This window comes from Rubripirellula reticaptiva, assembly GCF_007860175.1.
GTDB classification, from domain to species: Bacteria; Planctomycetota; Planctomycetia; order Pirellulales; family Pirellulaceae; genus Rubripirellula; species Rubripirellula reticaptiva.
Genome location: NZ_SJPX01000004.1, coordinates 959,124 through 1,016,794, shown reverse-complemented (window position 1 = coordinate 1,016,794; position 57,671 = coordinate 959,124). Strand labels below are relative to the sequence as shown.

The 57,671-nt window shown below is 56.5% G+C and carries 33 protein-coding genes (2 of these 33 cut by a window edge); 14 read left to right on the top strand and 19 right to left on the bottom strand.

The genetic code is table 11. The features are described from left to right. Both Poly59_RS20930 and Poly59_RS20925 read left to right on the top strand, forming a co-directional pair. Positions 1-16,331 carry the 3' portion of a VCBS domain-containing protein gene (locus Poly59_RS20930; protein ID WP_186776420.1) on the top strand. It extends 13,273 nt beyond the left edge of the window, so 16,331 of the gene's 29,604 nt are visible here — the last part of the coding sequence; its start codon lies off the left edge, out of view; the stop codon is at positions 16,329-16,331. Positions 16,332-16,932: 601 nt separating this feature from the next. Continuing rightward, a complete protein-coding gene (locus Poly59_RS20925) occupies positions 16,933-19,206 on the top strand; it encodes a diguanylate cyclase (protein WP_246151810.1) in 2,274 nt (757 codons plus the stop codon). Between the two features lie 2 nt (positions 19,207-19,208). Here the strand turns inward: Poly59_RS20925 and Poly59_RS20920 are convergent, their stop codons facing one another. After that, positions 19,209-20,267, bottom strand: a complete 1,059-nt coding sequence (locus Poly59_RS20920) for a transaldolase family protein (RefSeq protein WP_146536004.1) — start codon at positions 20,265-20,267, stop codon at positions 19,209-19,211. Positions 20,268-20,506: 239 nt separating this feature from the next. On the opposite strand from Poly59_RS20920, the gene Poly59_RS20915 reads away from it, so the two are divergent. Then, positions 20,507-20,704, top strand: coding sequence for a hypothetical protein (locus tag Poly59_RS20915; protein WP_246151809.1), 198 nt, complete (start codon positions 20,507-20,509; stop codon positions 20,702-20,704). Between the two features lie 57 nt (positions 20,705-20,761). Here Poly59_RS20915 and Poly59_RS20910 read toward each other — a convergent pair whose 3' ends face one another. Both Poly59_RS20910 and Poly59_RS20905 read right to left on the bottom strand, forming a co-directional pair. Continuing rightward, entirely contained in the window at positions 20,762-22,372 is a 1,611-nt protein-coding gene (locus Poly59_RS20910) for a sulfatase family protein (protein ID WP_146536003.1), read from the bottom strand. Between the two features lie 35 nt (positions 22,373-22,407). Beyond that, positions 22,408-23,355, bottom strand: coding sequence for a PEP-CTERM sorting domain-containing protein (locus Poly59_RS20905; protein WP_186776419.1), 948 nt, complete (start codon positions 23,353-23,355; stop codon positions 22,408-22,410). Between the two features lie 257 nt (positions 23,356-23,612). On the opposite strand from Poly59_RS20905, the gene Poly59_RS20900 reads away from it, so the two are divergent. Both Poly59_RS20900 and Poly59_RS20895 read left to right on the top strand, forming a co-directional pair. Next, complete coding sequence (locus Poly59_RS20900; RefSeq protein ID WP_146536001.1) at positions 23,613-25,166, top strand: sialate O-acetylesterase; 1,554 nt, start codon at positions 23,613-23,615, stop codon at positions 25,164-25,166. 381 nt (positions 25,167-25,547) lie between these two features. Further along, entirely contained in the window at positions 25,548-25,787 is a 240-nt protein-coding gene (locus Poly59_RS20895; RefSeq protein ID WP_146536000.1) for a hypothetical protein, read from the top strand. A gap of 190 nt (positions 25,788-25,977) precedes the next feature. Here Poly59_RS20895 and Poly59_RS20890 read toward each other — a convergent pair whose 3' ends face one another. After that, the gene (locus Poly59_RS20890; protein ID WP_146535999.1) at positions 25,978-27,177 is read right to left on the bottom strand and encodes a DUF1559 domain-containing protein; all 1,200 of its coding nucleotides are present in this window, start codon (positions 27,175-27,177) and stop codon (positions 25,978-25,980) included. A gap of 591 nt (positions 27,178-27,768) precedes the next feature. Between Poly59_RS20890 and dnaE the strand changes: the two genes are divergently transcribed. After that, on the top strand, positions 27,769-31,335 hold the full coding sequence (gene dnaE / locus Poly59_RS20885; RefSeq protein ID WP_146535998.1) for a DNA polymerase III subunit alpha: 3,567 nt from the start codon (positions 27,769-27,771) through the stop codon (positions 31,333-31,335). A gap of 10 nt (positions 31,336-31,345) precedes the next feature. Here dnaE and fliG read toward each other — a convergent pair whose 3' ends face one another. The 11 genes from fliG to Poly59_RS20830 all read right to left on the bottom strand — a co-directional run bounded on the left by fliG (position 31,346) and on the right by Poly59_RS20830 (position 41,527). Beyond that, a complete protein-coding gene (gene fliG, locus Poly59_RS20880; RefSeq protein ID WP_146535997.1) occupies positions 31,346-32,353 on the bottom strand; it encodes a flagellar motor switch protein FliG in 1,008 nt (335 codons plus the stop codon). 183 nt (positions 32,354-32,536) lie between these two features. Beyond that, positions 32,537-33,037 carry a hypothetical protein gene (locus Poly59_RS20875; protein WP_146535996.1) on the bottom strand — a complete coding sequence of 167 codons (501 nt, stop codon included), beginning with the start codon at positions 33,035-33,037 and terminating at the stop codon, positions 32,537-32,539. Next, positions 33,024-33,743: a hypothetical protein gene (locus Poly59_RS20870; RefSeq protein ID WP_146535995.1), complete on the bottom strand. Its 720-nt coding sequence runs from the start codon at positions 33,741-33,743 to the stop codon at positions 33,024-33,026. The genes Poly59_RS20875 and Poly59_RS20870 overlap by 14 nt, the downstream gene beginning before the upstream one ends. After that, entirely contained in the window at positions 33,740-34,420 is a 681-nt protein-coding gene (locus Poly59_RS20865) for a hypothetical protein (protein ID WP_146535994.1), read from the bottom strand. Before Poly59_RS20865 ends, Poly59_RS20870 begins: the two co-directional genes overlap by 4 nt. Continuing rightward, the gene (locus Poly59_RS20860; protein ID WP_146535993.1) at positions 34,417-35,478 is read right to left on the bottom strand and encodes a hypothetical protein; all 1,062 of its coding nucleotides are present in this window, start codon (positions 35,476-35,478) and stop codon (positions 34,417-34,419) included. Before Poly59_RS20860 ends, Poly59_RS20865 begins: the two co-directional genes overlap by 4 nt. 159 nt (positions 35,479-35,637) lie before the next feature. After that, entirely contained in the window at positions 35,638-36,804 is a 1,167-nt protein-coding gene (locus Poly59_RS20855; RefSeq protein ID WP_146535992.1) for a type II secretion system F family protein, read from the bottom strand. Positions 36,805-36,849: 45 nt separating this feature from the next. Next, a complete protein-coding gene (locus Poly59_RS20850; RefSeq protein ID WP_146535991.1) occupies positions 36,850-38,685 on the bottom strand; it encodes a GspE/PulE family protein in 1,836 nt (611 codons plus the stop codon). Then, positions 38,685-39,032 (bottom strand): STAS domain-containing protein, encoded by a 348-nt coding sequence (locus tag Poly59_RS20845; RefSeq protein ID WP_246151831.1) that lies wholly within the window; start codon positions 39,030-39,032, stop codon positions 38,685-38,687. The genes Poly59_RS20850 and Poly59_RS20845 overlap by 1 nt, the downstream gene beginning before the upstream one ends. 5 nt (positions 39,033-39,037) lie before the next feature. Next, complete coding sequence (locus Poly59_RS20840) at positions 39,038-40,585, bottom strand: PAS domain-containing sensor histidine kinase (RefSeq protein WP_146535989.1); 1,548 nt, start codon at positions 40,583-40,585, stop codon at positions 39,038-39,040. Then, positions 40,578-41,027, bottom strand: a complete 450-nt coding sequence (locus tag Poly59_RS20835; RefSeq protein WP_146535988.1) for a response regulator — start codon at positions 41,025-41,027, stop codon at positions 40,578-40,580. The genes Poly59_RS20840 and Poly59_RS20835 overlap by 8 nt, the downstream gene beginning before the upstream one ends. A gap of 77 nt (positions 41,028-41,104) precedes the next feature. Then, positions 41,105-41,527: a type II secretion system protein gene (locus tag Poly59_RS20830; RefSeq protein WP_146535987.1), complete on the bottom strand. Its 423-nt coding sequence runs from the start codon at positions 41,525-41,527 to the stop codon at positions 41,105-41,107. Between the two features lie 488 nt (positions 41,528-42,015). Here Poly59_RS20830 and Poly59_RS20825 point away from each other — a divergent pair, with 488 nt between their 5' ends. The 6 genes from Poly59_RS20825 to Poly59_RS20800 all read left to right on the top strand — a co-directional run bounded on the left by Poly59_RS20825 (position 42,016) and on the right by Poly59_RS20800 (position 50,396). Further along, entirely contained in the window at positions 42,016-42,819 is an 804-nt protein-coding gene (locus Poly59_RS20825; protein ID WP_146535986.1) for a hypothetical protein, read from the top strand. A gap of 113 nt (positions 42,820-42,932) precedes the next feature. Beyond that, complete coding sequence (nusA, locus tag Poly59_RS20820; RefSeq protein ID WP_146535985.1) at positions 42,933-44,354, top strand: transcription termination factor NusA; 1,422 nt, start codon at positions 42,933-42,935, stop codon at positions 44,352-44,354. A gap of 436 nt (positions 44,355-44,790) precedes the next feature. Continuing rightward, positions 44,791-47,772, top strand: coding sequence for a translation initiation factor IF-2 (gene infB, locus Poly59_RS20815; protein WP_146535984.1), 2,982 nt, complete (start codon positions 44,791-44,793; stop codon positions 47,770-47,772). A gap of 153 nt (positions 47,773-47,925) precedes the next feature. Continuing rightward, positions 47,926-48,366 carry a 30S ribosome-binding factor RbfA gene (rbfA, locus tag Poly59_RS20810; RefSeq protein WP_146535983.1) on the top strand — a complete coding sequence of 147 codons (441 nt, stop codon included), beginning with the start codon at positions 47,926-47,928 and terminating at the stop codon, positions 48,364-48,366. Positions 48,367-48,451: 85 nt separating this feature from the next. Continuing rightward, the gene (locus Poly59_RS20805; protein WP_146535982.1) at positions 48,452-49,588 is read left to right on the top strand and encodes a hypothetical protein; all 1,137 of its coding nucleotides are present in this window, start codon (positions 48,452-48,454) and stop codon (positions 49,586-49,588) included. Positions 49,589-49,649: 61 nt separating this feature from the next. Then, positions 49,650-50,396, top strand: a complete 747-nt coding sequence (locus tag Poly59_RS20800; RefSeq protein WP_146535981.1) for a YebC/PmpR family DNA-binding transcriptional regulator — start codon at positions 49,650-49,652, stop codon at positions 50,394-50,396. A gap of 61 nt (positions 50,397-50,457) precedes the next feature. Here Poly59_RS20800 and Poly59_RS20795 read toward each other — a convergent pair whose 3' ends face one another. The 4 genes from Poly59_RS20795 to pdxA form a co-directional block, all read right to left on the bottom strand. After that, entirely contained in the window at positions 50,458-51,390 is a 933-nt protein-coding gene (locus Poly59_RS20795) for a CBS domain-containing protein (protein WP_186776418.1), read from the bottom strand. A 180-nt stretch (positions 51,391-51,570) separates the two neighbouring features. Next, positions 51,571-53,001, bottom strand: coding sequence for a sulfatase family protein (locus Poly59_RS20790; RefSeq protein WP_146535979.1), 1,431 nt, complete (start codon positions 52,999-53,001; stop codon positions 51,571-51,573). Between the two features lie 63 nt (positions 53,002-53,064). Beyond that, complete coding sequence (locus Poly59_RS20785) at positions 53,065-54,681, bottom strand: DUF6798 domain-containing protein (RefSeq protein ID WP_246151808.1); 1,617 nt, start codon at positions 54,679-54,681, stop codon at positions 53,065-53,067. After that, a complete protein-coding gene (pdxA, locus tag Poly59_RS20780; protein ID WP_146535978.1) occupies positions 54,674-55,645 on the bottom strand; it encodes a 4-hydroxythreonine-4-phosphate dehydrogenase PdxA in 972 nt (323 codons plus the stop codon). Before pdxA ends, Poly59_RS20785 begins: the two co-directional genes overlap by 8 nt. A gap of 89 nt (positions 55,646-55,734) precedes the next feature. On the opposite strand from pdxA, the gene Poly59_RS20775 reads away from it, so the two are divergent. Together Poly59_RS20775 and Poly59_RS20770 are read left to right on the top strand one after the other, a co-directional pair. Beyond that, positions 55,735-57,279 carry a C25 family cysteine peptidase gene (locus Poly59_RS20775; protein WP_146535977.1) on the top strand — a complete coding sequence of 515 codons (1,545 nt, stop codon included), beginning with the start codon at positions 55,735-55,737 and terminating at the stop codon, positions 57,277-57,279. An 85-nt stretch (positions 57,280-57,364) separates the two neighbouring features. Continuing rightward, on the top strand, positions 57,365-57,671 hold the start of the coding sequence (locus Poly59_RS20770; RefSeq protein WP_146535976.1) for a protein-tyrosine phosphatase family protein. It continues 602 nt past the right edge of the window; the window shows 307 of its 909 coding nt (coding positions 1-307); the start codon lies at positions 57,365-57,367; the stop codon falls past the right edge of the window.

Genomic DNA, 57,671 nt, shown 5'->3' with positions numbered 1-57,671 from the left:
CGGAAATCACATTTGACAACTCGAGTGACGATCCCGACACGAGCGATCGTACGATCACGATGGTCGTCAACGATGGCGATGCGGATTCGGCCACCGAAACATTGATTGTGAAAGTTCACGCGGTCGACGATGCGCCGGTCGTTTCAACGACACCGACCAATGCAACGTTCACTGAAGATGGCCTTCCAGTAAACATTTTCACGGGAACATCCGTGGATGCGGTTGAAGCTGGCGATCAAATCGGCTCGTTCGTCGTCTCCGTGGCCGGACTTGCCGACGGGCAGGACGAACAACTTTTGATCAATAGTGAGGTGATCTCGCTGATCGATGGCAATACTGGCACGACAGACAACGCCGGATTCAACTACAGCGTTTCCGTCTCTGGCAGCGTCGCCACGGTGACGGTTTCTCGCGACACACCCTTCGCGGCTTCGACGGCGGCAGTGGTGATCGACAACACTCGATACCAGAACGCAAGCGAATCGCCAACGGGAACGAGTCGTACGATTACTCTGGAATCAATCACGGAATTCGAACAGGACGGTGTCAACGACACCACCATCGTCGGGACTCAATCGGTGATCACGATCGCCGCTGTCAATGACGCTCCGCAATTTATCGGAGCTGAACTGATCACCAATGGCGATTTGGCCACGGGCGATCTGACCGGATGGACCACAACGGGGTCCGTTTACGGTACTTCGAATGCACTTAGCTTTGGCGATGGTAACGTCGCTGGGCCGCACACTGCTTCTCAAACCATTTCCACCGAAGCAGCCGAAACCTACTCATTGACCTTCGACTATCGTGACGGCTCGACGACTCTGAATCAGTCGCTTCAAGTGACCGTCGACGGATCCAGCAATTTGCTGACGACATCGCAAATCATCAGCGATGTCGATGACACGCAGTACGTTCGCTACACCTACACGTTCATCGCCGATTCCGCGACTTCCACGATCACGTTCACCGACACTTCCGATACCGCCGGTGTGTCCGACGGAACGGCGAACGTTGATGGACTGGTCGACAACATTTCAGTCAAACAACTCAGTGGTGATCTGCATTCGCTTTCGCTGACTGAAGGCAACGCGGCGACCGTTCTGTACCCGACCATCGATCTGTTCGACGCGGAGCTTTCGGCCGACGACGACTTTGGCGGCATGTCAATCTACGTCGGCCGCGTCGGTGGAGCGAGCGCCGACGATGTGTTCTCAGCGACGGGATTGCTGGGCACACTGACCGAAGGTGGCAACCTGGTCTACAACAGTTCGGTCGTTGGAACGATTCATACCAACAGTGCCGGCGTGCTGAACTTCACGTTCGCATCAGGCGTTGACAATGCAACGGCCAACGCGGTGCTACAATCGATTGCGTACCAAAACGTGAGCGACGCACCGGAGGCCAACTATCGCATCACGATCAATGCCAATGATGGCAACAGCAGCGACACCCAAGGCACGGGGGGCGCGCTGTTCACCAACGCGTACGTCACCGTCAACATGACGTCGGTCAATGACAATCCTACGACTGACCACGGTGGTGCTTACACGATCAACGAAGGTGACGCACTCAATCTGGACGCTTCGGGGTCGAGCGACGTGGACGGCGACAGCCTGACGTATCGCTGGGATCTCGACAATGATGGTCAGTATGACGATCTGGTCACGACGAATGCGACGGAAACCGTGACATGGTCCACTCTGGTTGGACTGGGCGTCGATGACGATGGCGTCTACACAATTGGTCTCCAGGTCGATGACGGAAACGGCGGCGTGGTCAATGCATCGACCAGCTTGACCATCGTCAACGTGGCGCCCGTCCTGAGCGTCTCGGGAAACGCGACGGCAGGTGGCGGAACGACTTATACCCTGACGTTGACCGACGTCGACCCTGGCAACGACACGATCAGCACTTGGATCGTCAATTGGGGTGACGGCTCCATCGTCACCTACGCCGGTGACCCCGCGTCGGTCACCCACGTCTATTCGAACGATGCGGCCGGGCTGACGTTCGATATCACTGTCAGTGCGATCGACGATGATGGGCAGTATTTTGAAGCGAACATGCTGGCACCTGCCTACGGTGGCGACTACGTCAACGAGTACGACGGTATGGACGGTACGTTCGTGGGCACCTTCGCTCCCTCCTCAGATGGAATCTTTGGGCATGCCAACACTGTTCGCATGCCAAATGGTAACTATTTGGTCGGCGGACTCGACTCGGGCAATATCCTCGAATACCAGCCAAACGGCACGCTCATTGGTACGTTCGTTCCGGCGAGTGATCCGAACTTGAACAATCCCGCAGGCATGGCCTTTGGCCCGGACGGAAATCTGTACGTCGCCGACTACGGTGCCGGCCGAATCGTGCGTTTCGATGGCACGACGGGAGCCTATACCGACGATTTCGTCCCATCGGGTTTGAGCAGTCCATTGGGGATCGAATTCAGTGACGATGGATTCCTCTATGTCGCCCATCGAGGCAGCGCGGGCGTTGTTCGTTACGATGCGACAACAGGCGTCCTGGACGCAACATTCACCGTTGGGAGTATCAGCGGTGCTGAAGACCTGACCATCGGTCCCGACGGAAATCTTTATGTCGGTAGCACATCCGGTGTGTTGCGGGTGAACACGGCCACGGGAGCAATCACAACGTTCATCGCCAACGGAACGGGCGGGTTGACCTTGGCGGCAGGCGTGGACTTTGGACCGGACGGAAATCTGTATGTCGCGGATCAAAACAGCAATGTGATTCGGCGATACGATGGCACAACAGGCGTCTATATCGATGACTATGCCACGGGAATCAGCGCTCCGGCATACATGGATTTCACGGCCGATCACCGAGTCACGATCACAAACACAAACGTTGCGCCCGTCCTATCGCTCGGCCCCGGCGGTGGAACATATTTCGAAAACGGGGTTGGAGTGTTCATCGATGCGTTCGCATCCATCACGGACGCCAACGGACTGGATTTCGATGGCGGTGAGTTGACCACGTGGATTTCCAACAATGGTGAGTCAACCGATCGATTGGAGGTCCTCGCGGAGGGAACCGGCGCAGGTCAAGTGAATGTTGTGGGAAACAACATTTTGATTGACGGTGTCACGATTGGCACAATCGCCGGCGGAACCAGTGATGCTGATCCACTGGTGGTTACATTCAATGCGAACGCGGACCAAACGGACGTCGAAAAAGTCGCTCGAAGGGTTTCGTTCAAGAGCGTCTCAGAAGATCCGAGCACGGCGCAGCGCACCATTTCGATGCAAGTGACCGACGGCGACGGTGGCACGAGTTCGGTGGACACTCGAACCGAAAATGTGATTGCCGTCAACGACGCGCCAGTGCTGGACAACAGTGGCGACTTGCGGCTTCCCACGATTACAGAAGATGACGTCAACAACGCGGGCGTGACGGTGGCCCAAATGTTGGCCAGTGATAGCGGCAATCCCATCAGCGATGTTGATTCTGGTTCCGTTGAGGGCATCGCGATCACGACTCGTAATAATGGGCGTGGTCTCTGGGAATACTCCACTGATGGCGGAACCAATTGGAATAGCGTCGGCACCGTTTCGGAAAGCGAAGCCCTGTTGTTGCGAGCCACCGACTTGATTCGCTTTGCACCCGATGGTCAGAACGGGAACGTCACCGATCGGACCCTAGAATTCCGAGCATGGGATCAAACGAGCGGCACCGCAGGCACGAAGGTCGACACCACGACCAATGGCGGCAGCACGGCGTTCAGTACGGACATTGAATCGGTTGCCATCACGACGACCGACGTCAATGATGCTCCGGTCCTGGATAATAGCGGCACAGTCACGCTGACCACGCAAGCCGAAGACGCGGGACCCCCGGTCGGCGCAGTGGGCACCGTAATTACCGACTTGGTTTCGATTGGCGGGAACGTGACGGACGTCGATGCGAGCCCTCAAACGGGCGTGGCCATCACAGCGGCCGACACCACCAACGGGACTTGGTGGTACACAACTGACAGCGGCACGACGTGGAATGCTGTGGGCGCGGTTTCCGAATCGTCCGCGCGAGTGCTGAACGCGGCCAGCAATACGCGCGTCTACTTCCAGAGCGATTCGAACTACAACGGAACGATCAACAACGCGATCACTTTCCGTGCGTGGGATCGTAGCGTCGGCACAAACGGATCGTTGCAGGATGCCAGCACCAACGGTGGTACCACAGCGTTTTCCGCCGATCAGGAAACAGCCGATCTGACGATTACTGCGGTCAACGACGATCCGACGAACGCGGGAAGTTTGCCATCCGATATCACTGTCACCGAAGACGTGTCCAGCAATGTTGATTTGTCGGCGATCGACTTGAGTGATGTGGATGCATCGAGCGGTTCGCTGACGGTTAAGTTGACCACTTCGACCGGAGGCAATCTGACGGCGGCAGCAGGAACGGGCATCACGATTGGCGGCAACGGCACTGGCGCGATCACGTTGACGGGCACGCAAGTGAATTTGAATGCGTATCTGAACACGGCAAGCAACGTCCAGTACCTGCACAGCACCGCGAACCTCAACGGCAACGACGTCGACACGATCAATGTAAAAGTCAATGACAACGGCAACACGGGCGTTGGTGGCGGCAGTGACATCGACTTTGGCACCGTCAACGTCGATATCACGGCGGTCAATGACTCCCCCGATCTCGATGACTCCGCAGGCGTTTATACGCTAACGGGTATCAATGAAGATCAAACGAGTTCGACCGGCGATACGGTCGCGTCGATCATCGCCAGCAACGCGGGTTTTGGCATCACGGATGTTGATGCGGGAGCCGTCGAAGGCATCGCGATTCATGGCATCAGCGTCAGCAACGGCCACTGGGAATATTCGCTCGACGGCGGATCGAACTGGAACAGCGTCGGCGCGGTCAGCACCGCCAACTCGCTCGTGCTGCGTGATACCGACATGCTGCGATTCATTCCAGACGGCGAAAATGGTGAGACTTCTGATTTGACGTTCGTCGCTTGGGATCGCACCGATGGCTCTACGGCGGGAACCAAAGTCAACACGGCCGCCAACGGCGGAACCACGGCGTTCAGCGACGAAATCGGCACGGCACGCATCACGGTGACGAGTGTCAATGACTCGCCTACGATTCTCGATAGCGCGACCGTCAACCTTGCATCCACCAACGAAGACACCGCGTCGACGCCTACCGACGTGGACTCGATCCTGACGTCAGCGAGCTGGGCGGACGTCGACAACGGTGCCGCCAAAGGCATTGCGATCACCAGCGTGACCGGCAATGGGACCTGGCAGTACTCGACCAACGGCACCGTATGGACGGACTTCGGAACGGTCTCGGATGCGTCTGCGTTATTGCTCTCGGCGAGTGCAGACGTTCGCTACATGCCCGATACGTTCAACGGTGAAACGGCCACGTTCGCTTTTGTCGCTTGGGATCAAACCACTGGCACGGCATCCGCGTCGGGATCAACAAGCTATGCCGATTCGACATCACGCGGCGGCACGACGGCTTATTCGACCGAGACAGCCAACGCATCGATCGTCGTCACGGACGTCAACGATGCCGTTATCGCGGTGGCGGATGCCGACGACGCGACCGAAGCGGGCGGCGTCAATAATGCGACCGCGGGCAGCGACGCTACAGGAAACGTTCTCGACAACGATATCGAGAAAGACAACGGCGACGTGTTGAACGTGATCGGCGTCGCTTCCGGGACGGTCGCATCGGCCAGCGGCAACGTCGGAACCTCGGTCAGCGGCACGTACGGTTCGCTCAGCATCGCTTCCGACGGCAGCTACACCTACACGGTCGACGAAAACAACGCGAACGTGCAAGCACTGCGGACGTCCGGACAAACGATTACCGACACATTCACCTACACCGTCGAAGACTCCGGCGGCGCTTCGTCGTCGACGCAAATCGTGCTGACGATTCACGGGCAAAATGATGCACCTGTGGCCGTCGCAGACAACTCCACCGCGATCGAAGCCGGCGGCGTCGGCAATGCGAGTGCGGGAACGGATCCGACCGGCAACGTGTTGACCAACGACACCGATGTCGACGCGGGAGATACGAAAACGGTGGTCGGCGTCGTCGCGGGCACGGCCGGTTCAGCCAGCGGCAACGTGGCTTCATCGGTAACCGGCACTTACGGTGGCATCACGATCAACGCCAACGGATCGTTCACTTACAACGTCGATAACAACAACGCCGCCGTCGAAGCGTTACGAAGCCCTTCGGATACCTTGCAAGATGTGTTCACCTACACGATACAGGACACCGACGGTGCGAGTTCGACGACGCAGGCCACCGTCACGATTCAAGGCAAGAACGACGCTCCGATCGCGTTCGACGATAGCATCACGGCGAGTGAAGCGGGTGGAACCGCCAACGGCACCGCAGGCACCAACCCCAGCGGCAACGTATTGACGAACGACACCGACACCGACTCGGGCGATACCAAGACCGTTGTTGGAGTCGCCGCCGGTTCACAAGCGTCGGCATCGGGTTCGGTCGCGACGGGCGTCGACGGATCGTACGGCACGATGACGATCGCTGGCGACGGTTCGTACACCTTTGCCGTCGACAACAACAACGCCGCCGTTCAGGCGCTGCGAACATCCGGTCAATCGCTGAGCGAAGTCTTCACGTACACGATGCAGGACACGGCCGGTGTTAAATCAACAGCCGAAGTCACCGTGACCATCACCGGCGCGAACGACGCGCCCGTTGCAGTCGCCAATACAGCCACCGCGATCGAAGCCAGCGGAATCTACAACAACATTTCGGGCACCGACCCGAGCGGGAATGTGTTGACCAACGACACGGACGTCGACGCGGGCGATACCAAAACCGTCGTCGGCGCGGACTTCGGCGTGCAATCGTCCACCAGCGGCAACGTTGGCAGCGCGATCACGGGCTCCTACGGCAGCATCGTCATCAACAGCAACGGTACTTACACCTACACGCTCGACAACGACAATGCAACCGTCGAAGCTCTCAACGACGGCGAGTCGCTGAGCGAAACATTCACGTACACGGTTCGCGACACAGACGGACTCGAATCCACGACCCAAATCGTCATCGCGATTGACGGTCGCACCGACTTGCCGGTCGCCGAAGCCGACATGGCCACAGCCGTCGAAGATGGTGGAACGGCCAACGCAACGACGGGATCCAATCCATCGGGCAATGTGCTGGACAACGATGTGTCCAACAACGGAAAAACCGTGACTGGCGTCGCGGTGGGCAACACCGGGGCATCGACGGGTAATGTTGGCACCACCGTCACGGGCACTTACGGCACCGTCGTCATCAACAGCGACGGAACTTACACCTACACACTGGACAACGATAACCCAGCCGTCGAAGCGTTGTTGACCGCCGGTGATCACGTTACCGACGTCTTCACCTACACGATGAAGGACGACTTGGACAACGAGTCCTACACGCAATTAACCATCACGGTCGACGGCCAAAACGATGACATCTTCGCGGTCGACGACACCGGCACCGCAACCGAAGCGGGCGGCTTGAACAATGCAGCCGCCGGCAGCAACGCAACCGGCAACGTATTGACCAATGACGCGGACGTCGACAGCGGCGATACAAAAACCGTCACCGGCGTGGCGGCGGGCAGCGTCTCGTCGCCCAGTGGCAGCGTCGGTGCGAGTGTGACCGGCACCTACGGCAGTATCGTCATCAACAATGACGGCTCGTACACGTATGTTATCAACGAAAATAACGCCGCTGTTCAAGCCCTGCGAACGACCAGCGATACGTTGCAAGAAATCTTCAGCTACCAAGCCGCAGACACCGCCGGAGCGACTAGCACTGCCGAAATCACGATCACCATTGAAGGCTCCAACGACACGCCGACGGCGGTGGCTGATATCGCCGATGCCTACGAGAGTGGCGGCGACGGCAATGCGACCGCGGGTGCGAATCCGACGGGTAATGTCTTGACCAATGACACCGATGTCGACGCGGCAGATACGAAAACAGTCGTCGGTGTGGCCTCCGGTGTGCAAGTCAGCGCATCGGGAAGCGTCGGATCGAACGTCACGGGGTCGTACGGCGAGATCACAATCAACTCTGACGGCTCGTACACTTACAATGTCGACAATAACAATGCCGCCGTCCAAGCACTGCGCACCAGCGGCGACACGCTCGATGACGTCTTCACGTACACTTTCCAAGATACCGACGGACTTACATCGACCACGCAAATCACCGTGACGGTTCACGGCGCGAACGAAAACATCGTCGCGGTCGCTGACACCGCCACTGCGGTCGAAGCCAGCGGTACGGCCAACGGCACCGCGGGTGCCAATCCAACCGGCAACGTGTTGGACAACGACACCGACGCCGACGCGGGGGATACCAAAAACGTCAGCGGCGTGTCGGCGGGCATCGTCGGCACGGCCAGCGGCAATGTCGGCGCGAGCGTGTCGGGTCTTTACGGCACAATCAACATCGCATCCAACGGTTCGTACACTTACACCGTCGACAACAGCAACGCGGCCGTCCAGGATCTACTCTCCATCAGCGACACGCTAACCGACACATTCACCTACACCGTCCAAGACGCGTCCGGCGCCGAATCGACGACACAGGTTACCGTCACGATCCAAGGTGCTGATGATGCGCCAGTCGCGTTCGCGGACTTTGGCACGGCCTATGAATCCGGCGGCGTCGCCAACGCGAACGCTGGCAGCGATGCGACCGGAAACGTACTGACCAACGACGATCAAGTCGACGCCGGTGACACGTGGTCCGTCACCGGTGTTGCACAAGGCGTCGTCGGTTCAACCAGCGGCAACATCGGCAACTCGTTTGCCGGCACCTACGGCAGCATCACGCTCGCGGCCAACGGAAGTTATACCTACGAGATCGACGAGAACAACGCCGCCGTACAAGCCCTGCGAACGACCAGCGATACGTTGAGCGAAGTTTTCTCCTACACCGTCAAAGACGCCGGTGGACAGGAATCGACAACGCAAATCACGATCACCGTCCGCGGAGCCAATGACAACCCCGTCGCCAACGCGGACTCAGCCACAGCCGTCGAAGCAGGAGGATTGAACAACGCAACCGCGGGCACGAATCCGTCCGGCAATGTGCTGACGAACGATACGGACGTGGATAGCGGCGACACGAAAAACGTCTCAGGCGTTGTGGCGGGAGTCGCCGGATCAGCGAGCGGCAACGTCGGCTCCAATGTCTCGGGTAGTTATGGTGTGATCAACATCGACGCTAGTGGAAACTACAACTACACGGTCGACAACAGCAACGCCGCAGTTCAAGCCTTGCTCACGTCCAGCGACACAATCAATGACGTCTTCACCTACACAACCGTCGATGCCAGCGGTGCGACTTCGACGACACAAATCACCGTTACGATCGAAGGCCGCAACGATGAACCGGTGATTAGCATCGAAGTTGGCGATAGTGCCGCCAGCTCCATCAGCGAAACTGACACCACACTCAGCACATCGGGCACGTTGACGGTCACCGACGTCGATCTCAGCGATCCGGTGACGTCCGCCGTTACCGGTTTAGTCGTAACTGGCAACACGACCGGCTTGGGCTCCGACAATACAGCTTTGCTAGCGATGCTGTCTTCGACCGGATCTGTATTGAATGCTTCGCAAACCAGCGGTCAACTGACTTGGGATTTCAACTCCGGCAGCGAAGTGTTCGACTACTTGGCAACCGGCGAATCACTCACTCTGACTTACACGATCACGGTTACCGACAGCCAAGGTGCGATCGATACGCAAGACGTCACGATCACGATCAACGGCACGAACGACGCACCGGTCATCACCGATGGGCCGGACACTTCATCGTTGACGGAAACTGATTCTGGACTGACCGACAGCGGCACATTGACGATCTCCGACATCGACCGCACCGACAATGTGACGGCAGCCGTCGACTCGGTTGCAGTCACTGGCACCGGCTCGGCCAGCGTTCCAGGAACCCTCACCAACGCGACGCTCAAGAGTTTCTTAACAGTCACTCCGGCCGCGATCCTCGATGGCACCGAGACCACCGACACGCTGACATGGAACTTCAATTCCGGCAGCGAAGCGTTCGACTTCTTGGCTGATGGCGAGACGTTGGTAATGACTTATACGGTCAGCGCGACCGATGACGACGGCACCCCGCTATCGGACACCGAAACCGTCACAGTCACGATCACGGGAACCAACGACGCTCCGGTCGTTTCCGTTCAACTTGGCGACAGTGCGGCAGAGTCGTTGACCGAAACCGACACGACGCTGACGACTTCGGGAACACTGACGGTCGACGATTCCGACTTGAGCGATGTCGTGACCTCCAGCGTCACGGGCGTCGTGGCCAGTGGCACAACCACGGGTCTGGGCTCGAACAACGCCGCACTTCTGGCAATGCTGACTTCGACCGCGAATGTACTCGATGCGACTGAATTGACCGACCAGCTCACATGGGCATTCAACTCGGCCAGCGAATCGTTTGACTACCTGGCAACCGGCGAATCACTCACGCTGACATACACGATCACGGTCACCGACAGCCAAGGTGCGACCGATACGCAAGAAGTCACGATCACGATCAACGGCACGAACGACGCACCGGTCATCACCGATGGGCCGGACTCTTCATCGTTGACGGAAACCGATGCAGGACTGACCGACAGCGGCACACTGACGATCTCCGACATCGACCGCACCGACAATGTGACGGCAGCTGTCGACTCGGTTGCGGTCACTGGCACCGGCTCGGCTAGCGTTCCAGGAACCCTCACCAACTCGACGATCAAGAGTTTCTTAACAGTCACTCCGACCGCGATTCTCGATGGAACCGAGACCACCGACACGCTGACATGGAACTTCAATTCCGGCAGCGAAGCGTTCGACTTCTTGGCTGATGGCGAGACGTTGGCACTGACTTACACCGTCAGCGCCACCGACGATGACGGTACCCCGCTCAGTGATACGGAAACCGTCACCATCACGATCACTGGCACCAACGACACTCCGGATGTTTCGGTTCAACTTGGCGACAGTGCGGCAGAGTCGTTGACCGAAACTGACACGACGCTGACAAGTTCCGGAACACTTTCGGTCTCCGACCTCGACCTGACGGATTTAGTGACCTCGGGCGTGACCGGAGTCGTTGCGGGCGGAACAACGACGGGACTTGGCTCGGACAACGCAGCCCTATTGGCCATGCTGACGTCGACCAACAACGTATTGGATGCCACCGAGACCTCCGACAAACTGACTTGGAACTTCAATTCCAGCACAGAGTCATTCGGCCATCTAGCCGTTGGTGAGTCGCTAACGTTGACCTACACGATCACCATCACCGACAGCCAAGGAGCCACCGACACTCAAGACGTCGTGATCACGATCAACGGAACCAACGACGCGTCCGTTGTCACCATCGAAGCAGGCGACAGTGCGGCCGATTCGTTGACCGAGAACAGCGTGACGTTGACGAGCACGGGTACATTGACGACCACTGATCTGGATCTATCCGATACGGTCGCCTCTACCGTCAGTGGCGTGGTTGCCAGTGGCGATACCACCGGACTTGGGTCGAACAACGCAGCCCTATTGGCCATGCTTAGTTCAACGGCCAGTGTTTTGGACAATTCCGAAACCGTCGACACGCTGACTTGGAACTTTAATTCTGGCAGTGAGCACTTTGACTACCTGTCTGATGGCGAGTCCCTGGTTCTGACTTACACGATCACGGTCACCGACAGCCAAGGGGCGACGGATACCCAAGACGTTGTCATCACCATCAGCGGTGCGAATGACCTGCCCGTGGTTTCCGTAGAAACCGGTGACAACGCAGCCGACTCGATCAGTGAGACCGACACGACGCTGACAACATCGGGCACATTGACCGTTACCGACCTCGACCTCTCCGACACGGTGACTTCGACCGTCAGCAGTGTCGTCTCCAGCGGAACCACCACGGGTCTGGCGTCGGGCAACGCGGCGTTACTGGCGATGTTGACGTCCACCGCCACCGTTCTGGACGGCACCGAAACGGTTGACCAGCTCACTTGGGCATTCAATTCCGCCAGTGAATCTTTCGACTACTTGGCGGTCGGCGAATCACTGACACTGACGTACACAATCACGGTCACCGACAGCCAAGGGGCGACCGATACCCATGACGTGGTGATCACGATCAACGGCACCAACGATGCTCCCGTTGTCACGATCGAAGTCGGTGACAGTGCTGCCGAAGCATTGACAGAGACCGATACGACGATAAACACCAGCGGCACGCTAACGACCACCGATCTGGATCTCAGCGACTTGGTGTCGTCGTCAGTCACCGGGGTCGTTTCCAGCGGAACCACCACCGGTTTAGGATCCAACAACGCGGCACTCCTAGCGATGTTAACATCCACCGCGAGTGTGCTGGACGGAACCGAAACGGTCGACCAGCTCACATGGGCATTCAACTCGGCCAGCGAATCGTTTGACTACCTGGCCGTCGGCGAATCGTTGACGTTGACCTACACGATCACGGTCACCGACAGCCAAGGAGCGACCGACTCGCAAGACGTGGTGATCACGGTCAACGGAACCAACGACGGCCCTTTGGCGCAAGCAGGAACCCATTCGGCCACCGAAGATGGTGCGACGGTTAACGGAACGCTCAGTGAAACCGATGCTGACACGAGCGACACGCATAGCTACGCGTTGATCAGCAACACAGCCGAAGGTAGCGTCACCGTCCTCGCCAACGGCAACTACTCGTTCGATCCGGGCGCTGACTTCCAAGACCTGGCACTCGGTGAAACCCGTGATGTGACCTTTACCTATGAAGTCGCCGATAACAACGGCGCCACCAGCCAGGCCAATGTTGTGATCACCGTGACGGGAACCAATGACGGTCCGGTGGCGCAAGCGGGAGTGAACACGGCCACCGAAGATGGAGCGGTCGTCAACGGAACGCTCAGTGAAACCGATGTTGACACTAACGATGTGCATACCTACACGCTGATCAGCAACACAGCCGAAGGCAGTGTCACCGTTCAGGCCAACGGTAATTACTCCTTCGATCCGGGCGCCGATTTCCAAGACTTGGCGCTGGGCGAGACACGTGACGTGACCTTCACCTATGAAGTCGCTGACAACAACGGCGCCACCAGCCAGGCCAACGGGGTGATCACGGTCACGGGGACCAACGACGGACCGGTGGCGCAAGCCGGCACCAACACGGCCACCGAAGACGGCGCGGTCGTCAACGGCACGCTCAGTGAAACCGATGCGGATACCAACGATACGCACACCTACACGCTGACCAGCAACACCAGCGAAGGTAGCGTGACGGTCCAGTCCAACGGCAATTACTCGTTCGATCCGGGCGTGGACTTCCAAGACCTGGCCTTGGGCGAGACCCGCGATGTGACTTTCACCTACGAAGTCGCCGACAATAACGGCGCCACCAGTCAAGCCAATGTCGTGATCACGGTCACGGGGACCAACGACGGCCCCGTGGCGCAAGCCGGAGTGAACACGGCCACGGAAGATGGAGCGGTCGTCAACGGAACGCTCAGTGAAACCGATGTTGATACTAACGATACGCATACCTACACACTCATCAGCAACACAGCCGAAGGCAGCGTCACCGTTCAGGCCAACGGTAATTACTCCTTCGATCCGGGCGCCGATTTCCAAGACTTGGCGTTGGGCGAGACACGTGACGTGACCTTCGTCTACGAAGTCACCGACAACAACAGTGCGACCTCACAGGCCACCGTTACGATCACGGTTACGGGAACGAATGATGCACCAGTCGCGGTCCTCAACAACGGTGCTGCCGACGAGGCTGGCGGAATCAATAATGCGACCGCTGGCACCGATGCGACAGGCAACGTCTTGACGAATGACACGGACGTTGACAATGGCGACACAAAAACGGTCAGCGGCGTTGTCGCAGGAACCGCAGCCAGTGCGACTGGAAATGTCGCAGCCAACGTCACGGGCATGTATGGATCGATCCAGATCAGCGCGACCGGCGACTACACCTACGTCGTCAACAACAGCAACCCCGACGTTCAAGCACTGCGAATCCCAACCGAAACGCTGACCGACGTGTTCACCTACACGGTTCGTGACGCTGCTGGTGCGACCAGCACCACGCAAGTCGCGATTACCATTCGTGGTGCCAACGATGCTCCCCATTCGATCACGGCAGTCTTCGGAAACCTCGACGAAAACTCGGCGAACGGCACCAGCGTTGGATCATTCACGGGCAACGACGTCGATGCGACCGACACGCTTTCGTACAGTCTTTTCGACAACGCAAACGGACGTTTCAGCATCAACCCCACGACCGGCGAAGTCACTGTCGCCAACAGTAACTTGCTGGACTACGAAACCGCTACGTCACACGACATCACCATCCGAGTCACCGACGCAGCAGGAGCAATCTACGATCGCACCGTGACCATCAACTTGAATGACGTCAACGAGTTCAACGTCACGACGCCGGTCGACAGCGATGGAGGCGTGAACAGCGTCAACGAGAATGCAGCAAACGGAACCACCGTTGGCATCACAGCCTTGGCGTCCGACGCCGACGCAACCACCAATACGGTCACCTACTCGCTGGACGACAACGCCGGCGGCCGATTCGCGATCAATCCGACCACGGGTGTGGTTACGGTAGCGAACGGCTCGTTGCTGGATCGCGAACAGGCATCGTCCCACGACATTGTGGTCCGTGCGACTTCGTCTGACCTTTCGACGTCGACCGACACGATGACCATCGCTGTCAACGACGTCAATGAATTTTCGACTACCGCAACCACGGACATTGACGGCGCGGCGAATGCGATTGACGAAAACGTCGCAATCGGCACGACCGTGGGAATCACGGCATCGGCATCCGATGCGGACAGCACCAACAATAACATTAGCTATTCGCTAACAAGCAATCCGAACGGCCTGTTCCAAATCGACATTAACAGTGGTGTTGTGACCACCGCCGCTGACATCGATCGTGAACTGCACGGAGCGAGCCAATCAATCACGGCACGCTCGACCAGCCAAGACGGATCGTGGACTGAATCGGTCTTTACGATCGCGATTGGTGACATCAACGAGTTTGCTGTTGGGCCAATCGTCAACAACAGCGGATTCACAGCTTCGATCAATGAAAACGCGGCATCCGGCGCCAGCGCGAAACTGACAGCCCTCGCCATCGATCAAGACAGCACAGACGTTGTCACGTACTCGCTGCTAAACGACGCAGACGGTCGATTCGAGATCCACGCGAACTCGGGTATCGTCACGCTGATTGGCAGCGTTGACTTTGAATCCGAAAGCAGCCATTCGATCGTCGTTCAAGCTACCAGCAGTGACGGCAGCACGATCGACCAAGCCTTCACGATTCAAGTCGTTGACATCAACGAAGCCCCCGTGGCCTACGTTGACAACTATTCGGTCAACGCGGGCAGCACGCTGACGATTTCGTCGGCGACCGGCGTGATTGTCAACGACAGCGACATCGATGGTGACCCGTTGACGGCGTATGTCATTACTCCGACGTCAAACGGCACACTTACATTGTTGGCGGATGGCCGACTGACTTACACGCCGAACCCTGGCTTCTATGGTTCTGATGCATTCACCTACCTTGTCGACGACGGCAACCTGCAGAGCGATTCGGTCGAAGTAAGAATCACGGTGAACGCAGTTCAAGCGCCGCAGGGGCCCGAAACTCCAACGACACCTACCACACCGACGACGGACCCGAATCCGGAAACAACCGAGACGGGCTCACCAGACGCAAGCGGTTCGCCGCTGACAAGCCCGCCGACGGTTACGTCGCCGGAAACCGATACGTCGACCAAAAACACAGTGGCCGGCGATCGAGACCAGGCAATGAACGCGAAACTGAAACTGCAAACCTTTGAACGCAGTGATCAAGCAGGCACATCGATGATTTACGCGAGCGTCAGGGACTCGTCTGTTTCGCGCTCGAGTGACGGCCACACCGATTTCAATTCAACGGATCGACCGCTCTTGCAGAGCGCATTGCAAGACACGATCGCGTGGATCAACTGGAGCGACAATAGCTCGGTCGCTGAAGAGAGCACCGGCGACCTGTTGGTTGGCAATGCTGGCACCGCAGCCGGTTTGTTCTCGATTGGTTACGTGCTGTGGGCGCTTCGCGGTGGTGCATTCGTCACCGCGGTCGCAACCAGCTTGCCGTCTTGGCGGATCATTGACCCAACCGCACTGCTGAGTGCTTATCGAGCGTCCGAAGATGTTGCCGATGACGACCTGGACGACATCCTTGCTTAGCAGTTTGTCAATTAGATCGCGTTTCGGAAAACGAGGGTCAGCCGCGGCATCATGCGGTTCCGGTTCCTAACGCGTCTCCGCTTACTCAGTCGACAATCCGCTTGCCAACTGAACAAGCTGGCAACGCGACCGCCCGAATCTCGGTCGGCAACTCGTCCGTTCCGGCTTCCGTGTTTCGGTCATGCGTTCCCGCTGACCGATCTTACCGGCCAACCCGACGAATCCGGACGATTGATCGATCTATCACAATCGGGACGATCGCAAACATCGTTTCCGTTCCCGCCATCCGTAGACTTCCGCTGTGCTTTTCAAGCCTAGGTTTCAAAGCGATAGGCAACACTTCCACAGAGGTTCGTTCCGCGCGTTCGAAAGCGCGCTCGCAGTTTGACACAGGCGAGACGAAAGAGCAGAGCCCGAACAATCAATCACGGGGAATTCGTTGGGCAAGAGATTGCTCGCATCGCTAAGAGTCGCCTTTTCGCTAGTATGCGTCGGGGCCAGTCTTATCCTAGGCGCACAGTGGTTTGGCTACATGCCAGACGCTGAGGCTATTCAGAGCAGCGCGCGCCAAAAGAACTGCGAAACGATTGCAATCCAAAGCGTGCGACAGATCAGCGAGCGTGACTGGGTTGCCCTTCGGTCGACATTGCAAGCGCTCGTCGATCGCGACACCGAACTGATGTCGATTGGGGTGCGCAGTGAGTTCGGCACGCTACGGCTGGACACGGGGCACCACGAAAAGATGTGGAACCCCACCACCGGAGCCACAAACGCGGCAGACAAGGCCAAGATTCCCATCACGTTGAACCACCGTACGTGGGGCCACATGGAATTCTGCTTCCGCCAAAGTGGCTCGAACTCTTTCGATCGGCTGCTTAGTAATCCGACGGTTCAGTTTGTCGGTTTCTACATCCTAGCCGGCATGTTTGCGTACACCGTCTTTGTGATTCGCATGATGGGAGTGTTCAGCAATACACAGGTGGTTCCCGACCGTGTTCGCCAAGCCCTCGATACGTTGGCCGAAGGTTTGTTGGTCCTCGACGGTTCCGGCCGAATCGTGCTTGCCAACCAAGCGTTTGCTGACCTGGTCGGCGTCGAAGCCGACTTGCTAACGCATAAACGGGCGAGCGAACTAGAGTGGGTCGCCGACGACGTTGCCGAATCTGGCTATCCGTGGATGCACGCGATCGAAAAGTCAGAATTGCAAAGCGAACAAATGCTTCGCATCACTCTAGACGACGGTTCGCAGCGAATCTTCTCGGTCAATGCAGCTCCGCTGGGCAAGGACCGAACCCAGCGTGGTGCTCTAGCAACCTTCCGCGACGTTACCCACGTCGAAGAACACCGCGCCGAACTCGAACGGATGCTGTCACTGTTGCGCAGCAGCCGAGACGAAATTGAACGCAAGAACCGAGCACTCGAGATCCTGGCAACCCAAGATTCGTTGACCGGATGCCTGAACCGCCGCGCATTCTTCGAGAAGTTCGATAGCATTTGGATGCAAGCCAAGGCGAATGATTCGGCATTGGCGTGCATCATGGTCGACGTCGACCACTTCAAGAGCGTCAATGACACTTACGGACACCACACCGGTGACGAAGTGCTGCGCGCGGTCGCCCAAGTGATTCGCGCCCAAAATGAATCCGATGGTGTTGTGTGCCGGTATGGTGGCGAAGAGTTCTGTGTGCTGTTACCCGATATGGATATCGAAACCGCACTGATCCGCGCCGAAAAAATTCGCGAAGCCATCGCCGCTATCCGACTGGATGATCCCGAGGAACTGCGTTTGACAGCAAGCCTGGGTGTTTCCGAACTGCGTTTCCGCAGTCACAACCCACAGGAACTAGTCAACCAAGCCGACGCTTGCCTGTACGTTGCCAAACGCGAAGGGCGAAACCGATCGATCGTCTACAATGCCAGTTACTCGATCATCCAAGACACCGAAAAAATCCTCGAAGAAGACAAGCACGATCGCGTCGACATTCCGTTCCAAGCGGTGATCGCGTTGGTATCGGCGCTCTCCTATCGCGATACCGACACGGCCGAGCATTCTCGCCGGGTTGCCGACTTGTGTGCTCGCGCTGGCGAAGGAATTTTTGATCCAGCCGAGCGTTACATTCTTGAAATCGCAGGTCTGCTGCACGACATCGGCAAGATCGGAATCCCGGACTGCATCCTATTAAAACCTGGCAAGCTGACACCCGAAGAATGGGAAGTCATGGGCCGTCACGATCGCATCGGCGTCGAGATTGTGTCGGGATCGTTTGAGTGTTTGAAACTGACCGAAATCATGGCGAACCACCATGCGTTCTATGGCGGACACGCTCGCGATCCAGAATTGCCAATCGGCGAGGCAATCCCGCTGGCGGCTCGATTACTGTCGATCGCAGACAGCTATGACGCGATGGTATCGGACCGCGTTTATCGCCCCGGACGTTCGCACGAAGAGGCCGTCGAGGAACTACGCCGCTGCGCAGGCACACAGTTCGATCCAAAGCTCGTTGAACATTTCATCGAAAAGATCAGCAGCACGCGAGCCATCTTTGCAACCGGCGCGATCGCGCTGCGAAAACAGAACGCACTTGCGATCGGATCACACGTTCAGGCGCTCGTCGGCGCGGTCTCGAACCAGGATATCACTGAACTGCAAACTCAAGCGATTCGCGTCGCTTCATTGGCCAACGACTTCCAATTGACCGACATCGCCAACGTCGCAGTCTCGATCGAGCAATTGGCCAAAACCGAAGACGCCACCTGGGTGGCGTTGTTAAGGCAATCCTATGACTTGGTGGATCTGTGCCGATCGACGCAAAGCGATTTCTTAAAACGATCACTCGAGCGCGATGCCGAACAGGTCAATAGTCAGGCCAAGTAATCCTAACTTGACGGCGAAAGTTGCTTTCGTTTGGTGGCGATCAGTTCCAACAAAGCCCGCTGTGGCTTGACGAACTTGTCGACCCCTTCGGCCATCAAAGCCGCTCGCATCGCTGCGACATCAACCTTGGCATCGATATCGTCTTGAATGCTTTGCGAAGGCATTTGGTCAACCGTTCGTGTGAACGTGACACCACTGTCGACGACTGCTTGGTTGGTTTCGGGTGGATTGGTTTGAATGTCGCTGCCCGCCAGCGCTTGCACATATCGGTACGGCAAATCGCTAGGATTCTTGGTCCCCGTGCTCGCGAAGATCAATTCTTGGGCGAGAGGCAATTTTTTGTCCGCCCAAAAGGCTGTGTTCTCTTGCCAAACCCGCTTTGCATTTAGCAGTCCTACCATGCCTTGGGCTTCGTCAGAAAGAGTCGGCACCTGCGACTTGGTGTAAACATCAATTCGCGAAATGAAGATACTGTAGACCGACTTGAACTGGTCTCGATTGGCTAGTTTCTGGGCGCCCTTCCAGACCGCCTCTCGCGCGGCGAGGTATTGATCTTTCGTAAAGATCAACGTCACGTTCAAAGTGATTCCAGCGGCTGCCATGGGTTCCAGCGCTCGCAAACCTGCCGCGGTTGCCGGCACTTTGATCATCCGGTTGACGTGTCCGGCCGCCCATTTCTTGCCCAGCTCGATGTACCGGTTCACCACCTCATCTTCACTTAGGTTCAACGAAGGATCTTCCAACAATGGGTCCAATTCGAAACTAACCCACCCGGCGTCTCCACCGGTTTGCTCGTGAATGGCCAAGAACTTCTTCTGGGCGTCTTTGACCAATGAATCGGTCAATTCCCAAGCGATTGTCTCGTCGTCATGACCATCGCCAATTAGCGACTCAATTTCGGAGTCCAAACCGCCGGCTTTGACGATCCCTGAAATGATGGCTGGATTGCTGGTTGCCCCCACGGCGCCCCACGCCAAGTTTTGATCGACTTCGGACGGCTCGACCGAATCGAGATAGAGCTTCGTTCCGGACTCGATCAGTGACTTGATGGAGTTGGTCATCAGGTAATTCCGTTTTGATTGGCGAGAAAGTTTGGATTCAGACCCGCACAGTCTATCGACTCCGCCCGTCGAAACCCACCACGGCACGTGGTTACCGCTGGGCAAATGTTACCGCTGGGCAAATCCTGGGAATCGAGCAACAATTGCGGCAGACGCGGTCGTGCAGCCCGTCAGGCGGAATTTCAGAGCCTTTGCTGCTCGGAAGTTACGAATCCTCTCGAAACAAAGGCGACGCGCTGATGATGAAACAAATCTGGGGACTTTGGCGAGACACATGGTGGCTGTGGATAGGGTTCGTCGCCGTGACGATCGGATTCAGTTTGATGGTCGGAAAGTTTTTCCTATTGCTGTTGCCATGCCTGCCTATTCCGTTCTTCTATTTCGCGATCAACCGATACGACGAAGACGGAAACGAAAAAGCCAACCTGGGTGAATAGCCCCCTTGAGAAACGCGGTGCTGAAGCGTGGGGAACAGAAAGGCGATGCTAGATCGGCTACTTCTTTGGCCGGCGAGCTTCTAACCACGGCAGCATGCTTGGGGGTTCCAGTTTCGCCCAATTCGGGACAGGGAACCATCGCAATGGACTGTACCTTGGATAGGTTTCCCAAATCTCGCCCGCCGATGGATTGATTTGACGCAGGTCACCCGTTTCGGTCAGGTACTGTGTCAACCGATCGGCCAAGTCCTTCTTGATAACAGCCGCTTCGGCCGCACTCGCCAAATTATTCAGACAGCCCGGATCGACACGGATGTCATACAGTTCTTCGGCCGGTCGTTTCGACGTCGCCAAACGCAACAGTCTTGCGTTCTCCGGTGCATCCTGATGTTCTCGCATCTCAGCAAGCGTTGGACCGTCGTCGATGTCGTGGTAGCCGCCGTGATTAGAACCGGACTGTGACGACACCACGTTTCCCTGGTCGTCATAGACGACTTTCGAGTACACGACCGGCGCCCCGGCGGGCCAGCGCTGTGGCTTGAAATTTCGGATGTACAAATGAGTCTTGGAACGGATGCATCGGCATGGATAGCCCAGCGTGTTGTATCGCGACGAAGAGTGCCGTTCGCGACCGCTGTACACGGACGTTCGCGGCCAAGCCACACCTGACGAAGATGACTTGATCCGTGGCAGCAAACTGAACCCGGACATCTGGTCGGCTTGATCGGGCTCGACTTCGGCCGCGTCAAAAATCGTTCGCGTCACATCGATCAAGCTGACCAGATCATCGTTGACTTGCCCGCCCGGAATCGCACCGGGCCAACTGATCGCCAATGGCATGTGAATGCCGTACTCGAACAAATTGGCTTTCGCACCGGGGAATGGCATCCCGTTGTCGCTGGTCACGATCACCAATGTATTTTCCAACTCGCCGATTTTTTCCAAATGGTCAATCATGCGACCAAGCTGCTGGTCAAACCACTGTATCTCGTACAGATAGTCGGCGATGTCACCGCGAACGACATCGTTATCGGGCAAAAAATCAGGAACGTCGACCTTCGCCGGGTCGATACCGCCACGAGCACCAATTCCTTGGTCGTAACCGCGGTGTGGTTCGTGGCTGCCGAACCAAAAACAGAACGGTTGATCGCTTGCACGAACGTCTAAGAACTCTTCAAAGTTGCTGGCATAATCCGTTGATGAAACGCCCTTGGGTGCAGCAAGCTTCCGTTTCGAATAGGCCTTGCCGGCCGGATTTTGATCCCAACCGATCGCCTTGCCGGGCCCCCAACCTTTACCGGTCATCCCGACCAAGTACCCGGCGCCGGCCAGTTGGTTGGTAAACACAGGCAGGTCAGTCGGAAAGGAACTGGCGTGAGTCCCGGCCTCGCGGTTCTGCCAAATTTCGCGTCCGGTCAGAAACGCGGCCCGCATCGGGCTGCAGCCTGGCGCGGGAGTGAACGCTTGATTGAACAACACACCGGCGCGGGCAACCCGATCAAACGCAGGCGTCGAAATCGCGGTGTAACCATACGCGGACGCATGCGGATAAGATTGATCGTCGGCAATCGCAATCAAGACATTTGGCCGACCCGCATTCGCTGAACTTCCACACACGACAGCGACAAGCGATATCCACAACAACACCGCAATAGGACTTCGCATCATCGTGCTTTCATTTCTTTGACAGAGGGACAATCACATTAAACGCGATTGCTACGACGTCGATAACCGACCGCCGCAACTCCCCCCATCATAAGCATTGCAACCAACGACGATGGTTCGGGAACCGCAACAACCGTGACGGTTTGAACGGTTTGTCCGGTGAGCGCCGCTTGGGCAACGATCTGGTCAACGTAAGGCGATAGCAGGGTCGTGTAGCTATCGTACTGGTTGCGCGCAGCCGCATCGGCTGCATCCGAAATCCCAAAATTTGTCCCAATCAAAGCGAGTTGGCTGCCCACTTGGATCACAGCCTGGCGACCTGAGTCTCCGCCGATCAGGCCGGTTTCGAGATTCCCGAGCCCACCGACGCCGCCGTTGGTCACGGTGTCGAATGAATACACGACATTGACGGTCGCGCGACTGCCGCCTCCAAAGTCGGCGACTCCGACCGCGTCGATGATGTTCCGTCCGGCCTGGTCACCGTTGCCAAAGATCGTGATTTCTTGGTTCAAGAAATCGCTAGCGCTGCCCAAAGCGATCGCAATGGGTTCGACTTCCGCAGCAACCGTATCGGCAAGCGACAACGTGTACATCCGAATGTCACTGGCCGTGCTGACAATCCCCACTCCGTCGTTATACGTCGTCGTTAAGTCGATGAACGTGCTTGACGTATACGATCGAACAATCCCATCGACGCCGCGGAACGTGGCCGTGAACGGAGCTCCGCCGACATGGGCCGCCGTGATGAAGTGCCGGGGCGTTATTAGCGCCGCCCGCCCACCAATGCCCGAGATATCAGCTTCATCCAAAATGAAACCTGGATTGGGTGTTGTACCGCTGATGTAGCGATCATTCACCGCCGCATCATAGACATTGATTACCGCGCCATACCCCGGCATCGTCAAGAACGAACCAAGCAATCCGATGATGCAAAACGAGAGGCCTCGTTGGCAAAGAACTTGATGCGCGATTTTGATAAACAGCACAGCTACAACCAAAGAAAAGATTTTGTGAAGAAGAGGCACCACTGCTGACGCCAAAGACGCGTTGAGGAGTTCCCAGCATTGTAGCTGCCCAGGCTTGCATTCGCGATTCAACATTCCGCCCGACACCGGGTTATTCGTAACGACATCCCAACAACGAGTGATCCATTGGGATATTATGTTCCGTCCTGCATGTACTTGCTTCAGGCCACCCCGTGCAGGATGGCCGCCCCCCACCTCGCCCCCCCCAGAGAAAACGAATGCTCCGAAAACGATTGCTCCGATCCGTCTCCTCCTACGCCCTGCTACTGCTTAGCATTGCGGTGGCCGTGCCCTGCCAAGCCGAACTGAAACTTTCGCCGATCTTTGGTGACTCAATGGTCATCCAGCGTGACGAGCCTGTTCACGTTTGGGGATGGACGTCGCCGAACACCAAAGTCACAGCCACCATCGCCGGCCATTTGGCCGACGCGACGTCGGATTCAACTGGCCGGTTTGACCTGAAACTTGATGCGTTGCCCGCCGGTGGACCGCACCAACTGGAAATCCAAGCGGACGAGAAACGCGTTTTTAGCGATGTCCTGGTCGGTGAAGTTTGGGTTTGCTCGGGCCAATCCAATATGGGATTCACCGTCGGCAATTCGAACGACGCTGATCTTGAAACCCTGACCGCCAAGTACCCGAACTTGAGACTGATCTCGGTTCCTCAAGTCGGAACCCAGGAACCGCAAAACGATTTCAAAGGCAAATGGGAAGCCTGCACGCCGCAAACGGTTAAAGACTTTTCGGGCGTTGGCTATTTCTTTGGTCGTCAATTGCACCAAACTCTGGACGTGCCCGTCGGATTGATTGACAACGCGTGGGGCGGTTCATCGGCCGAAGCCTGGGTGCCGCGAGACGTCTTAGAATCCGATGGCAAGTACGGCGAATTGCTCGAGCGATGGGACACGCTGGCGAAGACTTACGATCATGACGCCGAAGTTGCCAAATGGAACGACCGTATGGCAAAGTGGAAAGCCGATGGACAGAAAGGCAACAGACCGCGCGCGCCGCAAAACCAACTGAATGGCCAACATCGTCCAGCCAACCTGTACAACGGCGTGCTCAACCCGATCATTGGCTACACGATCTGCGGCGCGATCTGGTACCAAGGCGAATCCAACGCCGGCCGCGCGTATCAATACCGCGACCTGTTTCCCCTAATGATTCAAACCTGGCGAAATGCATGGGGACAAGGCGACTTCCCGTTCTACTGGGTCCAATTGGCCGACTTTCGCAACGAATCGGAAGCCCCATCGGAAAGCGACTGGGCTGAACTTCGTGAAGCTCAAACGATGACCATGGCTCGATTGCCCGCCACCGGCGAAGCCGTCATCACAGACCTTGGCGAAGCGGCCGACATCCACCCGAAAAACAAACAGGATGTCGCCAAGCGATTGGCACGCTGGGCACTGGCCAACCAATACGGTTACGACGTGCCTTTTCACAGTCCAACGATGAAATCGATGACTGTCGAAGGCAACAAGGCAATCGTCAAGTTTGATCACGTTGGCCGTGGCCTGGACACGTTCGACGTCAAAACGCCAATCGGATTCACGATCGCAGGCGAAGACAAGAAGTTCGTCGAAGCGACGGCCAAGATCGTCGGCAAAGACACAGTCGAAGTCACAGCCGATTCGATCGAAACGCCCGTCGCCGTGCGTTTTGCCTGGGCCGATAACCCGGTCGCAAACGTGCAAAGCGCCGACGGACTGCGAATGACACCGTTCCGCACCGACGAGTGGCCCGGCCTGACTGTTGACGCAGTGAAGTAGCCAAAGCGACTGCGGCGCATGACACATGATCGCAGCGGGGCACCTATCCGGCTCCGCTGCGGCACACTCACATCGTCCCAGACTCAATCGCCACGACTTGCACTCTAAGTCTCAGTCCGCTGAAGCCGATTCTCAACACGACTTGGCAACTAAAGTTAGAAATCGCCATGTCAAGTTGACTTCGGCTATGGCGTCTAAAAAATGCGGACTCATACTCACCAGTAGCAACCTTTTTGCTGCGCGCGTGCGCTGGACTCCACCGGAGGAAAGCGACGATCAATCGCGTTAGTGTTGATTGCTTTCGTTTATCGCGGTCGTGCCGATTCGCTAGTCGATAAAGAGCAACGTCCCATCAGAATTCTCTCGTACCGGATAGTAGTAATGAAATTAACCGCCAGCTTTATTCTTGGCTTCGCCTGCATTCTTTCGATGGGCTGCGGTAACTCCGGCGAACCCGCCGTTGTGACTGACGGAATCGAGCAATCAGCGATCGACGAATACAACCGCATGCAAGCTGAATCAGAAGCCGAGATGATGAAATCGGTCAATGCAGAAAGCGAAGCAATCAAGGCAGACCCGAAGGGCTTGAAAGCTCTCGAAAACGTGCCACCAGGCAAGTAATTGCCCCGATTGAGCAACGCAAAGACAGATAAGCCTGGTCAGACGATCGGGCGGAACAAACTTGAACCAACGCGACCGTTGCTGTAACCAGATTGCGACCAAAATAGCGAAACCTATCAAACGAACAAGCCTCGCGACCTTACGGTCACGAGGCTTGTTTTGTTATCGCTAAGTTGTCAATTCGAAACTGTTAGAGTTCGGTTTCGATGATTTCTTTGTTAGCACGAGTACCCAACGCACCCCACAGTCCGTAGGGGCTGACGTCGCCAGCACGGTTCCAACGGAAGATTGGCAAGCTAGCCGCTCCGCCTTGGGTCGCGCTGCCAGCTTCGATCGAGTCGGTGATGAACTTAACAGCACCGTCACCCATCAGGATGTGCACGCCACCTTGGTGTCGGCTCGATGGTGGATAAACGCCTGGGTTACCAGCATTTTGCTGGGTACACAGTTCGGCGTTTGGTGGCAACATCGTGTACATACCGCTGAAGTTCGAAAAACCATCGGCCCATTTGTAACCACGACCATCGGTTGCTCCGACGGTTGGCGAACTTGCTTTCCAGAATTGTGGACGCAATGGATCGACATAGTCTTGGGGTGTATCGCGACAGTAGCTCGGTGCACGGTTACGAAGGAAGTTCCAACCAATGTTCAAGTTGATCGTACGCTTGTCTTTGTCACCAAGGTCAGTGGCAATTTCGCCCATCGCAATCGTGTTCGACAAGCCGTCCAAAATGTCACGGAACTTCATCGTCTTGTGCATCACGAACATGCCACGGTGTGCTGCACGTGATTCTTCAGCAAGCACTTCGTTAGGCAAACCGCCGACGGTTCCATTGTCACGCCAAGCACCGGTGGTGCTACGTTCGGCGGAGTCACCAAGGCACATCGCGTAGTTCGTTCGTCCAAGTGCAGGAAGACCGGTTCCTGGATCGCTTGGGCAGCGAAGCGTTGGCAGTTCGGTAACCCAAGGACGATATTCGATCTTGTTTGGACTTGGCCCCATCGCAGGCCAAATAAGCGGAGTTCCACCGTTGTTGTCCAGAGGATTGCTGATTTGCTCCCACAGAGCTTGTTGTTCGATGAACGGCATCAAGCCGACCAAAGCACTTAGTCGCTGAACATTAGTGATGTTCGATGATCGCCACGAGTAATCGATGGTCGGGCTCATCGTGCCGACACCCTGGATTGGCATCTGCTTGAACGCGCTGTGATAGTTGTGCAAGCCAAGCCCGAGCTGCTTGAAGTTGTTACTGCAGCTCATACGGCGAGCAGCTTCACGAGCAGCTTGCACGGCTGGCAACAAAAGACCGACCAGAACGCCGATGATGGCGATCACCACCAACAGCTCAACCAAGGTAAAGCCGCTTGGACGGCTACGTTTCGAATGCATTCGAATTCCTCTGAAAAAGAACGGGACAAACACGACTCAGCAAATGGAAGTCGTTCGGCAGGTGGCCGAACTTCCGCAGCCGCTGACCGACGGGTAACTAAACTGCCCGTGGAAGCGAATTATGACATCCAACTTTTCGCAATCCATAGCCGGAAAGCACAAAACATGTCCATTATTAACCTGACATCGGAAAATCGTGGAATTTTTACTGCTTCGACGAATCGGGGTGGCTTGATGCGACCATCACCTTCGCAAAGAACTTCTGTGGCGGAGAATCCAGGAGAGAGGAATCACTTGTCCCGCCGCTGTATCGCCAACTAAACTCGTTTGTCGGCATGCCCTTTCTTGCTGAGGCCCGTTCGGTCAGATTCACGCGACTTGTTAGGTACTTTTGAAATCGAGCCGGAGGCCGCTCCCACAAATTTGATTCGATTTACAGCGATAAAACGGGATTCTGTGGGCAGCAGCGGTTGATTCGACGCGACCATCATCAGGCGTTGTTGTCTGGTGGGATGCCCCTTCTTTGACGCTGCGGTAAGCTAAAACCATTGCTTCGCCCCACCGTTTTTAGAGCCGCGCAAGGACGTTCCCATGAGTGATTTGGTCACCGGACCTCTTGAAGTCTTACCCGCCAAGCCGTTCGTCCATTTGCACTGCCATAGCCACTATTCGCTGCTCGACGGGGCGGGCGACATCGGCAAATTGGTCAACCGTGCGGTCGACCATGGGATGAACGCGTTGGCCTTGACCGACCACGGCAACCTGCACGGCGCGCTTGAGTTCTATCGCAAAGCAAAAGCGGCTCAGATCAACCCGATCATCGGCTACGAGGCCTACATCGCGCCCGGATCGCGATTCGAAAAAGGCGGCGCCAGCAGCAGCAAGGATGCCAGCTATCACCTGACACTGCTTGCGCAAAACCACACTGGATACAAGAACCTAATCAAACTTGCCAGCGCCGCGTCGCTGGAAGGCTTCTACTTCAAGCCACGGATCGACAAGGAGATCCTGGAACGACACAGCGAAGGAATCATCTGCTTGTCAGGCTGTGTCAGCAGCGAATTCAGCCGCGCGGTGATGAAGGGCGTCGATACAGCCGAGGTCGAAAAAGAAGCTCGCGATATTGCCGGATGGTTCCAGGGCGTCTTTGGGGAACGCTACTTCATCGAGATCATGAACAATGGCATCGAGATTCAACGCTTGCAGTTGGAAGGCGCTGTTGAAATCTCAAAACGAATGGGCATTCCCTTAGTCGCGACCAGCGATTGCCACTATGTCAATCAGGACGACAGCGAAGCTCAAGACATCATGCTGTGCATCAACACCGGACGTTTCCGCACGGACACGTCGCGGATGAAGATGGAGAACGATCAGTTCTTTTTGCGCAGTCCTGACCAAATGTACGAGAGCTTTCCCGGACTTGAAGAAGCGTGCGCGCGAAGCCAGGAAATCGCGGACTCGGTCGACATCAACATCGAATTCAACAAGTACTTCTTCCCAAACTTTGAATGCCCTAACGACGCAACGCCGCTAGATTACTTGCGAGAACTTTGCGTTAAGGGATTGCTGGAACGGTACGAAGGTGACGACGAGCGAATCGTTGACGGCAGCTTGTCCGAGGAAGTCATGGCGCGGCTGGACCGCGAACTTGATGTGATCAAAAAGCTCGGCTATCCGACTTACTTTTTGATCGTTTGGGACTTCGTCAATCACGCCCGATCGATCGGCATCTCGGCCACGGCTCGGGGCAGCGGTGTGGGTGCGATCGTTTGTTACGCGCTCTACATGTCGCACGTTTGTCCGCTGCGATACGACTTGCTGTTCGAGCGATTTCTGGACGAAAGTCGAACCGAGCCACCGGATATCGATATCGACTTTGAGAAAGAACGTCGTGTCGAAGTCATCGACTACGTCAAAGAACGTTACGGATCCGAGATGGTTTGCCAGATCGGAACGTTCGGAACTTTGGCGGCGAAAGCGGCGATCAAGGACGTCGGTCGCGCGCTCGGCGTACCGCTGGGCCGCGTCAACCAGATCACCGAGATGGTGCCGGACGAGTTAAAGATCACGATCAAGAAGGCGCTCGCACAAAGCGCCGACATGAAGATGTCGTACGACGGCGATCCGGAAATCCGCGAGCTCTTAGATCTGGCGATGAAAATCGAGGGTCTAGCCCGCAACATCGGTACTCACGCTGCCGCGGTTGTGATCGCCGACAAACCGTTATCCGAATATGTGCCACTGACGCGAGTCCCCGGCAAACAGGATGTCATCACTCAGTGGTCGATGAACGACGTCGAAGCGTCGGGCTTGCTGAAGATGGACTTCCTTGGTCTTCGCAACCTAACGATTCTGTCTCGAACAGTAAAGCTAATTGAGCAAACGACCGGGACCGTCGTCGATCCACTGAAATTCCCGCTCGACGACAAACCGTCGTACGCGCTGCTTCAGCGAGGAGAAACCAAGGGTGTTTTCCAATTGGAATCGGGCGGTATTCGCGACCTGCTTTGTCGCATGAAACCGGACACGTTCAACGACATCATCGCCACAGCGGCACTGTATCGCCCTGGACCGCTGGAAGGCGGGATGGTCGACGATTACGTCAACATCAAACACGGTTTGCAACAACCAGAGTACAAGCACCCGGTGCTGAAAGAAGTTTTGGAAGAGACCAACTCGATCATGGTCTACCAAGAACAGGTGATGCGGATCCTGAATCGTCTTGGCAAGATCCCACTTGCCAACGCGTACACGTGCATCAAGGCGATCAGTAAAAAGAAAGAATCACTGATCAACGCCAACCACGATGCGTTCATTGTCGGCGCGGTTGAAAATGGATTGGCGGAAAAGGACGCCGATGACATTTGGAATCTGATCGTCAAGTTTGCAGGCTACGGTTTCAACAAGTCACACAGTACCGCCTACGCGCTGCTTGCCTATCAAACGGCCTACTTGAAAGCTCACTATCCGGTCGAGTTCATGGCGGCACTGTTGTCGAGCGATATTTCCGGGCGCAACTTTGTTCGCAAAGATGCGTTGGTCGAACACATGGAGGACTGTGACCGGATGGGAATCGAGGTCGTCGCGCCTTGTGTGAACAAGAGCGCGGCAGACTTTTCCGTCGAGGGCAAACTTGTCTTCTTTGCCTTGTCGGCGATCAAGGGTTGCGGCGGCCAGACGTCAATTGCGATCGAAGAAGAACGAAAGAAAAACGGTCCCTTCAAAGACATCTTCGATTTCTGCGAACGGGTTGACCCATCGGCCTGTAACAAGAGCGCGATCATGACCCTGATCAAAGCGGGTGCGATGGATTGTTTCGAGGCAAAACGCAGTCAGTTAGCAGCTGTGATCGAACGAGCAGTCCAAGCGGGCGCGGCGATTCAAGCGGACAAAAAGAGCGGGCAAACCAGTTTGTTCGGTGCGTTCGATGACGAGGAAGAGGAGTCCGCCGAAGCCGCGCCAACGCCGCTGCCAGAGATGGACGAGTGGCCGGATCGCGAAAAACTAATCGCTGAAAAAGAGGTCCTCGGATACTACCTGGAAAGTCATCCTCTCGCTGAATTCGAACCGCGACTTTCAACATTCCGAACTCATGTGACCGACAAACTGGCAAACGTCAAGGACCGAGCTGAAGTGGTGCTTGGCGGCATGATCAGCAGCGTCAAAATCGCTCACACCAAGAGCCCCAAACCCGGTCAACCATCGAAGTACGCCAACTTTGACCTCGAAGACATGCAGGGTGCGATTCGCTGCATCCTGTGGCCAAAAGGATTCGCCGACTGGGGCGATCGTGTCATCCCCGATGCGGTCGTGCTAGCGAGAGGGAAAATTGACCGCCGTGGTGGTGGCGACGAAGCGAACCTGATCATCGACGAGCTGATTCCGTACAGCGATCTGGAAACTCGCTACACGCACGGCATGCGAATTCGACTGAACGAAAACGAGCATGACGGGCCGACGGTTACCCGATTGAAAGAAATCGTACGTGGCTATCCGGGCACCCAAGAATTGCTGTTCACAATCCAGTTGAAGGACGGCGAAGTTGTGCAATTGAAGGCCGATAAGTCGCGAGTCGACATCACGCCAGAACTGCGTGAGCGAATCGACGACTTCCTCGGCGCGGGCCACTACCGGCTTCTGATGACGAAACCACGCTAACGATGAACAACTAGGTAACGTATTCTTCTTCGACTTCGCCGGTCGGACGCGAAATTTCGCCGGTGTCTTCGAGATGCCGAACGATGTCGACAATCTTTTGCTGGACACTTTCGACTTCGCTTAGCCGGACGCTGCCGAGGTATTCCATTTCTTCTTTCAAGTTTTCGGCTGCGCGAGAACTCATATTGCGCATGACCTTCTCTTGAAGTCCTTGGCTGGCCCCCTTTAGCGACATCGCCCACTGGGCAGTTTCGACGTTTTTCAGCAGTGCCTGGATATCGCGATCGGCCAACTTGGAAATGTCTTCAAACACAAACATCAATCGGCGAATCTCGTCCGACAGTTCGGGATCTTCTCGTCCCAGCGATTCCATGATCGTTCGTTCGATAGAGCGATCGCAAACGTTCAAGATTTCGGCGACGTTTCCGACACCGCCGGTGTTGCTTTGCTGTTGGTTGACCATGCTAGAAAGACGCATGTCGAGTCCAAACTCGAGTTCCGCAACGGCTTCGGGGCTGGTGCGTCCGATCGAAGCGATTCGGCGAATGACTTCGAGTTGTTTTTCGGGGTCCAGTCCGGCGAGGACTTCGGCGGCGTAGTTGCCTGGGCAATGGCTTAACAACAGCGCGATCGTCTGAGGATGCTCGTCACCGATAAACTGCAGCAATGTTTGTGAATCGACCTTCTTGATGAAGCCGAACGGCATCGCTTCGATCGTTTGCTGCAGATTCCCGAGCATCTCGGTGGCGTCGCGTCCGAGTGCTTCGCGAATCAATTCCTTGGCGCGTTCAAGACCACCAGGACTTGCGTACAACGAACTCGCTTTACTGGTCAAAAATTCCGCGATCACGATCTCTTGATCGTCGCCACCGACGGACTCCGTCTGCGCAATCATGATGCTGATCGCCTCGATGTATCGAGGCGGCAATTGCCCCAAAATCTGTGCGGCGGACTTTGTCGGCAAGCTCATCAACAGGATCGCTGCTTTTCGCAATCCGACTTCGTCAAATGCTGTCATGTTGCTAACCGTCATCTTTTTAGAATCAATTCTGTGCGAATCACGCAGAGATCAATGCGAAACAAATACCCTCGTTCTATCATCGGCACATCGTTCTGCCGTCTCTTCGTGTCAAAGCGAAACTTCGGATCGTGACGGTTGCAACGATCGACCGGTACGGCGCGGACCTGAGTTCAGTGTGAATCACTGACCACCAAGCGTTTTCGGATTGGTGCTTTGCAGATGCACTCCATTCGCCGTGACCGTGGCGACTGCGGCACCGTTATTCAACGTTTGACCGTTCTTGACGATCATTTTCCCCATCAATGCGGCATGCTTGGACCTGCTGCCGTAGACAGCCTGAACCGTCGCAGCAGAATCTCGCGTGGGTTGCGTGTCGAGCGGCTTGGGCGGAACGAACAACCGACGTTCAGCGATCGTTGCGAGGCCAGTCTTCGGCAGCAAAGTCATTGCCGAGAAATCCATTGGTGCTGGGGCGACTTGATGAACCGACATGGGTACTGCGGACACTCCGGCCAAAGTGGTCCCAACAGAAGCGTCGATTGTTTGTCGGCATGCTGAGCCTTCCGGTCCGGATGGCTGAGCCAGGATTGCAATCACCAAGCCGACCGACAGTAGCCCCACCATTATCAATTGTTTGGTTTGACGTTTTGAGTTTTCGAGTTTTGGTTTAGCGACTGACATCAGCAAACTTTCCTTCGGTTGACGTTGATATCGAATCGGAGGGCAACAAATTTGCGGCGGCGGTGCCGGGGGACCCGTAGGGAACTCGAATCTTCAACACTGCATGGCAAGCGGCTTGTCCGTCGCTGCGAGGTATGCGAGCGTTGTGGGTCAGCGTGATCTCACTTGCTGAAATGGGAACCGCACCCGTTTCCAGGTCTGCCTGGGTTAATGCATTCAGAAATTTGCACAGGTCGCCATAGCCGCCCTGAATCTGACACTGGCCGGTCAGCACCGCGACGCGGCTTCCCGTATGACGCGGCCCCGACTCGACCATCGACAAATCCAAACGACAGGAATTCGCGACCTTTCTGAGTCGTGTTTCGACGTCGGTCCACTCCAATCGCTGAGGCAGCCATTTCGCGATATCCATCGCGGCGTTTTCGACATCTTCGCTCCGGCGAGTGGCGATGCCATGCGCCAACCGCCATCCGTCGGCACTTGCAACGACGGCTTTCGCATCTCCAAGATCAACGTTGACCGATTGATAGACCATCGAGGCCGTCGAGCGGTGATCCAAAGTCGAAACCCAACCCGTCCCGATGACAAGCAATGTAATCACCACCATCCCCAACGCGTGGCAGCGAACTAAGTTGCTAGTGATCGACAGAACATGTCGTGCCACCCAACTGGAACAAACGCCGTCAAATCGATTCTGGTTTGTCATGGCAATACTCCCGTTGAGATTGGCATGGCTTTGATCGTGACGGGTCGATCCAGTTTGTCGCCGAGATCACGCTGGGATTGAACGCCGATTGCTGATGCCGATGAAACCCGCGGACTTTGGTTGAGCTGCGTCAACCAACGATCAATGGGCGCGTCTGCACCGACCGAGGCAATTGCGTCAAGCTTTGGTGTCGCCCACGAAGGCGGACTAACATGGGATGTTGTTTTTGAATCAGCCGCTGGCCCGGCGGCGTACTCGATCGGCAAACGAATGTGCAACGTTTGAATTGCGATCGTCGGCAACAGGTCGGCTGTTGCAGCAGCGAAGGAGTCGATTGTTTGCAGCAAGTCGTCGTTGGGGCGAGCAGACTCGACCTGCCCGATCCACTGCATTCGCTTTTCGTTTGACGACTGAATTTGCAATACTTGCTGGCGAAGCTGCATCAGCGGCATCGCAACTGCGGCAATCTGTTGATAATTGCGGTGTCTCTGTGTTCGACGCACGGCCGTCGCGATAGCGGCAGCAACAAACACCGCTATCAATGCAACAATGATGGTTGCGTAGCCAAGCCGAACCTGACGCAGCTTTTGCTGGTGCCCAAAACTCGCAGGCAACAGATCAAACGATTGCAGCGGCGATCGGCCAGCGTTCAGAACTTCCGCAACTTGTATCGTCATCGTGAAGCTCCCGATGGACGCGAGACAAGTCCGACGGCACAGTAAGCCAGCGACAGGGCAATGGCTTCGCAAGCGTCGCCGAGACAATCGGCGTTTCGGGAATCACTCGGCCGAATTCGGCCAGCGTAGCGCCAAGTGGCGACGGGACGATTGATCATGCTAGCCAACATTCGGCCAACACCGGCGATCGCCGCAAGTCGCCCGGCAATCAGGACAGGGGACTGAGTATCGATTTCGGCCCCGACGCGGTTGGCATAGCGAATAGTGGCTTCGTATTCTTGGGCGACAGTGTCGAGCCAAGGTTCCAGTTCATCGCAGTGGTTCGACCGAACAGCATCCGATTCGCAAACGGGAAGAACTCGACAGAGTCCGCACGATGGAGGATTTGACGAATCGCCCAATGAGCTAGGCAGTGCAATGAGTCCACCAACCGGTTCGAGCAACAAGATTGCCGAAGGTGCAATCGCGGTTACCGACGACGCGTGCCAAAGGGCTGCCCCGTGCGGCAAGATCGATTGAACCTCGTAACCGACCGACGCAACGCTTTGCGCCACGGCGACAGCGGCCGATGAAGATGTCGCGGCGATCAAGCGGGGCTCGCAACCGGCAACCACCGGCCAATGATTCAAGTGAGCGGCGCTTTTGAACAACGAACTGCCAAACATCAAGTCACACTGACGGCGAGTCGCATCGATTTCGCTTGGCACGATGGTTTGGTAGTGGACCCATGTAGGTGGCAACGAGATCGCCGCAGCCACACGATGCCCATCGATGCAGCGAGGCAATTGGCTTTGCAATACCTCGGTGACTGTTTCGACCCAATCGCTTTGCGGCGGGTCCCATGGGTCCATGGGCAGCTTGAACTGACTGCGGGACATCCATCCCAAAGTCAAAGCCTTGCCCGATGATCGCGCAGGCGATGACGACCATCCCATCGAAGCCACCGTAACGCGGTCAATCCCGATGTCGATGCCCACAAACCGCGTCCGCCGCCGTCCGCCGGACAAGGCGGTGCCAGCTTTTGTAGCGAGCGACGAAAGGGACAGTGGATGGCGCATGGAACGTCCGAACGGATTTGGAACTTAAAAGACTCGCATTGAAACGAGTCTCTTAGTGTTTACGTCACTGCGGCGTCACAAGTCACGCCGAGACACCCGAGCCGGCCGATTCGACACCGCACGCGGGCAGGGCAACCGCGTCAATCGGTCCCACTGTCATTACCGGATCGTTGACATGTCCAACATCGGCAACATCACTGACATCACAATGGCGGCAACAAGAACGCCCATGAACAAAATCACCATCGGTTCGAGCGCGACGACCAAACGCTTGACACGCCTTGCTCCTTCTTCCTCATAGAAGGCTCCGATGTCTTCGAGCACCTCAGCGACGCGCCCTGTTCGCTCGGCCATCGCCATCATCTGAGACGTCTCGGGTGGAACGAAGTCGGCTTCGGCGATCGCGGCTGACGCCGAAAGACCATCGATCAAATGCGATTCAACGCGGCTTAGCAAGTTCTGCCAATGCAGGTCACTGGTCGTTTGCCGCGACAGTCGAACCGCTTGCAACATCGGCACACCGCCCTGCACCATTCCCGCGATCGTTCGCAGCACGCGACCAGCCTGCATCGGCCGGTACGCATCGCGGACCATTGGGCTATACATCAAAAATCGCCCCAACGGTTGTTGAACGATGGCGTGCGAACGAAGCGTCACCACCGCGGTGATCGTCGCCATGATCAGCGGCAGCCCCCACCACCAACTTTCGCGACAGAAATCACCGAACGACAGCAACCACTGCGTATAATACGGCACCGGTTTTCCCATTGATTCGAACACACGACTGAACTGAGGCAAGACACCCAAGACCAGCGCCGACATCACGACGGTTGACGCACCAATCAGGATCGCTGGATAAATCAGTGACCCGACGATCGTGCCTCGCATCTGCAGCTCACCTCGCATCCGCGAGCAAACGCGGCCCAAGGTTTGCGGCACCTCGCCCGACTGCTCGGCGGCAGCCAGCATTGGCGATAGCGTCGCCGGAAAATAGCGACCGTGCATTGCGACGGCTTGCGAAAACGACAAACCTGAATTGACGGACTCGTGAATTCGTCTGAGCGATTTTGCCAAGCGTTCATCGGGACAGTGCTTCGCGACGCTTTCGAGTGCGTCCGCGATCTCGATTCCGTTTTGGCTCATCACCGCCAATTGATTGATTGCCAACAAAACACCGCCCGACGAAACCGGCATCCAGCCGCCGGACGAGCTCGCACTGCGGGACACAGAGAGCGCAGCAGCAACTCCCGAGTCAACCTTGGAAGGCATCGAAATCACCGTCATTGCTGCGGCGTGCGATTCGACAGGAGCGAAAGCGGATTGCATATTGGAGATGTTGCAGGAGCAGTTGGCAAAATGGGCGCGGCAAATTTAGTCAGCCATCGCGACACGGCTGACTTCTTCGATCGATGTGATTCCTGACGCTGCCAGTCGCAGGCCTTCGGACAATAGAGTCGGGCCACAATGGGCAGCACGAATTTCATCAAGGTTGGCGCCGCCATTGATCAGGCTACGCAAAGAGGCGTCGCATTCAAGAATCTCGTAGATCCCCGCTCGTCCGCGGTAGCCCATTTCAAAGCAATGAGAACAACCACGGCTTTGCGCGAACGGATGCCGCAGGTCGCCTTCGTATTGAAGCTCTTCAAGCGTGCTGGCCGACGGGTAATACGTTTCGCGGCACTGCGGGCACAACTTACGAACCAAACGCTGCGCGACGACCCCTACCAGCGCGGCCGAAATTTTGAATCGCTCGACTCCCATATCGATCAACCGAGTCACTGCCGATGCGCTGTCGTTGGTGTGCAACGTACTTAGCACCAAGTGGCCCGTCAAAGCCGCCTGAATCGCCGTTTCGGCCGTTTCGCGGTCACGAATTTCGCCCACCATGATGACGTCCGGATCTTGCCTCAAGATGCTGCGAAGTGCCTTGGCGAATGTCATCCCTAGATCGGCTTGGACTTGCACTTGGTTGATCAGTTCAAGTTGATACTCGACGGGATCCTCGACCGTCACGATGTTCCGCTGAACGCTTTTGATCATCTCGATCGCCGAGTACAACGTCGTTGTTTTCCCGCTGCCGGTCGGTCCGGTCACCAACACCAAACCGTGTGGCCGGCGAAGCATCCGATGCGTCAACTGCAACGAATCGTCAGCCATCCCCAATCGATTCAAATCAAAGGTCAAGCTTTGGCGATCGAGTACTCGCATCACGACCTTTTCGCCCAGCACTGTCGGCAACGTTGATACACGAAGGTCAACATCGCGGCGATTCAAACGAACGTGCAGACGGCCGTCTTGCGGGTGCCGGTGTTCGGCGATGTCCAATTTGGCCATCACTTTGATCCGCGACACGATGGCCGCATGCAAATCTTTGCGCGGCTTCATCACCTCGCGCAGCGTGCCGTCGATTCGAAAACGAACGGACGTTGACTTTGCCCCCGGTTCAATGTGAATGTCGCTAGCACCTTGGCTGATCGCCTGCACGACGGCGTAGTTGACCAAGTTGATGACCGGACTACCCTCGGCTAACTGCATCGAACCCGACAAGTCCAAATCGATCGCTTCGGTATCAAGCTCAAGTTGCTCGACGTCCAAGTCGGCAGTCACCGAGTCAACCGAAAAATCGTCTTCATAGCAACGTGGCACCAGTCGCTCGATACTCGATGCCAACGTAAATACCGGCCGAATCCGGCAACCGCTCAATTGGGCGAGCGCATCGCAAGCGGCCAGGTCATGAGGATCCGCCATCGCAACAACCAACTCGTCACGCACTCGCATCAACGGCAAAGCATGCAGTCGTTCGGCATCCTGGCGAGGAATCAAGCTGACCGCAAGCGGATCAATCAGACCCTCGCGAAGCCGGACACCCTCGACACCAAGCTGTTCGCCAAGGTGCGGGATCAAGTCGGCTTCTTCGACCAAGCCAAGTTCAGTAATGACTTCGCCAAGTCGTTTTGTTCGGCCTTGTTTGGCACGCAGTGACTCTGAATGGGCAGGCCTCGATTGCAACCGTTTTGTCTCGGCCGACTGGTGAGTCAGCGCCGAGTCCAATTGATCCGGACGCAGCAAACCTGCTTCCATCAAACGTTGCCCCAGCGGCGTACCACGTTTGCGTGAACGCAAATGCTCGCGTAAATCCGGCATCGCAATCGGGGCTGCAAGCGACGCATCGGCGTCGATCAGCGGCAGTGGGGAATTGCGATGCATCAAGCAAAACTCCCCAACGCGGCCGTCAGATCATGAAACTTTTGAACGATCTTGCCGACACCAGTGATGCGCAAAATGTCGCTGCACAGTTCGTTAGCGCCACACAATCGCACGCAACCGCCCCGACGACAACACGTTTCATCAAGCGACAAGATCCATTCCAAACCGGCACCGTCAATCAGCGGTGTCTCAGACAAATCAACAACGACATTGGGAATTCCGCCAACCAGCACAGCCTGCACGTTCTGGTTCAATCGTTCGAGCCCGTCGACACGAAGTGGGCCCGTGGGACGAATCGCCGTGATCGCCCCATGTCGTTCGATACGCGTCTTTCCATTGCCTTCCATTTCCGTCACTTCGTTTCTTCGTGAGGATGAGTGATTGGCAATTGCAGTGTGAACACCGAACCTTCGCCGAGAGTACTGCGCAGTTCAAGGTCACCACCGTGAAGGCGTGCGATCTCGCGTGCAAACGCTAGTCCTAGTCCGTTGCCACGATGGGTGGACGCCCGAGTAGCTTCACAGCGATAGAACTTCTCGAACACTTTTGACTGTTCGTCGTCGGGAATCCCTGGCCCGTTGTCTTCGACGTCGATGCGAACCCAACGTTCATCGGCGGCAACACGCAACACGACCTCGCCACCGGATGGCGTGTACTTGACTGCGTTACCGAGCAAATTGACGATCGCGGCTTGCAGTTTTTCACGATCGGCGAACACGACTGGCATCTTCGCGAGTACACGTGTCACGATCGTGATCGAGTTTTGCTCGGCTTGCGCCTTCAACTGATCGCTAGCGTATTGAACGATGGGCAACAATTCCAACTGGTGCCGATTTGCGATCATCGAACCGGCTTCCATCTGACTGACCGTCAACAACTGATCCACCAATCGGCCCAAGCGACTTGCTTCGCTGTGAATGACGTTGCAAAACTCTTTCTGACGTTCAACTTGCAAATCGTCCGATTCCTGCAACGCTTCGGCATAGGCTTGCAGATTTGCTAATGGCGTCCGCAGTTCGTGCGTTGCCGTCATCAAAAAACTGTCGCGAGCTTCGGTAGCCAAACGTTGCTGAGTCACGTCGTCGAGAACCCACGCCATCCCCTCAATATCACCTTGGCGTCCCGCCAATCGCGACCGCGTGATTCGCAGTTGTGATTCACGTGAGTCAACCACCAACCGCCGTCGACAGTGAACCATTCGAATCGGGCCCAGCAATTGATCCAGATCGGCACTAGCGGCGTCACTCGTTTCATCACGCAACCCGAGTAGCTGCGGCAAATCACGATCAACCGTGCGCTTCGAAACATTGTCATCAGCATCGGAACTTGCGGCTTCGGAAAGGCCTAGCATCCCCGAGGCGGCTGGTGAAATGAACCGAATTCCACCCTCTTTGTCCGTGATGACCCAGGCGACCGGCAGTCCACGCATCGCGCGAGCAAGCGTAACGGCTTCATGATCGAGTGAATTGATTTGGCGAGTCGCAGCGTCCCCGAGTTCTTGTTGACGATCAAGAGTCGCGATCAGCCCATTCCAACCGTCGGCGATCGGATCACATCCAATCACAGGACGAATCGGCGGGGCAGGACCGGACGAGGACGAGGACGATTCACCCTCTTCGCGAGTGAAACCTTGTCGTGCGCCGCGGCGCAGTTCGACTTCGATGGTTCGCAAAGTCCGCACGGAACTCATCGCCACTAAGCCTCCGGCGCAACAAGCAGCAAGCGACGCGATCCACAACAGAGAATGAAATTGCACGTGCGATGGCCAAGCGTGGGCCACTAACGAGCAAATCAACACGCAAACCGATACGCCGGCAAACACAAATCCGACGCGAGTTGTTGAAAGAGCATGACTAAACGCCGTGGCATTACTGCGTCCGGCGTCTTGGGCATCAGACATCAATGACCGACCTAGCTGATGCGAGCGTGGACGAACCACCAACTGATGCTACTTGCTCGGCGGCGGCGCCGAGGCTCCGAGTGATCAGTTCGATCAACAGACGTGGGCTAAACGGCTTGTGCATGATTGAAACAAGGCCAAACCGCTGTTGCAACAATTGCGAATCAAGTTCAAATCCCTTGGCCGTACAGAGAATTGTAGGCACTTGTTCGATTGCGGGATTCGCTCGAATACGATCGAGCAATTCGAGCCCACTGCAAACTGGCATTTGGTGATCAGTGACCAAAAAGTCGATCCCGCCTTGGCAAAGGCGTTCGTACGCCGCTAATCCATTGCTTGCCATTTCGACATTGTTGCCCGACCGTGAAATCGTGAACCCAAGGACGCGGCGAAAAACCGGGTCGTCTTCGGCGATCAGAACCGTCGGTACTGTTGTAGTCATGATCGGCACGATGCGAGGGAAATAAGTGGGCGAGAGAGGTCGTTACGTCAGCGGTGCATGTCGCTTCCTGCGGTCCACTACCAGTCCGAACCGGTCGTGCCCGCGGCGACGTTCAGGCGAAGTGATCCGTTGTGCGGCTTGTAGACCCATCCCGCATTGGCGTTGACGTCAACCGCAGCAGCGACGTCCGTGGTGGTCGAGTCATAGAGAACTCCCGCAACTCCGCGGGCCGTTCCAACCATCGGCGTCGGGAAAGGGCCGTTCAACATGGTGGCCATCGCATTGGGCAAGTCATTGACGGCCGGATAAGTTGCGTTGCGAGCGCGATACATTTCAATCGCGTTCCGCATCACCGCCAGTTGTTGCCGAGTCGTGTTTTCCTCGGCGGACTTGGCAGTATCAAACATGCGAGGTGCCGCCACTGCAGCGATGATTCCCATGATCAAAATAACGATCACCATCTCGATCAGCGAGAAAGCGTTTCGGCTTTTGCGGTTCATGTGTCGTCTAAATGTTTAAAAGGACTTTTTGGTTCGTTAAGCCGGCCAATAGACGGCTTTGCAAGAAACCCTACGACGTTGAACCAAGTAGCAAACAAAAGATGCGGCTTTTCCCGCAGATTTACTCCACACCGTTGGGGGACCGCAAACCTCAAGATCCGCATAACCTGATCGCGATTCCGTTGATGCTGATTGTGCGGGCAACGCATCGAACGTTGAGAATTCGAAACGCACGTTGTTTCCGATTCTCACCCGGCGAGGCAAATCAACCACAGCACGAGCAGACACAAACTCCAAGATCCAATTTGGCAGTCAATCACCAATCCCTTGGGCGCATGGCATTTACAGCAAAAACGGGCAGCAACGACACTCGATGGCTGCCAAGCAAGATGTTGCAGCGGTGTTCTTTGGCTTGAACTTTGCAAAACGGTAAGAGGCGATGCACTGGCGTTGCCCACCGTGCTGCCAAGTCGAACCCGAGGACTTTGATGAACCGATCCAGCCAACACCCTATCGGTCCGGAAAACAACGGCCCGCACGACAATCGTCCGCAACTCGATCGTCCAATCATGATCGTCATCTTTGCGATCGCCATCATCTTGGTCGCTGGCCGGGCGTCCGCGCACGACGCTATCGGGACCTGCGACTGTCCTAACACTTTCGTCTGCGAACACTCGGCCGCTGTGCCCATCCAATTGGACGGCGAAACCTTCTTTGTCCAGCCAGCCGAAACCGACGCATCACGACACAGCGAATCAACCAACCGCCAAGTTAAGCCTCGCTACGCCATCGTGGCTGCGTCGTTAGCAAACTTCGACGCCGATGCAGCCGCCGACGGTTGGCGCGCCGAAGTTGCACTGATGAACGACAAAGACCAACCCGTCACACCGCGACGGGCTCACGCTGCGTTTGAATTGACAAGCGGGTTTGACGAGGCACCCATGCGATGGTCCGTCCCGCTTGAATTTGATGACCGTGGCGTTGCGGTGGCTCGACTGCCGGCGTCATCGACGTTTCGCAATCAAATCCAAGCCCACCACTGGTTTTCGGATCACGGTAGTTCCCGCCGCAACTCGTCATTTCACGGTGCCGAACGTCATCGCCGATTTCTGGTCGACCCCTTGGACTCGCGTCTGGTCGGATCCCGAGAACAAATTGGTGTCCCCGGACGAATCTGGGATGGGCGTCTAAGCGTACGTGTTTCGGTTCCGTCCGCAGGGGTCTTTTCCGCTGGCACGCTTGTGCCCATCGATACAGCCGCCTTCCTTGACACCTTCCCGGCCTACCGATAGGCTTTGGGCAATGACGAGCAAACGATTGCCCGGGCCCGCGAAGGTTCGGGCAGTTTTTTTGGGCAGACGTCAACCGAACATCAATTGAACCGACTTTTCAGCAGCTTTCGGCCATGAATCCACAAGACATCCTTCGCTACGTCGATTCGCTCCACCGAGAAAAGAACATTGACAAAGAGCTAGTTTTTCTAGCCATCGAGTCGGCGCTGCAAACAGCTGCTAAACGGCAGTACGGCGAAGAAACGGACATCGTTGTCCAGCTGAACCGCGAGAACGGCAAAATCGCCGCAACGCTGGAAGGTGAACCTCTCGGCGACGACCAGATCGGCCGAATCGGCGCACAAACCGCCAAACAAGTCATCATCCAAAAGGTCAAGGAAGCTGAACGCGACTCGTTGATGATCGAGTACCGCGAACAGATCGGCGAGATCGTCAGCGGGATCATTGGCCGCGCTGATGGTGGTGTCGCGACCGTCAACCTCGGCAACGTCGAAGCCATTCTGCCGCGCAGCGAACAGATCCCTGGCGAATCACTTCACGCTGGCGAGCGAGTTCGTGCTGTGGTGTTCGAAGTCCGCGCCACCGGCAACCGAATTCGTGTTGTCCTCAGCCGAACGCGTCCGCAGTTTGTGCAGCGGTTATTCGAACAGGAAATCCCGGAACTTGGCGAAGAGATCATTGCCATCCGTTCGATCAGTCGCGAACCGGGCTACCGCAGCAAGGTCGCCGTCAGCAGTGTGGACAGCCAGGTTGACCCGATCGCCGTTTGCGTCGGCTATCGAGGTAGCCGAATCAAGGCGGTCCGCGAAGAATTGTCGGGCGAACACATCGATGTTGTTCGCTACAGCGACGATCCCGAAGTCTTGATCCCGAATGCACTGCAGCCCGCCGAAGTCGAACAGGTACTGCTGTGTGACATGATTGGTCGTGCGATTGTGCTTGTCAAAGAGGACCAGCTGTCCCTGGCGATTGGTCGCCGCGGCCAAAACGTCCGCCTGGGCAGCAAACTTTGTGGCTGGGACATCGAAATCATGACCGGCAGCGAACTCGAAGAACAAATCGAGCGAGCAGTAGCCGGGTTCAGCCAGATTGACGGCATCACCGAAGAGATCGCTCAAGCACTGGTCGAACAGGGCTACCTCTCCTACGACGACCTGTCGGTGATCGAGCCAGACTTGTTTGTCGAGATGAGCGGATTGACGCCCGAGAAAGTTGACGAGATCGTCGAGAAGGCCGAATTGATGGGCCAGGAAGCCGAGCAGGCGGCAGCGGACGAACGAAAATCACGTCGGGATCGCGAACAGTTGCAAAAGGAAGCGGAAGCCGCCGGGATCGCCGAACCAGAAGCACCAGAAGCACCAGCCGCTGAAGCTGAGGCACCGGCAACGGAAGCCACAAGCGAAGAAACGCCGGCTCCCGAGCCAGCAGCGGAAGAAACCGCTGGTGAAGACACACCAGAACCCTCGGCCTCAGATCCTTCAGCCACCGGGTCGCCGGATTCCGAAACGGAATCCGCAGCATCCGAAAAAAGCTAACGCCGTGCCCCCCGGACGCTAACCCCGATTGTCGCCTGAACAACCACAGGTGACGCCTCTTGGATCCATCCCAGAGGCCGGCAAAGTGGAAAAGTTGGCATGTTCCGGCGTAAAGTGGCTTTCTAGACCTCTTCGTCGGCGACCTTTTTCGCTATCGTATCGGAACGTTGAGCCCATTGTGGTTCCCAAGCGTCGTTGTAGGATCCCCGCCGCGACTGGTTTTCAGGGCAATTTGGCCCGCGAATCGGCTGCGACGATGGAGGAATAGGTTTATGTGACTCACTCAAATTTTTGAACCCAGCCCCGCGCAGCTTTGCGTTTCGGAGACCAAATTTCTGGTTTTCGGCACTCAACACAAAGCACCCCCGCACTGACGTAGGCGAAATACAACGCACGCGTGGCGGGTTCCCAATCGAATCGACAGGATTTTCACCCCGTGCCCGCACGCATTTACGCGCTCGCAAAAGAACTAAACCTCGACAGCAAAGAGCTGGTTGACATCGTTAAGAAGGTTGGGATCACCGGCAAGGGCTCGGCCTTGGCCAGTCTGACCGACGATGAAACGACACGAGTCCGAGAACACCTCGCTGGAGCTTCCGCTGCCAAGCCTGCCGCACCAACGGCTGGTTCAGGCGCGCCGCTAGGCGCTGTCCGCGACTCGGTGGTCCCGACTGACCGAAAGCCGGTCGCTATCAACGTCGGTCGATCCCGATCGCGTCCGACAAGTGCCAAGAGCGAAACGCCGCCTGCGGCTGCCGCCCCAGCACCGGCCGCCCCGCCTGCACCGAAACCGGAAACGCCCCCGGCTGCGCCCCCGATTCCTGTGGCGAAGGCTCCCAAAGTGGACCCGAACGCGCCCAAGGGAATTGGCATGGGTGCCGTGGTGACGCCGGATCGTGCCCAAACCCCCGCAGGCGAGGCAGCGACAAGCAAGCCAGGCGTCAGCCAGCCTGCGCCGAGCCAGCCTACCGTCGAAACAGGCGGAAAGAAGCCTGGGTTCGCTAGCCGAATTGCTAGCCGCATGGCAGCTCGCAAGGGATTCTCGTCACCGACTGAACCGGTTGCGCCAATCCGCCGCGACGCTAGTGCCAGCGGTTCGGGCAAGGTGCGATCTCTCGACCGCCCCTCCACCGGCAGTGGCGAGAAGAAACAACTCGATATCAAGTCGAAACGCCGCGAGCCTCGGATCAACGTCAAAATGGCTTCGCTTCCCGAAGTCAGCGAACAGGCGATGCCCAAGGCTGCCGATGGCGAGCCAAAGGCACAAAAGCCGGACGTCAAACTTAGTCCCGATGCAATCGCCGGCCACCGCCAAGGCATGCGAGCACCGCTAGAACAATTGGCCAAAGAAGACGACGAAAAGAAGAAAGCCGCCAAACGTGGTGGGCTCAGCGGCTTCACAGGCAAAGACTCCAAGCGACCGCTTGGCAAAGACGAGGACGAAAAGCCTCGCAAGAAAGGCTTGGCCGGAATGGCCAGTCCTCGCGCTGAACGAAGCCGCGGAGGCGGAGGTGCTCGGGGACGTAGTCGCTTCGATTCCAACAGCGGCTTTGACCGCTCGCGTCAGTATCGAAATCGCGGCGGTTCACGCCGCAAAACCATCAACACTGCCGCGCCCCGAAAAGACGCTGTGGTGCTTGAACTGCCCTGTACGATCCGGTCGTTTTCCGAAGCAGCCGGCGTCGGCGTTGGCAAGGTCCTTGGCACGATGATGCAGATGGGCTTGCAAGGCGGCATCAACATCAATTCCGAGTTAGACCTCGAGTCAGCAGAAGCACTTGCTGCCGAAATGGAACTGACCATCGAATTGAAGGCTTCCGAAACGCTCGAAGATTCGCTGATCTCGGAACTGGAAGATCGCGAAGACGATATCGATTCGTTGATCATGCGTGCACCGATCGTGACCTTCTTGGGTCACGTCGATCACGGCAAAACTAGCTTGCTGGATCACTTGGTTGGCATCAATGTTGTGAAAGGCGAAGCCGGCGGCATCACTCAGCACATTCGGGCCTACGAAGTGCTCAAAGATGGCCGCAAGGTGACGTTCGTTGACACACCTGGCCACGAAGCGTTTACCGAAATGCGTGCTCGCGGTGCCAATGTCACCGACATCGCTGTCTTGGTTGTCGCAGCCGACGACGGAATCATGCCGCAAACCGCCGAAGCCATCAGCCACGCCAAAGCGGCCGAAGTGCCGATCGTGGTCGCGCTAAATAAGATCGACCTCGAAGGCGTCGACCAAAACCGCATCTTGACGCAGTTGACCGAGCATGGCTTGACGCCAAGTGAATGGGGCGGCGACGTTGAAGTCGTTCGCACCAGTGCGACCAAGGGCACGGGCATGGACGAATTGCTCGAAACGCTGCTAACCGTCGCCGAAATGAACGAGTACACGGCTAACCCTAGCCGCGAAGCAATGGGCGTTTGTTTGGAATCCGAACAACAAGGTGCCCGCGGTGTTTCGGCCAAGCTGATCGTCCAAAACGGTACGCTGCGAGTCGGCGATGTCTTGGTCTGTGGATCTGCACACGGTCGCGTTCGTTCGATGACCGACACGCTGAAGAACAAACCAATCAAGTCGGCTGGCCCAAGTACGCCAGTCAACGTGACCGGATTCGACGAAGCACCGGGTGCGGGCGACCGCTTCCACGTGCTCAGCGATATCACCAAGGCTCGGGAAATCGCCCAATCACGGGCTCACACCAGCAGCCTGGAATCACTGTCGGGTTTGAGCACGAAAATTTCGTTCGACACGTTCCAAGAACAATTGCAAGACGGAACCCTTGGCATCCAAGCCGAAAAGGTACGTCTGAACATGATCATTCGCGCCGACGTGAAGGGATCACTCGAAGCGATCGAGAAAGAACTGACCAAGCTGGATCACCCGGAAGTCGAAATCCGGATCTTGCAAAAGAGTGTCGGTGGAGTCTCGATGGCCGACGTGTCGCTGGCTTCGGCATCCAATGCCGTCATCTGTGCGTTCAACGTGGTTCCTGACGAACGAGCCCGAGCACTTGCGGATGAACGAGGTATCGAAATTCGTCGGTACAGCATCATCTACAAGCTCACCGACGAAATCCGTGCATTGGTCGAAGGACGACTCAAGCCCGAAGAACGTGTCGTCGAACTTGGACGTGCAGTGGTCAAACAGGTCTTCAGCATCAGCCGAGTCGGTGCGATCGCCGGTTGTTATGTCGTCCATGGATCGATTCAACGTGGCTGCCGCATCCGCGTCACCCGCGACGGTCGTGTCATCGGCGATTACGGCCTCGACTCGCTCAAGCGAATCAAAGATGACGTCAAGGAAGTCCCGCGTGGCATGGAATGCGGTATCCGCCTGCAAGGTTTCAACGACATCAAACAAGATGATGTTTTGGAAGCTTACCGAATCGAAGAAGTCGCTCGAACACTCGATTGATCGACCCTCGAATGACAAGGTTGAGGTAGCGGCAATATTTATGACGTGGCCTCAACGACATGTTCCAAACGAGCGCTGGTGTTTCCCAAATGAGACTCCAAATCCGTTTGCAAAATCCTGTTCCCTACTCCACCCCCCGAAGCCAATCCCGCTGTGTCCAGCCGTCGCCTGTTGAAAGCCGCTGAAGCGATCCGCGAAGTCGTCGCTTCGTCCATCTTGACCGAGATGCGGGATCCACGTGTCCGCGATGTCACTGTCGTTGGCGTAAAGGTGACCCCGGACATGCGCGAGGCCACCGTCTCGGTCAGCGTGATGGGTGACGAAACCCAGCAAAACCTTTGCCTTCGCGGGCTTCAAAACGCGGCTGGATTTTTACAGAGTAAAATTGCAACTCGTATCGACACTCGGTACACGCCGCGATTGCAATTCAAAATTGATCGTGGCGTCCAGCAGTCACTTGCCGTTGGCGAGATCCTCGAAAAAATCAAACGCGAACGCGACGAAGAGTCGGGAACCTCGAATCCTTCGGGTGATGCCCCTGCAAGCGACGCTGCCGATGACGCAGCACCTGCGCCAAGCGACACCAATGAATAGCTGGCGCTGCCCCACGGGGCGGTAACGTCACCATCCATTCAACGCTAACTCAACTCAACACACCCACCAAACGATCCGCACCAAGATGTCTGCAAGCAACCGTGCCAATCTTATCGCCAAATTGCAAACCGCGTTAAAGAAGCACTACAAACCGCTACCTGCCCAGCCAACTCGGCCGCTTCTCGAACACTTGCTTTATGCTTCGCTATTGCAAGATGCGTCCGCCGAATTGGCTGACGAAGGCATGGCAAAGTGCGAACAGGAATTCTTTGACTGGAACGAAGTCCGTGTCACTTCGATCACCGAACTGACTCAGGTGCTGTCTCGATTGCCAGAGCCAGCCAAGGCGGCCGCGCGGCTGAAGAGCAATCTGCAAGGGATCTTCGAAGAGTTCTACACCTTCGATCTCGATCACTTGAAGAAAGAAAATCTTGGCAAAGCGGTCGGTAAGTTCGAACGCATGCCCGGCATGACCCAGTTCGTGCTCAGCTACACCATCCAGCACGGACTCGGTGGCCACTCGATTCCGATCGACTATTCAGCCATGGTCATCATGCTGGCCACTGAAATTGCTTCGCAACCCGAAGCCATGGCCGGCAAGGTTCCAGGCCTAGAACGGGCAATCCCCAAGAGCAAAGGCATCGAGTTTTCAGGCCTGCTGCATCAATGCGCCGTGGCGCTGAACAAGAACCTGAAAGACAAAGCAGCTCGCGATCTGCTCGAATCGGTTTCCAAGGGCTCCGGTGAACGCCTCGACGATTGGCTTGCCAACAAGAAGGCCGCCAAGAAACGTGTCGTCAAACGCAAGACCAAAGAAAAAGCAGAGGCCGCCGAAGCTGCCAAGGCAGCCGAACTAGCCGGTCCACCGCCAAAGAAAAAGGCTGCGAAGAAAGGCACCGCAGCAGCCAAGTCGGCCGAAGCAAAAGCAAGCGAAGCCGCGCCAGCAAAAGCCCCCGAAACAAAAGCGGAAACCGCGAAGAAGGCTGCTTCAACGAAGAAGACCGCCAGCAAGCCGGCTGCTGAAAAAGCTGCTCCCGAAAAGCCAAAGAGCACCAAGAAGTCAGCCGCCAAGCAGCCCAAGGCTGCCGCCAGCACTCCTGCGAAGAAAAAAACAACCAAGAAGAAATCGGTCAAGAAGTCCGCTCCAGCGAGCGCTGAAAAGAAGCCCGCATCGGCTAAAAAGTCGGACAACCGAAAATTGACCAAGAGCAAGCCACGCTAGTTCCGGCGGATTGCAATCCGTTTTCCCACCCTCGAATTCCTTTCATATCTGTACCGCTTTCATGGCCGGACACTCAAAGTGGGCGAACATCCAACACCGCAAAGGGCGAGTGGATGCTGCTCGAGGAAAGTTGTGGAGCAAGCTGAGCAAGGCAATCATCGTCGCAGCTAAAGGTGGTGGCGGTGACCCCGACGGCAACATTCGACTACGCAAAGCGATCGACGATGCAAAATCGGTCAGCATGCCCAAGGACAATATCGAACGCGCGATCAAACGCGGCACGGGCGAATTGGCTGGCAATGAAGTCGAAGAAATGACTTACGAAGGCTACGGCCCCGGCGGCGTCGCGATCATGTGCGAAGTCATGACGGACAACCGAAATCGCACCGGTCCCGAATTGAAACTGCTCTTTTCAAAACTTGGTGGTGACCTCGGTAAAACAGGCTGCGTCGCCTATCTGTTTGAACGCAAAGGACTGTTCGTCCTGCCAGCCGAAGCCGGCGAAGAAAAAGTCACCGAGATCGCATTGGAAAATGGCGGCGAGGACATCGAGTTGACCGACGAGGGCAACTTTCAAGTCACTTGCCCGCCCGAAAACTACCAAAATCTCGCCGACGCCTTCGAAGCCGCCGAGCTAAAGCCGGAAATCAGTGAACTGTCACGATTGCCGCAAACGATGGTCGACGTCGATGCGGCCAACGGCAAACGAGTGCTGCGATTGCTGGAACAACTTGACGATCACGACGATGTCCAAAACGTGACCACCAACCTGAACATTACCGACGAAATGGTGACGGACGACGAGTGATTGGTCCGCCGCATGCCGCCTTGGCGACACGCGGCGTAGCGTTTGATTGCAACATTTTGCGTTAGCTAAGCATCGGCGGTGTGCCAGAGGAAACCTGTGACAGGTACAGCGTCTCGGCCCGCAATCTTGGCTTGATCGGCTTCATGATTTTCGCGGCCGCGCCTAGCAAATCTCGACGACTGACCTGCCCAATCAGTTTCCCGTTTTCAACGATCGGCAGTCGTCGGTACGGCGAATTCAGAAACATCTGGGCGATCCCCAACAGATCCGCGCCCGGCCCAGCCGTCAACGCATCAGTGTCCATGAAGTCACCGATCTGCTTCGGCTGCGACGCAGCAAGAACCTTCGGATTCTGCGATGTCCTGCCCTGCGACGTCACCTCCATCGCCAACCGATACTCGGCCCGCAATACATCACGACGACTGACCTGCCCCGCCAATTTGTTGCCATGAAGTACCGGCAGACGGCGATAAGGCGTCTGCTGAAACTTATGCGCGACGTCTAGCAACATGTCCTCTTCGTCAATGATTCGGTTGCGATCCGTGTTCATGTACGAACCCACGTTTGTGCCCGGCAATTGATCGTGTAGCGCCGATGCAAGCACGCGCATCGCCGTCTTCTCGGAAAAGACACCTGCATAGCGTCCATCATTGTCCAATACTGGTGCCCCGGAAATTCGCCGGGACAACAGATGATCAATTGCTTCGAACACGCACGTGTCGGCTGACAACGTGACCAACTCACATGTCATGAACTCACGGACTTTGACCACGTGCAGCCCGACCTCGCGAGCCGCCTCGACCGCTTCGGTCAGGGCTGTGATCGAACACTTCTCACTAAACACGCCCAGATAATTGTTTTGGTGGTCGACGACAGGTGAACCCGAGATGCCGTCCTTCAACAGCCTCGCCACGCTCGCGTAGACATCATCGTTTGGCATCAACGTCACCAAAGAGCGACGCATGATTTCAGATGCGGAAAGAAGAACCGACATGGCACACCTTTGAAAGAGAAGGACTTCGGCGACGACGACAACTTCATGCATCCGAGAGGAGCGATGAAGACGAAAGTCACCTTGTCACCGTAAGGGCACCAAGAGGGGTCGTCAATTGAAATAGAGCAATCCGTTTGTGAAACATATTTCAAAGTGAACAAAACCATCCCGCTGCGCCGACTACTTAGACGATTTCTTCAACCAATCGCTGTATTCCCATCGCGTGCGAAACCGATCCAAGTAAGGCGCGTACTCCGGACTGTCGCGCCAGTGCCGTCGTTGAGGTTCGGCGGGATCCACAATACCCTCGGGATAGTCGGCTCCATCAAAACTTGCCTGTACCGACTCGTTCCACTGGATCCATTGCTTCTTCATCCGCCGCAAAATGTCCGGATTCTCGGCCGCGACATCCTTCGCTTCTTTCGAGTCGGATGATAAGTCGTAAAGCTGAAACTTTCCCTTCTTTGTGTTCTCGGAAAGCAACTTCCAATCATTGTCGATCCAAGCGGTCGCATTTGCGAATCGAAATCCAATCGGTGTCTCGCGTTGGGCAATTTCGTTTGTCAGCAGCGGTACCAAACTGATACCGTCGGCAGGACGATCGGGGGCTGGGTGGGCAACCTTGGTCACCTCCAACAGCGTCGGCAGGATATCCATCGCACAAGCGGGAAAGCTCGTCACTCGAGGTTGTTTGATGACGCCGGGCCATTCAATGATCCCCGGCACTCGCAGACCGCCTTCAAAAACGGTGCCCTTGTTGCCCCGAAGTCCGCCTGTTGTTGCAGGCTTGATCTTCGGCAATCCTCCGTTGTCGCTCGTGTACCAAAGCAATGTGTTGTCCGTGATTCCCAAATCACGAAGCCCCGTTCGCAGCGTCCCGATGCTGCGATCAAGTGCGATCAGTTCGCCGTAGTGGTGCATCGACTGCTCGTCCAAATCCTTGAACGCTTCCATGTCTTCGGGCGCAGCTTTGAACGGGCTGTGCGGGGTTCCATACCAAATCACCGTAAACGAGGGTGAGTCCACGCGAACCTGGCGACCGATGAAATCTAATGCTTGATCAACCACGATCTCGGACGAGTCACCAATGAACTCTTCGAATTTGCCTCGCCGCGACAAGATCGGATCACGGTCAAAGAAATTGGTGACCGACAACCAGCGATCGAATCCAAACTCGCCAGGACTGTGGTCATCGGTGTCCAAGATAGGCACACCCGGACCTTGAAACCCGTTCAAATGCCACTTTCCAAAATGACCGGTGGTGTATCCGGCCTCACGCATCAGCTTGCCAAGCGACATTTCTTGACGACGCAGTGCGTAACCATGGCTTTCGACACCGGTACGGTCATTGGTACGTCCGGTCAAAACCGCCGCTCGGGTCGGCGAGCAAACCGGCGCGCCGGCATAGTACCGATCAAATCGCAAACCGTTTTCAGACATCGCATCCAAATTCGGCGTCTTCAAAATCGGGTGCTCGTTGTACCCCGTCTCGCCCCAGCCTTGATCGTCTGCCATCACCAAAACGATGTGAGGTCGCGCAGCATGCGCAGACATCGACATCACGACCGACAAACATAAAACGACGGAACCTAGCTTCGCAAAGGTGGACATAGCGTACTCTTCGAATGCGGAAAATCTGACAGCCGCATTGTAGACGCTGGCGCGGGGCATCACTTAACGCGGCAATTCATAAACTGCGTAGGATTGATTGTCGTCGCTCGACAATGGATAGACGCGGATCAACGGCAAGTCTTGGCCAATCACTCGGCGATCAACGATCATGAATCGAACCCCAAATCGTTTTCGGTACTCTCGCAGTGCTCGATAACCGATCGTGACTCGGATATTTCCTAGCCTGGCGGGGAAGATTTCCGAAAAACGTTCGCTCCACTGGAACAGACTTTTTGCATCTTGCGGAACATCTTTCCAGTTCACCACTTCCGCCCGTTCGGCATACCATTTGAACGTTTGCTGATGCCGCGGAGTTAGAAAAACCTCGTCGCTTGGCGTCGATTGCTTTGCCCACTGACAAACCTTCAACCAGTCGACAAACGTTTGTCGCTGCGTCGTTGTTGATGCATCCATGTCCCATCCCAACAAAGCGTTGCTGACCGATGGTGGTACCGGAATGCTTGCTCGCCCCACCACGCTGTGGCCAACCAATCCGGCCGCCACCACCAAGGCCACCGTCCCGGTCCGACGCAACCAAATCCGATGATCGGCAAGCATCCGCATCACCAAAACCGCCAACAGCAACGGCACGACCGCATCAGAAAGTCGAAACCAATAAAAACGCAGCAACTTTGCCGCCAAGTCAGGCATCAACGCAGGCAACCCGCCAACGATCATTCCGCCGACTGCGATCAGGAACGCGCCAAACGTGAATCCGAACATCCGCCGCAGATTCCAAGAATCGCGAAAGTAGATTGCCGTCGCGGCGATCGTCAGCGCCAACGTGATGCCGTGACGCACGTACCATTCAAAGTAGAAATCCGATGGCAACAGGTGATGCCGAATTCGAAAGTACGTATAGATCCGCGCCGCTTCGGTCGCGTCCTGTGCACTTGCCCCCGAATTCAGCCAAACCGCAGGCAACAGCCCAAGCAACGACATCGCGCCACCCACAAACAGCCACCGCGTAAACAGCGGTTTGCAATCCAGTTGCCGAGCCTCGCTGAATAGCCACGCAATCATCGCCGCCACAACGGCCCAGCCACCGGTCAACACGTGCAACGCCGATGCGGCCCCCATGTACAACCAGACTCGGTTCCAACGGCGATCGACCAATTCAGCCAAACCCATCAAAACCAATCCATACGCGGGCACCTTGGCTTCGATGCCACCGACCACCCATTCGCCCGCCAAATTCCCGTACTCGACGCCCGCGATCCAAACGATCGCAACAACGATCGAGGCCAATGAATTGGCAAACAGACTAGCGCACAAACGGCGCAGCCCAATCGCCAGCGTCAACCATCCGACAATCCGGCCCATCCACGCGGTCGTTTCTAGCGAGACAAACTTCGTCGGCCATCCAAACAACGCATAGAACGTCGTGTGAGCTTTGCCGGACGAGGCAAACAGGTCGGATCGACACCAATCCGGTTGCCAAAAATTCTTGGCCTTGACCAGATAGTGGGCTTCGTTGACCATTGGCGGCGCATCGCCCGCGTAAACCAGAAACAACATCATCAGCAGCGTCGTGGTCGCAAGCGTCGCCGCCAGCGAACTCCGTCGAGTCACCTTGTCCTGCGCCGGCAACAGTCGTTCATTGTTGTTCGCATCAACCATCGGACAAATCGATCGCCATCTCGATTGCAGCCATCATGCTGGTTCGATTCGCTTTGCCTTGCCAAGCGATGTCCATCGCCGTACCGTGATCCACGCTGGTCCGAACGACGGGCAACCCCAGCGTCACGTTCACCGCATCATCAAACGCCAACGCCTTCAATGGAATCAAACCCTGATCGTGATACATGCAAACATAAACATCGGTCGCTGCTCGAACGGTCGGCGTGAACGCGGTATCCGGGGGTAACGGCCCGGTAACTTCAAGGCCGAGGGCACGCGCGGCTGCGACGGCCGGAATGATGAACTGAGTTTCTTCTCCGTGACTAATCAGCCCGTTTTCGCCAGCATGCGGGTTCAGCCCACAAACGGTCACTCGCGCGGCACGTTTTTCGCGGCGAGACAATGCGTCGGCGCCCAATCGGATCGCTCGCAAGATGGAATCCACCGAGATCGACTTGGCCACGTCCGCTAGTGGGATGTGGATCGTCACCAAGACGCAGGAAATAATATCGCTGGTCAACATCATGCAGGCATCATCGACGCCAGTCCGGTCCGCCAGGACTTCGGTGTGTCCGGGAAATCGAATGCCGGCGTCATACCAGGCTTCTTTTTGGATCGGTCCTGTCACGATCGCGTCAACTCGCCCGGCCATCGCATCGGCGATCGCGCGGTCAAACGCGTCAAATGAGGCTTGCCCCGTCGCAGCATTGAACTTCCCTGGCACGACGCTGGCTGAATCAATGTCGCCAACGTCCAGAACTTCGGCCGTCAAATTGAGCTTCATTTCACCGGCGATTCTGTCGAGCACGTTCCTGGGACCGTAAAGAATCGGGTGACAGCGAGCCGTGATTGCCGGCAATCCGGCACAGACGATCGCCAATTCTGGGCCGACGCCTGCTGCGTCGCCGACGGAAATCGCGATTCGAGGACGTTGATTTGACGTAAGATTGCGTAGGTTCGGCATCAGATGAAGGGTGATTGGTCTGGTGTACGAGGGACTGGATCGGCGACAATCCGTCCGGCAAGCTTAACTCATTCAACAGTAGTGACCCAATGACCTTTTCGCGAATCATCTTCGGGCTGACGATTTTGATTGGCTGCGCCATGATCGAAACCGATCACGCTGTCGCAGTGGATGCTGTGGTGGTCTGTCCCGACGTATTCCGCGCCGACCTACAACCGTGGCTGAACTACCGGGAACAAGAAGGCCTAAGTATCGTTGTGGTCGATTCAGCGGAACGCCCCGACGATGTGCGTGACATGATCCGACGTGCCGCCGACGATGCGACTCGCTATATCGTCCTGGTCGGTGACGCGCCGGTAATTGGTACTCGGTGCGATCCGGCGCGGCGCATCCCGATCGAGTATCAACCGACAACGGTGACCGCGAAGTGGGGGTCAACGCCCACATTATCCAGCGACCTTTTGTACGGCGATTTTGACGGCGACGGATTACCCGAAGCAGTGGTAGGCCGGCTGCCGGTCGACACGGCCGAAGAACTTCGCCGCGCGGTCAAACGCATCCTTGCCTATGAGAACAGCATCGACTTTGGCACGTGGCGTTCCGAAGTCCAATTGGTCGGCGGAGTGGGCGGGTTTGGCATGATGGCTGACGCAGCGATCGAGTCGGTCACGCGCACCGTTGTCACCAGTGTCTTGCCGATGGCAACCAGGACACGAGTCGCCTATGCCAGTGACGGTCATCCGTTTTGCCCGGTCGGCGCCTCGTTTACCGATTGCATATTGAACAACTACCAGCGAGGCGCACGGTTCTGGGTCTACGCAGGTCATGGACAAGTCACCGAACTGGATCGTTTTCCCCAAACCGAAGCCGGAATTCCAGTGCTGGATCGCAACAGTGCCGCGCGACTGTCACGCCCCGACGGCGCCTCGCCGATCGCAGTCCTACTGGCCTGTTACACCGGCGCGATGGATGCTCCTGAAGATTCGATCGCCGAAGAAATGTGGTTGACCGATGGTGGCCCCGTCGCCGTTGTCGCGGGCAGCCGAGTGACCATGCCCTACGGAAACACAACCGCAGCGGTCGGCTTGATCGACGGCGTTTTTGCTCAACAATTGCCGCGACTCGGTGATGCATGGCTCAGTGCGCTCGGCGAAATGCATCGGGTTAGCGAAACGCAAACGTCCGACGCGAATGCAAACTCGCGAATGATGATCGACGCGCTCGCCACGATGATCAGCCCGGCCGGAACGGTCTTGGTGGACGAGCGCCGCGAACACATGCTGCTGTATAATTTGATCGGCGACCCGATGCTGTCGATGCACCATCCCCAGCCGATGACCATGTCCGTTGCGGCCAGTCACGCGCTGGGCGACGTTGTCGAAGTGGTTTCGACCAGTCCAATTGCAGGCCAGCTTTGCGTTTCGATCGACCGTCCGCTTGGTGCGGCGATCGATGGTGACCCGAACGAAACGACCGTGGCCAAACTGAGCATGGACATGACCGCCAATCAGCCGGCAACGACCAAGTTTCGTTTGCCAGTTGGAACGGTCGGCCCATTAATCATCCGAGGCTTTGTTGCAGGCCAAAAAGAATGGGCGACCGGCGCGGCGAGAACCATCCTAAGGGCACCTTAACCAGGTTGAAGCTGGCACGCTAAGCTGAATCTTTTTGCGGTGGCACTCGGCATCTGGTCACCGTCAAAGTGTCTATAATTCGGTGATGTGCAAGACACTCCCCTTGATCGCTGGCTTTTCTCTGATCCTGTGCCACGCGCTAACATGTCGCTTGGATGCCGCCGATCCGATCGCGCTCTCGATCACCTCACTGCCAAACGCATTTCGGATTGACGACCAAGTCATTTCCGGAGGACTTCCGGATGGCGCCCAGGGCTTTGCCGAGCTGCATAAGATCGGGGTTCGCACGATCATCAGTGTGGATAGTGCTAAGCCGGATGTCGAAGCGGCTCGGCGTGCCGGGCTTCGCTATATCCATCTTCCGCACGGGTACGATGGCATCGATTCCAGCC

Coding starts and splice junctions, on each gene's coding strand:
- dnaE (WP_146535998.1), top strand. CDS start 27,769: ATGAGTGATTTGGTCACCGGACCTCTTGAAGTCTTACCCGCCAAGCCG.
- Poly59_RS20875 (WP_146535996.1), bottom strand. CDS start 33,037: ATGTCAGTCGCTAAACCAAAACTCGAAAACTCAAAACGTCAAACCAAA.
- Poly59_RS20850 (WP_146535991.1), bottom strand. CDS start 38,685: ATGCATCGCAATTCCCCACTGCCGCTGATCGACGCCGATGCGTCGCTT.
- Poly59_RS20830 (WP_146535987.1), bottom strand. CDS start 41,527: ATGAACCGCAAAAGCCGAAACGCTTTCTCGCTGATCGAGATGGTGATC.
- Poly59_RS20870 (WP_146535995.1), bottom strand. CDS start 33,743: ATGACAAACCAGAATCGATTTGACGGCGTTTGTTCCAGTTGGGTGGCA.
- Poly59_RS20920 (WP_146536004.1), bottom strand. CDS start 20,267: ATGACCAACTCCATCAAGTCACTGATCGAGTCCGGAACGAAGCTCTAT.
- Poly59_RS20805 (WP_146535982.1), top strand. CDS start 48,452: ATGTCTGCAAGCAACCGTGCCAATCTTATCGCCAAATTGCAAACCGCG.
- Poly59_RS20795 (WP_186776418.1), bottom strand. CDS start 51,390: ATGTCGGTTCTTCTTTCCGCATCTGAAATCATGCGTCGCTCTTTGGTG.
- Poly59_RS20840 (WP_146535989.1), bottom strand. CDS start 40,585: ATGTCTGATGCCCAAGACGCCGGACGCAGTAATGCCACGGCGTTTAGT.
- Poly59_RS20915 (WP_246151809.1), top strand. CDS start 20,507: ATGATGAAACAAATCTGGGGACTTTGGCGAGACACATGGTGGCTGTGG.
- Poly59_RS20910 (WP_146536003.1), bottom strand. CDS start 22,372: ATGATGCGAAGTCCTATTGCGGTGTTGTTGTGGATATCGCTTGTCGCT.
- Poly59_RS20800 (WP_146535981.1), top strand. CDS start 49,650: ATGGCCGGACACTCAAAGTGGGCGAACATCCAACACCGCAAAGGGCGA.
- fliG (WP_146535997.1), bottom strand. CDS start 32,353: ATGACAGCATTTGACGAAGTCGGATTGCGAAAAGCAGCGATCCTGTTG.
- Poly59_RS20825 (WP_146535986.1), top strand. CDS start 42,016: ATGAACCGATCCAGCCAACACCCTATCGGTCCGGAAAACAACGGCCCG.
- Poly59_RS20865 (WP_146535994.1), bottom strand. CDS start 34,420: ATGACGATACAAGTTGCGGAAGTTCTGAACGCTGGCCGATCGCCGCTG.
- pdxA (WP_146535978.1), bottom strand. CDS start 55,645: ATGCCGAACCTACGCAATCTTACGTCAAATCAACGTCCTCGAATCGCG.
- Poly59_RS20860 (WP_146535993.1), bottom strand. CDS start 35,478: ATGCGCCATCCACTGTCCCTTTCGTCGCTCGCTACAAAAGCTGGCACC.
- Poly59_RS20775 (WP_146535977.1), top strand. CDS start 55,735: ATGACCTTTTCGCGAATCATCTTCGGGCTGACGATTTTGATTGGCTGC.
- Poly59_RS20785 (WP_246151808.1), bottom strand. CDS start 54,681: ATGGTTGATGCGAACAACAATGAACGACTGTTGCCGGCGCAGGACAAG.
- Poly59_RS20855 (WP_146535992.1), bottom strand. CDS start 36,804: ATGCAATCCGCTTTCGCTCCTGTCGAATCGCACGCCGCAGCAATGACG.
- Poly59_RS20790 (WP_146535979.1), bottom strand. CDS start 53,001: ATGTCCACCTTTGCGAAGCTAGGTTCCGTCGTTTTATGTTTGTCGGTC.
- Poly59_RS20900 (WP_146536001.1), top strand. CDS start 23,613: ATGCTCCGAAAACGATTGCTCCGATCCGTCTCCTCCTACGCCCTGCTA.
- Poly59_RS20845 (WP_246151831.1), bottom strand. CDS start 39,032: ATGGAAGGCAATGGAAAGACGCGTATCGAACGACATGGGGCGATCACG.
- Poly59_RS20890 (WP_146535999.1), bottom strand. CDS start 27,177: ATGCATTCGAAACGTAGCCGTCCAAGCGGCTTTACCTTGGTTGAGCTG.
- nusA (WP_146535985.1), top strand. CDS start 42,933: ATGAATCCACAAGACATCCTTCGCTACGTCGATTCGCTCCACCGAGAA.
- Poly59_RS20835 (WP_146535988.1), bottom strand. CDS start 41,027: ATGACTACAACAGTACCGACGGTTCTGATCGCCGAAGACGACCCGGTT.
- Poly59_RS20895 (WP_146536000.1), top strand. CDS start 25,548: ATGAAATTAACCGCCAGCTTTATTCTTGGCTTCGCCTGCATTCTTTCG.